The following is a 55,920-nucleotide window of genomic DNA, read 5'->3' on the forward strand; positions in this document are numbered from 1 at the left end:
TTGTACGCGCCTGCGGGTTTCGGCAGGAACGCGCGGTGACCATGCCGAACTGTTCGACACCAAGACTCCCATAATCCGTTACCTACACATCGAAATACATCGCATGCTGGGCTGTCGAACTCAGTGGGCCAGCGAAAGCATGCGTGCCGGATCCAGCACGGTCATCTCGCTCTGCAGTTCAGCGATGCGACGGGACAATGCAGGCTTGTCCGCATCCTTGCGGCTGCTTGCGGCTTTCAGCGCCCGCGTCAACTGGAGTTTGACCTCGAACACCAGCGCTGGATCCCAGCGTACGAGCGGCAGCGATCTGGCGGCCGCATCCAGTTCGAGCAGCAGCGCCGTAGCCGTATCCGCGCGCTCGGCGTTCTGTGCGAGGCGCGCCATCACGAACCGCAGCAGGAAACGGTGCCGCTCCGTTTTCATGCCGGGCAGCCCTTCGAGCCAGGCGAAGGCCGCCTCGATCCCTTCGCGCGCGGAGAGATCCCGCGCCTGCGCTTCAATCTCCGTCCAGTCGCCCGCCCCTCCTTCCTCGCTGTCGGCCGATACCGGCAGCGGCGCCACGGTCTCCCCCGCTTCGAGGTCGCGCACGACGGCGTGGCGTGCGATCCACTCGAGCGTCGTGTCGTCCGCGAAGGGCGTGCCATCGTTGAACGATAGCCGCTCAATGCCAGGCAGCCGCTCGAGGAAAAGCGCGACGTCCGCGCGCAGCAGTTCTCGCCATGTGCTGTACGGCGCGCCTGCGTGATCGAGCGCAATGTGCTGGAAGTACTGCAGATCGAACCACAGGTGGTTGACGCCTTCCATGAACGCACCTTCGACGCGCTCAAGCAGCTCGTTCCACTGCTTCTGCAGGACGAGCCGCTTCATCTGCGCGCGCAGTTCCGGGCGCGGAGCGGCAAGCCGTGTATGGGAAGCCGCATCGGCCGGCGGCACGTCGTGCAGGGTATCCCAGCGCATACAGCGCACGAGCCGTACAGACGGCAGGTAGCCCTGCTCCTGATCGCGTAGCCACGAGGCCATCGTGCGAGCCTGATCGAGCAGATCCCGCGTCGAGGCGGTCGCCCTGGAGGATGTGCCATCCGTCACGGGGGATGCGGGCGCCGGCGACGTGTCGGCGGCAACACCGGACGGTTCACCTTTGCCTTCGAACCGCGAGATGAGCGGCTGCAGGTTCGGGCGCGCGGCTTCGGCCCATGCGGCCGTCTGTGTCGCCAGGACGTCGAGTGCAGCGAGTGAACGCTCAAGCGCGCGTTCGGTATCGTGGGAAGCTGGCTCGCCGCGGCTCGCGAGCAACTCCACCATGCGGGTGGTGGCCAGCATTTCCAGCGCGCCCTTCTTCGCCTCGGCACGCGCGGGCAGCACCGACTCACCGAAGCGCTCGATGAGGGCGGCGGCCAGTTCCAGCCCGTCTGCGAATCCGGCCGGCCCATCCTGCCGCAGGCGCGCGCCGGCATAGTAGCCAGCCACCCGGAGATCCTTGCCTGTTTCCTTGAGCAGTTGCTCGCATGAGCGCACGATCAGCGCGTCGTCGATGCCGGAAAGCCGGGTCGATTCATCCTTGAGCGCAAAGAACGCATCTTCATAGCCGGGATCGCGCCCCACGCCGTGTTCGCCCGGTAGCGGCTGCAGCCAGGCACTCCAGGTATCAAGGCGCGAGCGTGTGAGCTGTTCCGCGTCACGTGACGGAAACAGTGTCCTGAGCAGGCCAGACAGCATCAAGGGATCCCCACCATGCAGAATCAGAAAAAATAACGCCGGGGCGGTACAGTGCCCCGGCGCGGTTCATATCAACAGTAACCGGTCAGCTGCGTGGTCAACCCTTGGCTTTCGGCATCTGCGACACGAGCGACAGGCCGATATCCATCCCCTCAACCTGGAAGTGAGGAATGACGTACAGCTTGATGCGGAAGAAGCCCGGATTGTCCTCGATGTCCTCGACCGTCACCTTCGCCTCGCGCAGCGGATGCGAGGCCTGCAGTTCATCGCCCGGATCCTTCATCTCGGTGACGAGACCCTTGATCCACTGGTTCAGCTCCAGTTCAAGCAGACGACGGTCCTTGGTCGTACCGATGTTTTCGCGCTGGATCAGCTTCAGGTAGTGCGCGATACGCGAGAGCAGGAAGATGTACGGCAGGCGCGCATTGATGCGGCTGTTGGCGGTCGCCTCCTTCGTCTCATACAAGGTCGGCTTCTGCGCCGAGCTGGCCGAGAAGAAGCAGGCGAAATCGTGGTTCTTGTAGAACGAGAGCGGAATGAAGCCCAGGTTCGCGAACTCGAACTCGCGCGTCTCCGGAATCAGCACTTCGGTCGGGATCTTGGCCTGAGTACCGGTGCCGAGGTCGTACAGATGCACCGGCAGGTCTTCGACCTTGCCACCGGCCTGCGGACCGCGGATCTGGACGCACCACCCGTTATTCACGAAGCTGCGGCTCATGTTCGCCGCGAACGCGAACGAGGCGTTGACCCACAGATACCTGTCGTGATCCGGGCCCTTCACCGCTTCTTCATAGTTGAAGGCACGCACGGGCACCGTATCCTTGCCATACGGCAGGCGACCCAGCACACGCGGCATCGTCAGACCCACATAGCGCGCGTCGTCCGTGTCGCGGAAGCTCTTCCACTTGATGTATTCGGCGCGATCGAAGTAGTTGCCGATATCCTGGATCGCGGCCACTTCCTCCATCGACTTCTTGCCGAAGAACGCTGCACCCACCGAGCCAATGAACGGCATATGGGCGGCCGCGGCCACCTTCGAGATGTTGCGCAGCAGGGCGATGTCCATCGGCGAGTTCGCGAACTCGAAATCGCTGATCAGCGCGCTGATCGGCTGGCCGCCCGGCGTGTCGTACTCCTCGATGTACGTGAGACGATAGAGGCCGCTCTGGATGAGTTCCGGCGTGTCCTCGAAGTCGCGCTGCAGCGCGTCCTTCGACACGTCGAGTACCTCGATGCGCGCGTTGCGACGGAAGTCCGTGCGCGACACGAGCATTTTCAGACCGCGCCAGCGGCCTTCGAGCGCCTGGAATTCCGGCGTGTGCATCACCGCGTCGAGCTGACGGCTGATCTGGCGGTCAAGCTGGCCGATATGGAAATCGAGCAGCGACTTGTCCAGACGCTCGACCGGCTGGCTCGACTGCGCAACGAGTTCGAGAAAGGCGCCCATGCCACGCGCAATGCGCTCGTCGGCCGAAGCTTCGGAGAGCGTGTCGCTGTCGCGGAACGCCTCGATCGGGCGTGCCTCGGCGATAGGCTTGAGGTTGATCTTGCTGCACAGCGAGGCATATACGCTGTCGGGTGCGTCAAGCACAACGGTCTGAGCTGCGCCCTGATGGGATTCGTTCTGTTTCATTGGGATTCCTGTCTGCGTGTGAAGTGCCACCTGATTGCGCAAAGCGGTGAAGGCTGACCTGGGCTGCTGTCGCCGGTTGCGCCGTTCAGGCATGTCCTTCCGGTTGCGTGGCCGCCGTCGCGAGCTGCCCCAGTTCGCCGCGCAGCTTGTCAGACAGACGCCTGTCCTTCAGAATCTTCTCGAACTCGCGGCGGAACGTCGCGTTATCAAGCAGGTTCGATTTCAGGTCGCGCAGCAGGTTGCGCATCGCGAGCAGCGCCTGGAGTTCCGGGATCTGGCGTGCCACCTGCTCCGGTTCGAAGTCCTTCATCGAACGGAACGACAGGTTGACCGGGAGTTCCGAACCGTCGGCAGCGAGCGTGTTTTCTGCGCCGAACTTCAGGTCCGGTGCATAGTCGGCCAGCACCGAGTCAAAGTTGTTCTTGTCGATATTGACCTTCTTGCGCTCGGCCAGCGGGGCCTGCTCACGGCCCGCACTGAAGTCGCCCGCCACCAGCAGCTTGAGCGGCAGTTCGACCTTCTTCTGCGCCCCGCCCGTATGCAGGTCTAATGTGATCGAAACGCGCGATTTCGGAATTTCTCTCTGGAAGCTGTCCATCAGTTATCCTCAGAAATGGAGTAAATGATCTCCGCAGGAATCAACCGTAGCGATAGAGAGGCTCCCCGCACGCGCATCGCGAATGCTTATTCCAGCTGCTCCCCATGGCGTGGTTTTCATTCATGCGACCCTACTGGCAGACCGTATTAAACAGGTTTACCGCCATTACGTCAAAGCCTGTTCGCAGCTATATCGATACGTATAAAACTTAAATTTTGTTAATTCACATCTCAGAATGACTGGAGTCACACATGGCATTTCCACTCTCATCATTCACCGCTTCCCGCACACTCTCCGTCCCAGACAAATCTGATTTCAATCGACGTTTTATCACGCGATTTTCTGGCGAACGTCAATGAAACGTGACAATACGATGCGCAATGCGTATCTCAATTTCTTCTTTAGAAAATATGACAATTCTTGAATGTTTTATTCACCAGGATATCTAAAAAAATCGCTATCCTTGCACGAAAGGGGCCATATGGAATCCTTTACGCATCAGGACAATAACGTAGACCACACATTGCAGACCGATAGCCTGCCCGGGCCAGAAGATCTCCCTCTCACGCAGCCGGTGTACAAGCGGATCGTGCCGTGGGGAATTGCGTTGAACGTTGGTAAGCCCGACGCAATCACGATGTCTGTGCATCAGGGTAGCCGGTCCTGCGTTGGACATCAGCGCGCATGAGCACATTGACCTTGGGCCACGAGAAGCGGACCCACCTGAATCCCGTACCTGACGTTGCCCGGCGCGCTGGCGAGGGCATGCGCGATCTGCTGCGCGATACCGCGCTACTCGTGACCTCGCTTTCATCCGGGGGAACCGTCCAGGACGCAGCGCGATTTCGCGAGCGCTGCGCACAGCTCGTTGACCAGTTCGCCGATACGCTTGCGCGGTCTGGCTATCCCGAAGACGTGCAGCGTGAAGCGCTGGTGGCCCAGTGTGGTCTGCTCGACGAAATGGCGCTGCGCCATCTGCCCGGCAACACACGGTCAGCCTGGGAATCCCATCCGATGCAGGTTGAGCGCTTCTCCATTTACGACGCTGGCGGACGCATCATCGATGCTGTTGAGGCGCATCTGCGCGAGTCGTCGCCGGATGTTGAACTGCTTGAGTACTACGCAGCGATTCTCGCCATGGGATTCATCGGCCGATATGCGCGTGAGGGAGAAGCGAAGCGGGCTGCGTTGATTTCAGCGCTCGACGCGCGGCTTCAGATGCTGCGCGAGACCGTCGACGAACCCTTCCTCACCGACCGGGTCGGGCTGCGCCTTTACGGCCGGTTTCGACGGTTCGGACCGTGGATCCTCGTCATTTCCGCATGCCTTCTCGCAATCGCTGTCTGGATTGCGGGAAGCAGGGTTCTTGAGACGCAGCTCGCGCAGATCGTGCCGGCGAAGGTGAAGATCGAGGTGAGCAGGCCGTGAAATCTGATCTGTCGATGCTCACCGCCGGAACAGCTCCGGCGCAGGCCACTGGCCACAACGGGCTGGGGTATCCGCTGCGGCTGATGGTCGTTTCTACGATCGCACTGGCGCTTGCGGTGATGTGGCTCGTGGCCCGGCCCACGCTCGGGCTGGCTTCGCTGCTCACGGGTGCCATTGTGATCGCCGGTGCCCTGCTGGTGTTCTGGCGCACGAGGCTGCTCGCCCGCGCAAGCAACGACAATGCGCACGTGCTGGCTGCACTCGGCGCCGCAACCGCTGATATTCCGCTGCGGCTGCGCACCCGTATGCCGCTCGTGCTGGTCACGGGCGACGATCTGCCGGCGCTGTTTGACCGGCACGATGGGCAGCGCTTCGCGCACGTCGGGGATGGCGCGATCTGGCTGCGCGTGGACCGCCCACAGGACCTGTCGCGCATGGCCATCGCCGTACGGCAATGGCGCGACGGACGGGCACCGGATGCTGTCGTGCTCTCAGTGGCGCCCGCCCGTTATACAGACGAGGACGTACTTTCGCAGGCATTGCGCGTGGTGCGGCAGGCCGCAGCGGACGCGGCACGGGTGCTGGGCTCACGCCCTCTTCCAGGATATGTCGCGGTATATCAGCGACTCGCGACCGATGGGTTTCGCGGTATGGCGCAAGACCTGATACCGGGCCACGGCGCGATGACACCCGCAGACCTTCTCACACCGCAGTGGTATGGCGTTTCGTCGGCGACCCGCATGGTGAATGCGTCGGCCTTCGGGACGGTGATCCGTGCTGCCGGGAATGAGGCCGTAGGTGTGGCAGGGAGCAGCGCGCCAGCCGCACGGGCCGCCGCCCTCGCGTCGATCATTGGCTGGACGCAGCGGGTCGTGATTCATGCACTCGTTGACCAGAGGCAACCCGCCACACCCTGGGCACTGCATGGTGTCGGCTGGATCGATTGCGGACCCGCACACGGGCCGGGCCGCCCGTGGGAGAGCGATGTCCAGAACCAGACCAGGGTAACGCGCGCCCCAGGGCCAGCCTCCCCCATGCCATGGCCGCTTCCCCAGCCGCTGATCCGCGCGATGCCCCAGCGATTCTGGATGTCGCCGCGCATTGTTGCGCTGGCCCACGCATTGGCGTTGCTGGCCTGCGCGGCCGCCGTCGCGTTTTTCTTCTCTGTCCTGCACAACCAGGCGCTGCTCACGCGCATTGGCGCAGATCTCGGTCGCTGGTCGATGATCCCCGCCGTACACGATGCCGCGAAGCGCGATGCACTGCAGGCCCTCGTCGCCGATCGCGATGAGCTGGAGCATTACGCACGCACAGGCGTACCGCTAACCCTGTCATTCGGCCTGTACCGCGGCGCCAGGATGATTGCGCCGCTCAACGATGCGATCGCCTCATATCAGCCGCCGCCACCGCCTCCCGCTGTCGTGACGCTCGACAGCATGTCGCTCTTCGACAGCGGCCGCGCGCAGCTCAAGGACGGCTCGATGCGCGTCATGGTGAACGCGCTCGAAATGATCAAGGCACATCCGGACAAGCGGATTCTGGTGGCCGGCCATACCGATAACGTGGGCGATCCGGACAGCAACCTGAAGCTCTCGACAGCGCGCGCCGAAGCCGTGCGCGACTGGCTCATCGAGGCCTCCGGTATTCCGGCCACGCAGTTCGCCATTCAGGGCTATGGCGACACGCGCCCTCTCGCGGACAACAACACGCAAGCCGGGCGGGCGAAAAATCGCCGCGTGGAAATCACGCTCGTCCCTGACGCCCCGAAGGAAGTCCCCTTGGGGAATGCGCCGCAGGCCCCCGCAGGGACCAGCGCGGCGCCGGACGCGGCCAGTTCAGCCGGATAACGCGGTTTTGGTCCCCGGAGCGAGGGCTTCGGGATTGTGTTGCCCGGTAACTGAATCCGGGCGCTTGTTACTGTAAGAAGAAGGGAGTAAGAAATGGCAATTCCGTCATACATGTGGCTTAAGGACGATGGTGGCGCGGACATCAAGGGTTCGGTGACCGTTCAGGGCCGCGAGGGCAGTGTTGAAATCACCGCGTTCAATCACAGCCTGCATATTCCGACCGACGGTAATACCGGCAAGCTGACGGGTACGCGTGTTCACGCACCGATCACGCTGGTCAAGGAGACCGACGCGTCGACGCCGTATCTGTACAAGGCGGTCACGAGCGGCCAGACGCTCAAGTCGGCGGAGATCAGGTGGTACAAGATCGACGACGCGGGCAAGGAAAAGGAATATTTCAATACGAAGCTCGATAACGTGAAGATCGTCGCGGTGCGTCCGAAGATGCTCGACATCAAGGACCCGGACTACGAAAAGCACAACCATCTCGAAGAAGTCGAGCTGCGCTACGAGACGATCACCTGGTCGTATAAGGACGGCAACATCATCCACAAGGATACCTGGAACGAGCGTTCCTGATTAACCGTGGTCTGAAGGCCGGTTCACCATCTCCGGTGGCCCTCGGAATACCGGCCTTTCTTTGCCGGTCCGCTCAATAACCTTTGCGGACTGGCCTTTTTCATTACGCGGGGCGGCCGCTCCCAGCCGGCACGCCCCCTCTCCAGACGTGCGAACAGCCCGAACATGACCGTGCTCAACGACCGAAACCATTTCTCCCGTGACGCGAACCAGCGCCTGCAGCGGCTCAATCCCCACTGTGCAAATGCGCTCGAGGCTGCCGCAAGCCTGTGCCAGGGACGACTCTCGGACGAGATTACGGTCGAGCACTGGCTGCTCAAGCTGATCGAGGCCGGGGACGGCGATATCCCGGCCATCATGAACCACTACGACCTGAGTATCGACGCCGTGTGGGATACGCTGCTCAAGGCCATCGACCACACGCCGCGCAACCTGCGTGGCCGTCCCAGCCTCTCGCCGCAACTGGCCGTTGTTCTCCAGGACGCCTGGTTCATTGCGTCTTCCGGCGACACGAGCGGCGATCCGGTGATCCGCTCCGGCAATATCCTGCAGGCCATCATCGAGGCGCCGCATGTTCTTCGCGCGAACAATGCCTGGCAGCTGCTCTCCATCAGCAGCGCGCAGATCCCGCGACTGCTGCCGCGCCTCGCGCAGCGCACCTGTGAGAACGAGCCAGATCCATTGCCGGAACAGGCCGCGCCAGCAACGGGTGCTGTTGCCGCGGGCCACGTGCCTGACGGAAAGACGACGCAGAAAGCGGCGCAGGCAGTCAGGCGCAACGTTGAAGGCGATGCACTTGCCCGCTTTGCGATCGACATCACGGCCAAGGCGCGCGAGGGCAAGATCGACCCCGTGTTCGGGCGCGACCGCGAGATCCAGCAGATGGTCGACGTGCTTGCCCGGCGCAGGAAGAACAACCCCATCCTCGTGGGTGAGCCGGGCGTGGGCAAGACCGCGCTCGTCGAAGGCCTCGCGCTGCGCGTGGCCGTTGGCGACGTGCCGAATGTCATTCGCGATGTACGCATCCTCACGCTCGATCTGGGGCTGCTGCAGGCGGGCGCCGGCGTGAAGGGAGAATTCGAGCAGCGCCTGAAGAATGTGATCGATGAGGTGCAGGCTTCCGCTGAGCCGATCCTGCTCTTTATCGACGAAGCGCACACCCTGATCGGCGCTGGCAATGCGGCGGGCGGTGCCGACGCGGCCAACCTGCTCAAGCCCGCGCTTGCGCGCGGCGAACTGCGCACGATCGCCGCGACCACCTGGTCGGAGTACAAGGAATACTTCGAGCGCGATGCCGCGCTTGAGCGCCGCTTCCAGATGATCAAGGTGGAGGAGCCCGACGATGTGGCCGCCTGTCTGATGCTGCGTGGCCTTAAGGAGCGCTATGCGAAGTATCACAACGTGCACATCCGCGACGAGGCGCTGGTCGCCGCGGTCAGGCTCTCGCGCCGCTACATCCCCGCACGCCAGTTGCCGGACAAGGCCGTCGACCTGATCGACACGGCAGCCGCGCGCGTGCGCATGGGGCTCGAATCGCCTCCGGCGGAACTGCAGCAGGCGCGCGCTGCCGTGTCCGCACTGGAACTGGAACAGGCAACGCTCGATGCCGACATGCAGGCCGGCGTGGACGAGAGCGCAACCCGACGCGAAGCGCTTCAGAGCGCGCTGATCGAGGCGCGAAATGACCTGACGAACATGCAGGCACGTTATGTCAGCGAACTCGAACTGGTCCACCGGATTCACCTCTGCCGGGACGCTGGAAAGGATGAAGTATCAGCGCCGGATCCAAAGGAACTCGACGAGGCCAGGCAACTGCTTTCTGGTCTGCAAGGCAAGGCGCCGCTGGTCTTCGTTGACGTCGACGCGCAGGCGATCGCCCGCGTGGTCGCCGAATGGACCGGCGTGCCGGTCGGCAACCTCCTCGAAGATGAGTTGCATGGCCTGCTTACCCTGGAGACGCAGCTCGCGAAGCGCGTGGTTGCCCAGGACGATGCGCTCGCTGCGATGGCGCAAAGCCTCCGCACGGCGAAGGCCGGCCTGAAGAACGAGCAGGCTCCGCTCGGCGTGTTCCTGCTCGCAGGCCCTTCCGGCGTCGGCAAGACCGAAACCGCACTCGCATTAGCTGACCTGGTCTTCGGCGGCGAGGCAGCCCTGACTACGATCAACATGTCGGAATACCAGGAGTCCCACACGGTATCGCAGCTGAAGGGGTCGCCTCCCGGCTACGTCGGCTACGGCCGCGGTGGCGTGCTGACCGAAGCAGTCCGTCAGCGCCCGTACAGTGTCGTGCTGCTCGATGAGGTCGAGAAAGCCCACCGCGACGTGCTGGACATCTTCTATCAGGTGTTCGATCGCGGCACGATGCGCGATGGTGAGGGGCGTGAGATCGACTTCCGCAACTGCGTGATCCTCATGACATCCAATCTCGGCAGCGCCCAGATTGACGAAGCCACCACCGACAGCCCGGATATCGCGCAGGCAGCGCTCCTCGAGGCCATCCATCCCCAGCTCGTCGCACATTTCCAGCCCGCCCCTCCTCGCGCGCTTCCAGACGCTGGTGTACCGGCCGCTCGATGTGGCAGCGCTCGCCGGCATTGTGCGCATGAAGCTCGCGAAGGTCGCCGGGCGCCTGCGCCGGCAGCACGACGTCGAGCTGCAATGCGACGACTCGCTCATTGATGCGATGGCCGGGCTCTGCCTTGCACGCGAATCCGGTGCGCGCAACGTGGACGCATTCCTGAACCAGCGCATCCTGCCATCGGTCTCCCGTGAACTGCTTTCCTGCATGGCGGCCGGTACCGCACCTGCGAAGATCCTCCTCTCCAGTTCGGCCGAAGGCAACCTGACGATCGACTTTGTCGATCATGAACTGTCGTCAGCCGGCATGCCTGAAGCAGTTACTGCCTGAAGACTACATGACGCCGCCGGCGCAGCCGCTCCACGACGGCCTGCTTGCCGGCTACGTCAATAGAAAAAAGAACATCATGAAGCAACGTTACATCATGACCGGGATCATTGCTGGTCTCCTTGCAGTCCTGAACATCAATGCCCACGCCGCGTACCAGGAAGAATGGCTGAGCCCCCAGGCCTTGCAGAAAGAAGAAGCCGCAAGGTTCAGCCGTCACCCATCGACTTACACGTGCAGAGGCACGGGCGCCCGCTGCAACCGCATTTCCTCGACGACAGCATCTGCAAAGTCGCGTGCCGAAATCCACGCTCCTGACGCGGGTCGTGCAGACGATCCCATTGCGGCCTTCGCAAAAAAACGCGACGCTACCCGCTCCGCACATCGTAGCTAGGCGGCCCCACCCGATGCATCGATCGAGTCTTCCGCGCCTGCCCGGACTGCTATCCGCGATAGCCATCGCAGTCGCGTCGACCACGGCTGTCAGCGCCAGCGCCCCGAGCGGCCCGTATTGCGAGTCTTCCCTTCGATCCGCTCTTCTCACGGCAGCGCGATCTTCTCCATCGGCCGTACAGGGTGATGGTTCCCTCTACGGCGCACAACGCTGGAACGCATGGACCAGGCGAGACATGCTGGGTATGTCCTTTCCCGGGCTGCTGTCGTGCGCCTATACAGTCAGCGCGATTTTTGAGGGCGCCTGTCATCCGATCGGAAAACTCGCGTCCGTGTCGGCAGTCGGTAAAGCGCTATCGCAATGGCAGAAGATCGACGCGCAGGCCAACGTACAACCGGGCGATGTGGTCTTCTGGCAACCGCGCAAGTCGCCGCTGTTGCACCGCCTGTGCGGAGCGCACTGGCATGTCGGTATCGCGACAGGCAATAACGAAACCATCGACAACGACTGGTGGACGGGCAAGCCCGAACTCCATCGCATGACCCGGCTGTGCGTGTCGTTTGCCTGGGCGCGCAGGCCACCGGACTGAATGCCGCTCAACCGGTCCCGTGTCCAGATACATTCCTGATTCCGGAGTTGAGCATGACAATCGCGCCCCCCACTGCAAAAGCGGGTGACCCTACGCCCACACCGCTTTACGGGCAGGACGCGGACTGACGCCGGTCACCTCTCCTGGGCACCAACAGTTGTTCCGGCGTAAGCCGAAGAAGTCCGAGAAACCCCGTAAGATTAATGCCTTACGGGTTTTTTGTTCCCTGCGGCTCCCTTGCGTTCCCCTGACATCGACGATTTTTGCGTATACACGGAATCGAGATGTTAGGCCATGCCCAAACGCGTCGAACTTGGCCTTGCGCATCTGGCCGGACGGGAGCAAAACTTGGCTGTTCCGCTATTGAAGACCGAGTACGGGCAAGGAGAACTTCCTCAGCCTCGGCCCCTACCCGCGATATCACACTCGCTAATGCGCGACGGTTGGCCACTGCCGCGCGCAATCTTGTGCGCTAAGGCATCGATCCGGTCGAACATCGCCGGGCCGAGTCCATCGCTCGCAAACGCGCCGCCGAAGGCGCCTTCCATCTCGTAGCCCAGCGCTGGCTCGACTTCAGTCTGGTCGATCGCCACCATCATCACGACGCTCGACAAACCCAGCATCGCCAGCAGCGACTGCCGGAACGACCGCTCGCCTTGTACCGACGCAGTGTTGCAGGCCCGGTCGGCGCCCGGCGTTGCGCTCATCGCGAGCCCTGCAACGCGTTCAGCACCTTGACCTCGCTCCGCGCCAGGTACTTGCGCCATGCGACTCCCGCCAGCACGACATCCTGCAAGCCGATGCCCACGGCCTTGTAGACGATCACGTCGTCGTCCGCGACGCGGCCTTTAGCGCGGCCGGTCAGCACATCGCCGAGCTCCACCGTGTCGTTCCAGTCGAACGTGCCCGGCTGCGTGAGCACCAGGTCGCCCGCTTCTTCGCGCGCCTGCTCGCGCAGTTCGACCACGATGCGCGACGCTCGCGCGATCAGCGTGTCGTCGAGTTCGCGCGTATGCGGCAGGCTCGAACCGATCGCGGCAATCAGCGCGCCCGGTGACACCGCATTGCCGTCGAACAGCGCACCGGTGGCACGCGTCGCGGTCACGATCACGTCCGCGCCCCGCACCGCGTCGACCACGTCGCACACCGTGGCCTCGATGCCTCGCGTCGAACCGGCGGCCGTGACGGCCGCCGCGAGTTCGCGCGTGCCCTCCAGCCCGACGATACGAAACGACCGCAAGCCCGTGTGCGCGGCCAGCGCAAGCGCATGAGCGCGCCCTTGCACGCCGGTGCCGAACACGGCCACCGTGCGCGCCTGTTGCTTCGCCAGCGCGCGCACGGCCACCACCGTCGTCGCGGCGGTGCGAATGCGTGTGATCGCATTCGCATCGAGTATGGCCAGCAGGCTGCCGTCCACCGTCGAGAACAGCACGATCGAGAAGTTGAATTGACCGGCAATCGTCGAATAAACCTTCGCGCCCGCGACACCGAGTTCTGGCAGCACGGCGCCAAGGGTCGAGAGCTTCACGCCGCCCACTTCCGTGCGCACCCGGCGCTGCACGGCCGCCGCGCCGCTGGAGAGTTCGCGAAATCCCTGTTCGAGTGCCGGAATGGCATCGTCGATGGTGATGAGTTCGTCGATCTGCGCATCCGTCAAATGAATCATGCAATCTTCCTTTCGTGAAGCGCGGATTCGGCTTCGTGCTGGAACGTGAAGCTGTCCGCGTAGAGGTGATCGATGCTCGCGCCGTTGCGCAGGAAGTGGCGCCGCGCATCGTCGATCATGGCCGGCGATCCGCACAGGTAGACGGCGTGCTCCGACAGGTCCGGAAAGTCCTCGCATACCGCGTGCTGAACATAGCCCTGCCGTCCGGTCCAGGTACTGTCCGGTCGCGACAGCACCGGCACGTACTGGAACTCGTAGAGGCGTGCGCCCCATTGCTGGATCTCGTCGTGAAGATAAAGATCCGCCTCGGTCCGCGCGCCCCAATACAGCGATACCGGCGGGCAATCGGGATCGTCCATCAGCGACTCGATGATGCCTTTGACCGGCGCGAGTCCGGTGCCCGTCGCGACCATCACGAGCGGGCGGTAATCCTCCGCGTGAAAGCGGAAGCTGCCCAGCGGCAGTTCGACGTCGAGACGATCGCCCGCGCGCAAGCCCGACAGCAGATGATCGGTAAAGCGGCCGCCCGGCACGCGCTTGATGTGAAAGTCGAGCGCATACGTGTCCGCGCCGCCGAGCCTCGCCGACGCCATCGAAAAGCTCCTGCGCGAGCCGTTTTCCAGCACGACGTTCATGTACTGGCCGGGGTTGAACTTGAGCTCGAGGTGCTCGGGAAGCGCGATCGCGAGCCGCCGCACGTCCGGACCCAAGGTGCTCACTTCGACGACTCGCGCCTCGACCACGGCGGGTGCGGACACATCCGCGCCCGCATGCCCCGCGGCGATCACCATGTCGCTGCGCGCGCGCGCCTGACATGCGAGTGCGAAGCCCGCGCTGGATTCTTCCTGTGAGAGTCCGAACGGGAACTCGTCGTACTCGTGCGCACCGCTGACCACCTTTACCCGGCATGCGCCGCAACCGCCCAGCTGGCAATCGTGAGGAAGCGCGACGCCAGCGGCAAGCGCCGCGTCGAGCAGCGATTCGTCGGCCTGCGCAGCGAAGCGCTGGCCGGTTTCCGCGATCTCAATCTGATAGACCATCTTGCCAATCTCTAACGAAACAATGGACTCGCCTGCCACTGAGCGGCGCGCAGCGTGACTTCTTGACGTTACTTCTTGATGTCGGCTTCCACGAGCACGCGATGCTCGCCCGCGGACAGCAGCGTCTGCAGCGCTTCGAGCGCGGCGAGGCCGCACTGCGTGTCCTGCTCGCCGTTGCCGCCGCTCAGCCCCACGCCGCCGATCACTTCGCCGTCGACCACGATCGGAAAGCCGCCGACGAACGCCGCAAAGCGTCCCTCGAAACTCAACTGGATGCCGAACGCTTCGTTGCCCGGCAACGCGGGGCCATTGGGCGCCTTGGTGAACAGATGCGTCGAGCGCTTGTGGCCCGCCGCCGTGAAGGCCTTGTTCCAGGCGATCTGCGGGCCGGTGATGCGCGCTTCGTCCATGCGCTCCAGCACGAGCGGATAGCCGCCCGCGTCGACGATGCAGACCGACTCGGCGACGTCGATCGCCTGCGCGCGTTCCAGCGCGGCGCGCGCCATCGCGCGCGCTTCAACGAGTTCAAGCCTGAAAGAACTTTTCATGATGCGTTTTCCGATTGAATGATGTGTCGTTGCGATGCTTTGGTCGCGCGACGTGCGGCTCAGAGACCGCGATAAACCGTTTTGATCTGCGTGTAAAACTCCAGCCCCGCGCGGCCCGATTCACGGAACGTGGACGTGCTCGAGCGCTTCAAACCGCCGAACGGCGCATTGACGACGTTGCCGGTGGTGGTGCGATTGATCTTGACCGTGCCCGATTCGATCTCGTCGGCGAAGCGGTGCATGTAGCGCGGATTCGACGTCGCGATGGCCGCCGAAAGACCGTATTCGGTGTCGTTGGCTTTCGTCATTGCGTCCTCGAAGCTCGTCACCGAAACGATCGCCAGCACCGGACCGAAGATTTCCTCGCGATAGATGCGGGCGTTCTCGGGCACGTTCGTGAAGACGGCCGGACTGACGTAATAGCCGTGTTCGAAACCGTCGCCGGTCAGTTGATCGCCGCCGGTCAGATGGGTCGCCTGCTCCTTGCCGGATGCGACGTAGCCGAGCACCGTATCGAGCTGCTTGCGGTTGGCGAGCGGACCGAGATCCATGCCGGGCGTGACGCCGCTGCCGATCCTGAGACTCTTCACGCGTTCGAGCAGCCTGGCCGTAAACGCTTCACGCACCGTCTCCATGACGAGGATGCGGCTCGTGCCGGTACACGCCTGGCCGCTCAGCGACAGGCCGCCCTTGACCGCGAGATCCACCGCGCGGTCAAGGTCCGCGTCTTCCATCACGATCAGCGGATTCTTGCCGCCGAGTTCCATTTGCGTGCGCGTCGTGATCGGCACCGAGCGATGGATATGCTCGCCCGCGGCCGTCGAACCCGTGAACGACACCGCGCGCACCACGGGCGGCTCGGTGATCGCCGCGCCGATGTCGGAGGCGCGCCCGGTGATGTAGTTGATGACGCCGGCCGGAATGCCCGCCTGCACGAACGCTTCGGCAAGCCGATAGCCGATCAGCGGCGCATCCGATGAAGGCTTGAAGACGACCGTGTTGCCGGCCATCAGCGCCGGTGCGATCTTGCGCGCCGGAATCGAGATCGGGAAATTCCACGGCGTGATCACGGTGACCACACCGAGCGGCTCACGCTGCGTGTACACCAGCTGGTCGGGATCGTCGCTGGGGAACGTCTCGCCGGTGAAGGTCTGCGCTTCGACCGCGTAGAAACGCAGCACCTGCGCGGAACGCAGGATTTCATCGCGGCTTTGCGCGAGCGGCTTGCCTTCTTCGCGCGTCAATTCGAGCGCGAATGCATCGGCGTTGGCTTCCAGCCAGTCGGCCGCCTTGTTGACGATCTTCGCGCGCGCCGATACCGAAGTGCGGCGCCACTTCGCGAATGCGGCCGATGCCGCACCGAGCGCCGCCTGCGCGTCGTCGCGCGTCGACGCCTGGAAATGACCGATGACATCGCGCGTATCGGCGGGATTGATGTTCCGGAAAGTCTTGCCGCTCACGCTGGCGGTCCACTCTCCCGCAATCAGGTTCTTGAATACAGTTGCGGATTCGCTCATGACACTCCCTCTTGTACGCGATGGCGATGGCGAGCACGCCGCCATCGCATGAACTGAATGACCGGACGTCTCACGCCCGGCCCCGACTACTTCAGGCGGCGAGCCCCAGTTGGGGCAGCGGGATTTCCTTCTCGACGTAGTCGTGGTAGAGGGCGGTGGTGTAGAGCAGGCGCATCTGTGCGCCGATCTCGCAGATCTTCAGGCAGCGCTGCTGCAGCTCGACCGTGTTGGCGTTCTCCAGAACGATCTGGTAGCCGCGCTCGCCGTGAATCTCGTCGGAGACGATGTGCAGGTCGAAGAACTCGACCTCCTCGTCGGTGAAGCGGTACGTCTCGCGCAGCGTGGGGGTCTGCTTGCGGTAGATCGAGGGCACCTGCGATTCGAGGCCGACCACCAGCGCGGCGACCGCGACGACCGGGTCTTCGCGCATGGCCACCGAGTAGCACCAGGCCTGCAGGCCACGGGTGGTCGGCGACATGTTGTCGGGGTTGGTGACGCGCTCACGGGTGGTGCCGCAGGCTTCGGCGAAGCGGATCAGCAGGTCGGTGTGGCGGTCGCCGCCGATTTCCTCTTCGTACATGTTGGCCAGCAGGAAGTCCTTGGCCTCGGTCATGTGATCGGGCGTGCGGGCATAGAGGTAGCCCAGGTAGTCGGCGAACGGGCCGACGTAGTGATAGTGGTTCTCGGCCCAGCGCGCCAGATGCGCGCGGGAGAGCTTGCCGCTCGCCCACGCGACGCTGAACGGCGCCTTGTTGGCGCTCTTGCCCTTGATTGCTTCTTCGAGCGCGGTACGGAATTCATCGCGGTTCATCAGTTCGGCCATCTTTGCTGCTCCTGAGATCTAGAGGGGGACAACGTCTACGGCTACGAGGCGGGGCGCTCGAACAGCAGACAGTGAACGCAGAATATCGCATCAAAAGAATAATGTATACCGTTTACCTTGGTTCGGGCCGAAGTCAAGAATGCGGCCGGATCCGTCCTCCAACGCTTGGCGCACATGTAGATCCTGTCTCGTCATGGTCATCGCACAGCAAATTTTTTTAGACGTCCGTCGCTCGACAAATTGTCGTCAGTATACAATGTTCACAACGCTCGGTAGTATTGAGCAACGCTAAGGCGCTTCCAGCGCGCAGTCCGGATCTTCAGATCGAGAGGAAAGCGACAATGCCGATGGTCACATTTCACAGGAACGGCGAGACCTATCAGGGAGAGGTCAAGCAGAACACCAATCTGGTCGTACGCGCCGGCATCAAGCAGTTTCCGTTTCCGCACCTTCGCTATGAGTGCGGGATGGGGAAATGCTCCAAATGCGCGTGCGTCGTCCGCGCGGGCGGCGAGCATCTGCCCGCACCCAACTGGAAGGAAAAGAAGCAGCTCGGCGAGCGCCTCGAACAGGGATATCGCCTCGCCTGCCAGCTCTGGATCGAGCACGACATCGAACTCGAACAAACCGACGTGGGGGCCGCGGCATGAGCGTGAACGCGACACAGTCGATCAGCTACGTGATTCTCACGAGCAAGCCCGGCCAGTACCGCACGGAGCCCATCGGCAAGCTGGCGCCGGCCGAAACGTGGGACTACTTATATTGCGGACGTCATCTCGCGACCTTCGTGATTGCCGCGCTTTACGGCGACGCGCGGATTCGCGTCACCAACGAAGCGGAGGGTGGCGAAGTCAACGATATGCCGACCCGCTTCCTCGAAAAATTCTCCGACCGGGATGAGGCGTTCGCGGCGCTTCAGATCCTGGTGGGCACGCGCAACCAGGACGCGCTATTGCGACCGGGCGTCACCGCGGTGGCACGCTGAAGCACGCTGCGCTCATATCCATACACGTATCCAGCCAGAACAGGTCTCACGCATGATCCAGATTACGTTTCTCAGCAATGACGGCAAGTGCGTCAGCGCCCCGCCGAACAGCAACCTGCTGCGCGTCTCGTTGCGCGAAAAAGGCGGTATTCCTTTCAAGTGCGGCGGCGGTCTGTGCGGCACCTGCAAGTGCAAAGTCGAAAGCGGCCTCGAACACACCGACGCGGTGAAAGAGAAGGAAAAGCGCCATCTCAGCGACGCCGATCTCGAAGCCGGTTATCGGATGGCCTGCCAGACTTTCATCAACGGCGATGTGAGCGTGTCATGGTGAACCCGCAGCCGACCGACGAGCCGCTCGGCTCCCTGCCCGACGATCAACGTCGCCTTCTGCTCGAGATCGGGCCGCGCTGGAACGAGGACATCATCGCTCACCGGCAGACGGTGATCGACTGCTATACGCCGCTCGTCGCCGCTGCGCCGAAGGACGGCATCGTCGTGGAGCGGGACGTGCAATACGGTACACACGCCCGTCATGTGCTCGACGTCTTTCAGCCGGCAGCGCTCGCGTCGCGTGACGATGGCGATGACCCCGGGCCGTGCGATGCCGTCGTGTTCATCCACGGCGGTGCGTTCGTGCGTGGCAAGAGGAGCGTGAACGGCCAGATTTACGACAACGTCTGTTATTGGTTCGCGTCGCAGGGACTGGTCGCGATCAACGTCGAATACCGGCTCGCCGACGTGGCGCCGTACCCGGGCGGCGCGCACGACGTCGCCGATGCGCTCGCCTACATTCAGCAGCATGCGCGCACGCTGCGGATCGACCCCGCCCGCGTGTTCGTCGTGGGCCATTCGGCGGGCGGCGCGCATGCGGCCGCATGTCTGTTCGATCCGGCCGTCATTGAGCAACGCCCGCCTTCGCCTGTCGCCGGTCTGGTGCTGATCAGCGCGCGGGTGGCGGCCGACGTGCGCCCGGGCAACCCCAATGCGAAGCCCGTGCGCGCGTACTTCGGCGACGACGAGAGCCTGTATCCGGTGCGCTCTCCGCTCAGTCACGTCGCGCGCTCGTCGGTGCCGCTGATGATCGCGGTGGCCGAGTTCGAGAATCGCTATCTGGACGAATACGGCGCGCAGTTCTTCTTCGAAGCGCTGCGTCATCGCGGCACGCCGCCCCGGCTGATCCAGATGCGCGGCCACAACCACACGTCGATCGTCGCTCACTTCAATTCCGGCGAGGAGTATCTTGGGCGCGAGATTCTGCACTTCATCGGGAGCGTGGGTCGATAAAGCGGAACACGTCTCGCGCTCGCCCAGGAGCCACGAGAGCGATGCGCACGCGCTTCAACTATCGGTGCCGTCTGGACCGATAGTTGAACGTGCGCGGCAACCTTCATGAACAGCGCAGTCGATTCGCCTCGATGGCCTCCCAGACCGACGGCACCGGAGCCGAGCGAACCGGCGAAGGCACCGAGCTACGCATCCCGTCATCGTCGAGCTTGAACTCGTCGACCGCCTGCTGCAGCTGCAGGATCTGCTGCGACAGCGAAGACGCCGCGGCGGCGGTCTGTTCGACGAGCGCCGCGTTCTGCTGCGTGGTCGCATCCATCTGCGTGACCGCCTGATTCACGTCTTCGACGCCGGCACTCTGCTCCGCCAGCGCACTCGAAATCTGGCCGAGAAGGCCCGTGACCTCGCCGACCGCCCGCATGATGTCGCCCATCGTGGCGCCGGCCTCGCCTACGAGCCGCGATCCGGTCGCAACGTAAGCGGCCTACTTGACCTCTTCGCCGGCATAGTGCGGTTGCACCAATTCATAAGGAAAGCCGAGTTCTTCGGCGGTCCAGACGGGGCGCGCTGCCCGCGACTTCAAAATTCCGTAAATCTTGATCATGGCGAAGGTCACGGTTGGACAGGGAAAAGCCGATGCGCGCGGAGCCGAGCGGTCCCGTGCGCAAAAACTATTCGTATACTATGTACAACAAAATGTGCTCGCAAGACAAATTTTTAGGCGTTAACCATCGCCGGTCCGCATGCCCGCCTCCGGAAAATCGTCGATTGGTCGTCAATCATGGCAATTCCATACCTTCAAGCATGTTCAAAAAAATTCCGCAATCCTCCTCGACCCGCTGATGATCAAAGTCAAAAAACGCTGGCGTCTTTTTTGTATACCGCATACTTTGTCCTGCTGGATGATCACCCATAACTCCACGACCTCGCGCCAGCACCGAGGACGCCCCGCATCAAAGGAATAACGGATGAAAAAGACGTTCTACATTGCGGCCGCAATTTCAGGCGCAGCCGCCGTCAACGCCCACGCCCAAGGAAGCGTCACGCTTTACGGCCTGATCGACGCCTCGATCCAGTACACGAACAATCAGGGCGGCGGCAGCACGGTGGCGATGTCAAGCGGTACCACGCGCGGCAGCCGCATCGGGTTTCTCGGAACGGAAGATCTGGGCGGTGGAAACCACGCGATCTTCCGGCTCGAAAACGGCTTCGACGTCACCGACGGATCGCTCGGACAAGGCGGTTTGATGTTCGGCCGGCAGGCCTATGTCGGCCTCCAGAACGACCGTTGGGGCACGCTGACCTTCGGTAGGCAATACGAATCGATGGTCGATTACGTGGCTCACCTGACGGCCGCCGACTGGTCCGTCTACATGGAGCACCCCGGCGACATGGACCTGACGAACCGCGGGGTACGTGTCGACAATTCCGTGAAATACACGAAAACCTATGGCGCTTTCACGGGCAGCGCGCTGTACAGCTTCGGCGGTCAGGCCGGCAGCTTCGGCGCGAACAGCATGTGGAGCGTGGGCGGCAGCTACGACGACGGTCCGCTGTATGTGGGCTTCGGCATGACTTACGCACGGCAGCCCGGCGCGCGGAACACCGGCACGTTCTGGAAGGCGTCGAACTCCGCCATTGGCGAATACGTGACGGTGGCGCACTCGTTCCTGACCGTCGGCGGCGGCGCGGCGTACAGGTTCGGCTCGCTGAAGCTGGGCGGCGACATCACCAGCACGACGTACAAGGACGGCTTCGAACAGCAGAACGTCAACTTCATGAACTACGAAATCAACGGCGTGTACTACTTCACGCCGGCGCTTTCGGCGGGGCTGGGCGTCACCTACACCGACGGCAAGGTCGATGCGAACGACGGCGACCCACGCTACATCCAGTACAACGCGACGACGACCTACAGCCTCTCGAAACGCACCGACCTCTATGCATTCGCCACCTTCCAGCGCGCGATGGGCGACGCACAGGTGGCGCAGGTCACGCAGTTCATCAGCCCGTCAAGCACCAACAAACAGGCGTCGGTCGGCCTCGGCCTGCGCCACACCTTTTAACGACGTCGCGCTAACGCGCTGAGGCTTTCGCCTCGTCGACGACTCGAATTTCCATGCCCCGCGAAGGGCATGGACCGATCTCAGGAGCAGCAAAGATGGCCGAACTGATGAACCGCGATGAATTCCGTACCGCGCTCGAAGAAGCAATCAAGGGCAAGAGCGCCAACAAGGCGCCGTTCAGCGTCGCGTGGGCGAGCGGCAAGCTCTCCCGCGCGCATCTGGCGCGCTGGGCCGAAAACCACTATCACTACGTCGGCCCGTTCGCCGACTACCTGGGCTACCTCTATGCCCGCACGCCCGATCACATGACCGAGGCCAAGGACTTCCTGCTGGCCAACATGTACGAAGAGGAAATCGGCGGCGACCGCCACACCGACCTGCTGATCCGCTTCGCCGAAGCCTGCGGCACCACCCGTGAGCGCGTCACCAACCCCGACAACATGTCGCCGACCACCCGTGGCCTGCAGGCCTGGTGCTATTCGGTGGCCATGCGCGAAGACCCGGTCGTCGCGGTCGCCGCGCTGGTGGTCGGCCTCGAATCGCAGGTGCCCTCGATCTACCGCAAGCAGACCCCCACGCTGCGCGAGACGTACCGCTTCACCGACGAGGAGGTCGAGTTCTTCGACCTGCACATCGTCTCCGACGAGATTCACGGCGAGCGCGGCTACCAGATCGTTCTGGAGAACGCCAACACGGTCGAGCTGCAGCAGCGCTGCCTGAAGATCTGCGAGATCGGCGCACAGATGCGCCTGCTCTACACCACCGCCCTCTACTACGACTACGTCGAGAAGGAAATCCCGCTGCCCCAACTGGGGCTCGCCGCCTGAGCGCAGCGAAAACCTGGAACCCCGATTCCTGAGCCAATTATGTCCTGGTATAAATCGTCTGCCTGGCGCCGCGGGCCTGGATTGACCTCCTCACCCGGCAATTCGCAGTCGAATGCGCTGCAGAGAATCAGGACCTCCTTGAAGGGCCGTCTCATCCGCCCATCCCAGGAAACCGTGTTCATCGCACACTTCATTATCTGAGCCGAGGTCCCCATGCATCCGCTTACCGCGCTCACGCCGGCGCATTTCTGTTATCTCGTTGGTGTCATAGCCATTGTCGCCACGATGATCTGGCGCGCGAATGTCGTCGTGCCCGCCATCATCGCGACCTTCGCCGTCGCGTTTGCCTTTTCGGGCAAGGTGCTCACCGGTCTGCAAGCCATCTTCATGGGCAGCCTGACAGCCGCCCACGAGCTGTTCAATATCTTCCTCGTCATCGCGCTGATGACCGCGCTGCTCAACGGACTGCGCGAAATCGGCGCCGACGTGCGAATGGTGCGCCCCTTCAGGAAGATCATGGTCAACGGCCACGTGGCCTTCCTGATCCTCGCAGTGATCACCTATCTGATTTCGCTGTTCTTCTGGCCGACGCCGGCCGTGCCGCTGGTCGGCGCGATCCTGATTCCAGCCGCCATCTACGCGGGCCTTTCGCCGCTCGGCGCGGCTGTCGCCATTGCCGTCGCCGGCCAGGGCATGGCCTTGTCGTCGGACTACGTGATCAAGGTCGCGCCCGGCATCAGCGCGAAGGCCGCGGGCGCCGACATGCAGGCGGTCGCCAATATGGCGCTGCTGCTGTCCGTGGTGGCCGGCGCGGTCGCGCTCGGACTGTGCTGGTACTTCACGGTGCGCAAGAACGTGAAGACACCCGGCGCGCGCAATCTGGTGGAATGGGAATCCTCGGGCGAGATCGTTCCGGTCGATCAGCCGGCAGCCCATCAGGGCAGCTTCGCCAAGGCGGAACTCGCGCGCGGCACGAACGGCACGCATGCCGACGCCGAAGACGGCTTGCCCGCGATGTCCGGCGGCGGCGCGGCGGCGCTGACGCTGCCGGCCATGAGCAGCGCGGTGCCAATGCAACGGCGGGATATGTGGTCGCGGGTGTTCTCCATCGTCACGCCGCTCACCTTCCTCGCGGTGGTGGTCATCATGACGCGGCCGCAGCTCGTCGGCGCGTCCGTCATTCGCGGCGGCGACGCGGCTTCGCTGATCGGCGGCATGGCCGCGGTGCTGATGATGCTCACGACGCTCTCGTACGGCCGCAAAGGCTTTCTCGACCGCACGGCCGGGCACATCATCGACGGCTTCGTGTTCGCGTTCAAGGCGATGGGCGCGGTGCTGCCGATCGCCGGCTTCTTTTTCGTCGGCGACAGCAGTACCGCCGGTCCGATTCTCGGCATCGAGTCCGGCGCGCATGTTCCGTCGCTGCTGTTCGAACTGGTTCAGGCCTGCAGCCAGTTCATTCCGCACAGCCCGATCCTCGTGTCGCTCGGCGTGCTGGTGACGGGCATGATCACCGGCATCGACGGCTCCGGTTTTGCCGGCCTTCCGTTGACCGGCTCGCTGTCCGGCGCGCTCGCGCCGATGGTGCACATGCCGGCTGCCACGCTGGCCGCGATCGGGCAGATGGGCGCGGTGTGGACGGGCGGCGGCACGCTGGTCGCGTGGTCGTCGCTGATCGCGGTCACGGGCTTCGCGCGCGTGCCGGTTCTGGATGCGGTTCGAGCCCTGTTCGTGCCGGTGGTCTGCGGGCTCGTCGCGGCCACGCTCGTCGCGGTGGCGATCAGTTGAACGGACGGCCAAACATGACGTATTCACTGATTCCTGCGCCGCTCGCGCAGGAAGGCTGGGCCGCGTTGCAGATCGTGTTCGTCAACGTCCTGCTGGGCGGCGACAACGCGATCGCCATCGCGATGGCCTGCCGCTCGCTGCCGCCGCGGCAGCAGCGTCTCGGGATCCTGCTGGGCACCACGCTGGGCATTCTGTTGCGCATCGTGCTGATCGGCGTCATCGGCAAGCTGCTGGCGATTCCGTTCATGCACGTGATCGCGGCTGCGCTGTTGATCTGGATCGGCACGCAGCTCGTCCGGCCTGCCGCGGACGAACCTTCGGTCAATCCGTCGGCGGCATTGTGGCGGGCGGTGATGGCGATCGTCTGGGCCGATCTGGCGATGAGCCTCGACAACGCGCTGGCAACCGCCGCCGTGGCCCAGCCGCTTCCCGAAGGATCGCGGCTCCTGATCGTCTTCGTCGGTCTGGCGATAGGCGCTCCGGTCATCGCATTCGGCAGCCGGCTCATTCTGACGTTGCTCGATCGCGTTCCGTCTCTGGTATACATTGGCGCGGCGCTGCTCGGCTGGATTGCGGGCGAACTGCTGATGGCGGACCCGTCGGTCAGCGCCGCACTGTATGAGTGGATGGCTCAGGTGCCCGGCGTCAGTCCTGCGGTCACCGGCGCGCTCACCTGTATCGCGGCCGCCGTGCTCGTCCCGCTGCTGGGCCGGATGGCTGCCGGCGGCGCACGCGCCGGCTAGGCGTCACGTGCCCGGCTGGCGCGCGCTGGCCGGGCATCCATTCCTTGAGCCGGCTCTCGCACGCTTCAAGCGCTGCGGCATGTCAACGTGCGCGCCGGTGCATTGTCTACGAAATACCGCGAATACGTTAGAATCCGTCCAGGCTTGCAGGGTCGGGCCATTGGCCTGAATTGACGAGTGTGGAACCACAATGAACGTACAGTCGGATAGTCCAGCAACAGCGGCGACAGATCAGCGCGAGCCGTCCAACTCCAATCCCATCCTTCACCGCCAGCTGTCCGAACTGGTCACTGCGCGAATCCGGGACTCCATCACGTCGGGCGCCTACGCGCCGGGCGCACGCCTGATCGAAGGCCGGCTTGCGGAGGAACTCAACGTCTCCCGCGTTCCCGTTCGCGAAGCGCTGCGTGCGCTCGCTGCCGAGGGTCTTGTCGATGTACGGCCGCGGCATGGCGCCGTCGTCGCCTCTCTCGACCCGGCTTCGGCTCGCGAGATGGTTCAGATCCGAGCCACGCTCGAAGGTCTGAACGCACGGCTGGCAGCCGAGCATTGCACGCCGGAACTGGCCGGCAAGGTGGCCGAAGTGCTTGCCGAAGGCAACGCGCAGCTGGCCTCCGGAGACACGGCAAAACTGCTCGACCTCAATGCCCGGTTCCACGATCTCCTCTACGCAGCCGGCGCCAATACCATGCTGGCCGACCTGATGCGGACGCTACGGGACCGCTCGCGCAGGCTTTTCATGAACGCGACGGAAGACGAAATCCGGCTGACCTGGGAAGAGCACGCTGCGATTCTGCGCGCGGTGCAGTCTGGAGATGCGGCGCTTGCCGCGCTGCTCGCCGAGCGGCACGTCATGCGTGCGGCCCAACATTATCTGGACGCCGTCGCCAGGTAGTGTGATGGCCATTCAGCTTGCGCTCGCCGCCCGGTTTGCTCGAAGCATCGCGCCTCCAGCGTTCGCTTAAATATTCCCGTAACTGTGCAGTTTTCGCGCTCAGCGCGGAAAGGCAGACGGTAAGTTGCCGGCCAGGGCCCTACTACAAAAGCATTCCGGCAGTTCGACGAGAATGTCCCATGCAGCGGTCACCGCACCACCCCGTCTCATCGGCGGAATGGGTAGCTCTATACAAGTTCTCGCTGCTCGTACGTTCCTCGCACCGACTCACCGACCCCTACAGCAAAGGCACCGGCATACGTATCCGCTCGCGCTAGCGCTGCATTGATTTGTGAGTGCAAAGCACATGGGCCTCGCGACAGTGACGTCGAGTAATACGTCGAATCGGCTTGAGTCACTGGCTATATGGACACTCTTACTTGCTCCGTGTGTGACATGAACCCAGTTCCATCTGTCATCGCCCGACGTTGTCGGACCCGCTCCTCCCGGTAGTTTCCGATCGCGATCGGCCAGCGTTGCGAGGAAATCGTGCAGGCGGTCATTTGCGGAGCTTCGAACAGCAATCGTTTGGCAGTCGGGTTGTGGATCCATCGTCGCTACACGAAGGATCTGGGTTGTGAACGTATTAATCACCCGGCGGGCGACAGCGACTCGACGATCCGGCACTCCGCTATCGTGCTGCAGCTGCACTGATCAATCAGGCTGTCGAGTTCCGCTTTCAGCGCCTGCAGGCCGAGAATCTTCCGTTCAATTTCGGCGCGGTGCGCGGACGCAATTGCGTCGATCGCGCCGCACGGCTGCGTGCGGTCGTCGGCAAGTTCGAGTAGTTCGCGCACCTGGTCGAGCGAAAAACCGAGGTCTCGCGCGCGACGGATGAAGCTCACACGGCCGAGATGCGCGCTTGTGTACGTGCGGTAATTTCCTTCCGTCCTGGCTGGCGCGGGCAGCAGGCCGCTCTTTTCGTAGAAGCGGATCGTTTCGACCTTTGTACCCGTCGCGCGGGCGAGCTGGCCGATCGAAAGCGTGGCGGATTCATCCATCTGGTTGACCTTTGTAGTAGCTACGGGGTCTATCGTAGTCACCGTGATGAAACGTGTCGAGGTTGAAACGGTGAACTCTTCTCTGCCGCTGAAACCGCGCATCGGGGGCATGGACTGCGCGTCTTGTGCATTGAAGATGCCGCTGACGGCTGGTGCAACGTCTATGCGCAACGAGTTTGAGCGCTGGTCGCTCGCTGATTTGATGCGATAGCTGAACGACGTTCGAGCTCTGCTAAGCTACTGTCCGCCGCACCTATTCTTAGGCTCCCGAACAAACCGCGAGATCATTTGAACCGGAGAAGATCGATGTCGATGCCCTGGCTCGGGCGCTGCCTGTGCGGCGCGGTGCAATACGAAGCTCGCGGTGATTCACTCGCGCAACTGATCTGCCATTGCCGTGATTGTCAGCGCGCTTCAGGTTCCGCGGGGTTGCCGGTCGTCGTAGTGAGAGCCGCCGGCTTTTCGTTCAAAGGCGACGTCAGGCCTTATACGAAGATCGGCGGCAGCGGAATGCCCACGACGCGCAACTTCTGCGCTCATTGCGGCAGCCTGCTATTCGCTACGCCGCATCATGCGCCGGACATCGTGACCCTCTATGCCGGCACGCTCGATGATCCTGCGCGGTTCAAGCCCGAGTTCGTTCAATTCGCGTCCGAACGCCATCAACTGGATGCCCACCAGCCTGACATTCCCCACCATCCGCGAAGAGCGCCCTGACCGGTGCGATCAAAGATGCCGTGTTTGCGCGGGCGGATTGCCCCAGTCGTCGTGCAGCCCATCGCGATAGGTCACGGGCGCATTCAACGCCGCATCGAGATCGAGTTCATCGAGGCACATGATGTTCACGTTGATATACGGATACCCTGTGCCGTTTGGCATATCGATGCGATCGAATACGTGGACCCCGCAGCGTTTGCAGAACGGGTGATGCGCGACCGCATTGCGCCCCTGATATTCGCTCAGCGCGGCTTCTTCCGAAAGAAGGCGAAAATCTTCCCGGCGAACCTGCACATGCCAGAATCGCAGCCTGCTGCAGTAGCTGCAATTGCACTTCGACGTGCCCTCGTCGAAATCGATGCGAGCCTCGAACTTCACGAATTGGCAATGGCAACTTCCGAGGTACGTGCGCAACATAGGGTTCTCCGGCGTTGAGGGACGCGGCAATTATGGACGGCACGACTTCGCGCTGCCAATGCACGAGCCGTCGCAACCCTCGCAGTAATGGCGGTCGCGCACCGCGCGATCCGCGCGCCAGACGTTCGCCGCAACCGGCGCCGCCGTCCCCGCCGAGCGTCCGTTTTCCCGCGCATGAAACGTCGGCTCGCCCGCCTTGCCGCGGCGAATCGCTTCGTCGATGCCCGGCTCGCCGAACACCGCTTTCAGTTCGGCCACGAATGCCGCGATCTCCGGCATCGGATGCCCGGCTGGCTTGCGCACTCGCATGTCCATGAACCCGCCCCCAAAAAAGTGCCTGTTCGCTATCTCATAAAACCATGTAGGATACTGTATATCCATACAGGTATTTTCGCAAATGACAGCCGCCCTGCCAGCACCGGAAGCCATTCACCCGTCCTTGTGGCGGGCGTCCCAGCTTGGCGCTGGCCGCGGCCGCAGCGTCGATACCGGTTATCCGGCCCTGTCGGCGGAGTTGCCCGGCGGCGGCTGGCCGCTCGGCGCGCTGGTCGATCTGCTCGTGCAGCAGGCCGGCGTCGGCGAACTGCGGTTGTTGCAGCCGGCGCTCAGCGCCGTCGGCGAGCGTCCGCTCGTCTTCGTGCAACCGCCGCATACGCCGGACGGCCTCGGGCTCAACTACATCGGCCTGTCGCTGCAGCAGGTGCTGCGGATCAATGCGCCGAAAACCGCCGACGCGCTGTGGTCCGCCGAGCAGATCCTGCGCGCCGGCAGTTGCGGCGCGCTGATCTTCTGGGCGCAGTACGCGCAGGCGTCCTCGCTGCGCCGTTTGCATCTGGCCGCGCAGTCGTCGGAGACGCTTTTCATCATGGTGCGGCCGCTCGCCACCGCGCAGGAGGCATCCCCCGCGCTTCTGCGGCTCGCGCTCAGGCCATCGGCCGAAGGTCTCACCATCGACATCGTGAAACGACGAGGGCCCGCTCGCGCAGAGTCCCTGTCGATTCCCCTTCAACCCACTCCCGTTCTGCTTTCCCGACATGCGCGTCTTTCTCGCCGTTCATCTGCCAAAGTTGCCGCTCGAGGTCTTCAGACCGAAGTGGTCGCCTGAGCCCGCGCATGGCTGCGCGGTGCTGGAGAAAGACAAGGTGGTCATGGCCGATCCCGCCGCGCGCTCGGCGGGCGTGCGTCCCGGCATGAAGCGCGGCGGCGTGCTGACGCTATCGCCGCAGACCGAGATGTATGAGCGCGACAGCGGCCGCGAGGCGGCGGCCCATCGCGAGGTGGGTATCGCGCTGATGCGCTTCTCGCCCGAAGTCGCGCTGCTCGATGAGGCGACGGTCGTCGTCGAGATCGGCGCGAGTCTGCGGCTCTTCGGCGGCCTGCTCGCGCTGTGCCGCGATGCGAAAGCCATCCTCGACGCGCTCGGCTTCACCGCGCGCATCAGTGCCGCGCCGACCGGCCAGGGCGCGTGGCTGCTTGCGAAGTTCGGCAACCGGCGCGTGCTGAAGCTCACGTCGCTCGACCAGCGCCTGTCCGCGCTGCCGATGCTCGCCGTGCCCGAAGTGCGCCCGTTCGCCGACTGGTTCACGGGCCTCGGTTGCGAGCGCATTGCCGATCTGCGCCGCCTGCCCCGCGCCGGCTTGCAGCGCCGCTGCGGCGAACATCTGCTCGACTCGCTCGACCGCGCGTTCGGGACCGCGCCCGAACTGTTCGACTGGCTCGAACTGCCGCCCACGTTCTCGGCGCGCATCGAGATGCCGGACCGGCTCGAACACGCGGATGGCGCGGTGTTCGGCGCACAGCGCCTGATCGTGCAACTGTGCGGATGGCTGTGCGCAAAACAGCTCGCGCTCACCGGCATTCGCCTGTCGCTCGAACACGAGCGCGGACGCGCTGCGATCGAGCCGACCACGATCGACGTCGCACTCGGCGAGCCGAGCTGGCGCGAAGAACATCTGATGCGGCTGCTGAAGGAGCGGCTGCATCGTATCGAGCTCGCCGCGCCCGTGATTGCGTTGCGGCTCGACGCGTCGAAGGTCGAGTCGGCCGTGCCCGCGTCCGACACGCTGTTTCCCGAACCGGGCGGCTCGCAGGAGGATCACGCGCGGCTGCTCGAACTGCTGGTCGCGCGGCTCGGTGAAGAGAACGTGCTGAAACCCGCGCCGAGCGCCGATCATCGTCCGGAGATCGCGAACCGCTGGCTGCCGGTGTCGCAGCCGGTCAAGCCCGGCCCGCTGCCGCAGAATCTGCCCCGCCCGACGTGGATGCTCGACACGCCCGTGCGTCTGCTAATGCGCCAGCACCGCCCGTTCTATGGCTCGCCGTTGCGCATGGTGTCGCCGGGCGAGCGCATCGAGAGCGGCTGGTTCGACGGCGAGCTCGTCACGCGCGACTACTTCGTCGCGCAGGCGGACGACCAGAGCTGCTACTGGATCTACCGCGAGCGCGTGAGCAGCCGCGACGCGGAAGAAGAGCAACGCTGGTTCCTGCATGGCCTGTTCGGCTGATAGGCGCGGATGAGCGGCCATGGACACCACCTTCACGATGCTGCCGGCGTATGCCGAGCTGTTCTGCTTTTCCAACTTCACGTTTCTGCGGGGCGCGTCGCACGCTGAGGAACTGGCCGAGCGTGCCGCGCAACTCGGCTACTCCGCGCTCGCGATCACCGATGAATGCTCGCTCGCGGGAGTCGTGCGCGCGCATGTCGCGGCGAAAGAAGCGAAGCTGCCGTTCATCGTCGGCGCGTATTTCCGGCTCGTCAACGCCGATGGTTCGCCGGCGTTCGGGCTGATCCTGCTCGCCCGCAACCGCAACGGCTACGGCAATCTGTCCGAGCTGATCACGCTGGCGCGCATGCGCGCGCCCAAGGGCGAATACCGGCTCACGCCGCAGGATCTGTCGCGGCCGGAGAAGGAATATCGCCACCTGCTAGGCATGCCCGACTGCCTCGCGATTCTCGTGCCGGATTTCCCGGCCAGCGAAGACGCGCTCGATGCGCAGGTCGAATGGCTCGACGAAACGTTCACCGGCCGCGCATGGGTCGGCCTCGTGCTCCATCAACGCGCGATGGACGACCTGCATCGCGGCGCGGTCGAATTCGTCGCGCGCAGCCGCGACGTGCCCGTCGTCGCGCTCGGCGAAGTCGTGATGCACGTGCGCTCGCGCAAGCCGCTGCAAGACACGATGACCGCGATCCGGGTCGGCAAACCGGTCCATCAGTGCGGCTATGATCTGGCGCCGAACGCGGAGCAGCATCTGCGCTCGAGGTTGCGGCTCGCCAACCTGTACCCGCAAGACGCGCTGGCCGCGACGGTCGACATCATGAGCCGCTGCACGTTTTCGCTCGACGAGCTGCGCTACGAGTATCCCGACGAGCTGGTGCCGGCCGGCCATACGCCGGCCTCGTATCTTCGTCAGGAAACCTATATCGGCGCGCAGCGGCGTTTTCCCGCGGGGATTGCGCATCACGTGCAGCGGCAGATCGAGCACGAACTCGAACTGATCGCGGACCTGCAGTACGAGCCGTATTTCCTGACCGTCTACGACATCGTCCGCTTTGCGCGCAGCCAGCACATTCTGTGTCAGGGGCGCGGGTCGGCCGCGAACTCGGCGGTCTGCTACTGCCTCGGCGTGACCGAAGTGGACCCCGCGCGCGGCAACATGCTGTTCGAGCGCTTCATCAGCAAGGAGCGCGGCGAGCCACCCGATATCGACGTCGACTTCGAGCATCAGCGGCGCGAAGAAGTGATCCAGTACATCTATCGCAAGTACGGCCGCGACCGGGCGGCGATCGCGGCGGCGGTGTCGACCTATCGTCCGCGTGGTGCGCTGCGGGAAACGGGCAAGGCGCTCGGCGTCGATCCACAGATCGTCGATGCGGTCGCGAAGTCGCATCACTGGTTCGATACCAGTCGGGATCTGCTCGCGCGTTTCGCGGAATCCGGCCTCGATCCGAACCAGCCCCTGATTCAGGCCTGGGCGAAGCTCGCCTCGCAACTGCTGAATTTTCCGCGCCACCTGTCGCAGCATTCGGGCGGCTTCGTGATCAGCCGCGGCAAGCTCACGCGGCTCGTGCCGGTGGAAAACGCGGCGATGGCCGACCGCTCGGTGATCGAGTGGGACAAGGACGACCTCGAATCATTGGGCTTGCTGAAGGTCGACGTGCTCGCGCTCGGCATGCTGTCGGCGATCCGGCGCACGCTCGACCTCGTTTCGGAACAGCGCGGAGAACGTTTCGAAATGCAGGACATACCCGCCGAGGATGAGGCGACCTACGCGATGATTTCGGCCGCCGATACGGTCGGCGTGTTCCAGATCGAATCGCGCGCGCAGATGAGCATGCTGCCGCGCATGCGGCCAGAGAAGTTCTACGACCTCGTGATCGAAGTCGCGATCGTGCGGCCCGGTCCGATTCAGGGCGGCGCCGTGCATCCCTATCTGCAGCGCCGTCAGGGCTTCGAGCCCGTGACCTATCCGAGCGACGCGTTGAAGACCGCGCTGGGCCGCACGCTCGGCGTGCCGATCTTCCAGGAGCAGGTGATGCAGGTGGCGATTCTCGCGGCCGGCTTCACCGCCGGCGAAGCCGACCAGCTGCGACGCGCGATGGCCGCGTGGAAACGCAAGGGCGGACTCGAAAAATACTATGACCGCATCGTGCTCGGCATGCAGGAGCGCGGCTACGACCAGGCCTTCGCCGAGGCGATCTTCGAGCAGATCAAGGGCTTCGGTGAATATGGCTTCCCCGAAAGTCACGCGGCCAGTTTCGCGCTGCTGGTCTATGCGAGCAGCTGGCTCAAGTGTCACGAACCCGAAGCCTTTCTCGCCGCGATGCTGAACAGCCAGCCGATGGGCTTCTATTCGCCGTCGCAATTGGTTCAGGATGCGCAGCGGCACGGCGTCACGGTGTTGCCGGTCGATGTGACGATCAGCGGTTGGGACTCCTCGCTCGAACACCGTGCGGGGGCAACGCGTCCTGCCGTGCGTCTCGGTCTTTCGCTGCTGCGCGGCATGAAGGACGGCGCCGCCGAACGAATCGAGAACGCGCGCGCGGTTCGCCCGTTCGCGAGCGTCAACGATCTCGCGCGCCGCGCGCAGCTCGACCGCAAAGACCTGCATGCGCTCGCGGATGCGAATGCGTTGGCAGCGCTCGCGGGAAACCGCCGCGAAGCGCTGTGGCAGTCGGTCGTCGCGGTGCCGGACAAGGATATGCTCGCGGCCGCGGCGACTCAGGACGAAACGCCCGAACTGGGCGCACCGAGCGAAGCGAACGACATCGTCGCCGACTACCGTTCGCTCGGCCTGACGCTCAACCGCCATCCGCTGGAACTGCTCCGGCCGCAGTTGCTCGCGAACCGGCTGATGCCGGCCTCGACGCTGCGGACCTATCGCGACGGCCGCCTCGCGCGCGGCTGCGGACTGGTGACGGTGCGTCAGCGTCCTGGCACGGCCAAGGGCGTCGTGTTCGTCACGCTCGAAGACGAGACCGGCAACGTCAATGTGATCATCTGGCCGAGTCTGCTCGAAAAACAGCGCAAAGAAGCGTTGGGCGCCGCGCTGCTCGCCGTGTACGGCACGTGGCAGTGTCAGGGAGAAGTACGGCATCTCGTCGCGCAGCGGCTCGTCGACATGTCTCATCTGCTGGGCGAGTTGCAAACGACGAGCAGAAACTTCTGCTGACGCGAGCGCGCAAATGCGTATCATCGGAACAGCAAACGGAGGCATCCATGTGCTATTCGGCTCAGATTCTGGCGGACTACCGGCGCTACGTCCGCATGTTCGGCGCGCACATGAGCATCGAGGAATTCGCGCGTCTTTTCTTCGAACGCGCAGAGGACGGTCAGGCCAGGATTCCCAAAGCGATGGAAGACGCCTTCTCGGAACCGCAGTCCGACGCGGAACGGGAAGTCTGGGCGCTGATCGAGCGCTTCAGATCGCAGCAGACCGTGAAGCTCGAACAGGAACTGTTCAAACAGCGCACCCGCTTCGCCGATGCCGAGCGCTCTTTGCAGACCAAAGCCACCAAGGTGGCGACCGAGAGCAAACGAATCGCGAAAGACAAGATCGACCGCACGCTCGAGCGACTCGACGACCTCGGCCGAACCGCTCCCAAAGCAGACGACTCGCGCATCTTTCCAGGCTACTACGCGCCGGTGATGGTGATGGAGAATGGCCAGCGCGTCGTCAAACCAATGCGCTATCAGTGCCGCCTGGCCGGCAAGCCCGCATCGTACGACACCCGCTATCCCGGCACGTACAACGCTCGTCGGGACAGTCTTGAAAGTTTCTGGAAAGCGCTATTCGGCTATTCGCATGGACTCGTGCTGGCCAGTTCTTTCTATGAGAACGTCTCGCGCGCGCGAATGGAAGGCCGTGAACCGGCGCCCGGCGAGAAAGATGAAAATGTCCGGCTCGAGTTCCGGCCCAATCCGCCTCACGACATGCTGGTCGCATGCTTATGGTCCCGCTGGAGCGGCAAAGGCGAGCCCGATCTATTGTCCTTCGCGGCCATCACCGATGATCCACCACCCGAGGTGGCCGCTGCCGGCCATGATCGCTGCATCATTCCGATCAAGCCTGAACATATCGACGCGTGGTTGAATCCCGATCCGCGCGATCTGGCAGCGTTGTACGCGATTCTCGATGATCGGGACCGGCCGTTCTACGAACATCGGATCGCGGCCTGAATTACAAGCCGCGGTTTCGGAGGCCGCGCGAGACGGTGTCGGATCATCCTTGCAATCTTCGCGCAGTAACATATTCTGCGTTATGGATGTTCATCGGCTGGCGAAGAATACCCGGTTGTAGAGGTCCGCCAACAGGCGCGATTCGGACCCCATCAATCATCGAAGCGCCTGTGCAGCGGGCCCGACACGATCCACACGCTCGGGTTGCGGCTGCAAGCACAGGAGACGTCGGTATGGGCAAACATCCCGCGGCGGACGCTTCGCAGCAGACCGCGCTCGGCAGCGACGAACTTCAGCTGATCGATGCGTGGTGGCGCGCATGCAATTATCTTTCGGTCGGCATGATCTATCTGCTGGACAACCCGCTGCTGCGGGAGCCGCTGAAAGTCGAACACGTCAAGTATCGCCTGCTCGGACACTGGGGCGCGAGCCCGGCGTTATCGTTCGTCTGGGCGCATCTGAACCGCGTGATCAAACGCGACGATCTCGACGTCGTCTTCATGGCCGGTCCCGGACACGGCGCACCGGGCGTGCTCGGCCCCACCTATCTGGAAGGCACCTACTCGGAGATCTATCCGGACAAGAGCGCGGATGCCGAGGGCATGCAGAAGTTCTTCAAGCAGTTCTCGTTTCCCGGCCATATCGGTTCGCATGTGACGCCGGAGACGCCCGGGTCCATCCATGAGGGCGGCGAGCTCGGCTACAGCCTGTCGCATGCGTATGGCGCCGTGCTCGACAACCCGGACCTCATCGTGGCCTGCGTGGTCGGCGATGGAGAAGCGGAGACCGGGCCGCTCGCCACCGCATGGCATTCGAATAAATTCATCAACCCGGCCCGCGACGGCACCGTGCTGCCGATCCTCAATCTGAACGGCTACAAGATCGCCAATCCGACCATCCTGTCGCGCATCAGCAGCAGAGAACTGGAAGCGCTCTTTGTCGGCTACGGCTACACGCCGCATTTCGTCGAAGGATCGGATCACGCGGAAATGCATCGGAAGATGGCGCACACGCTCGATACCGTGCTCGGCGAAATTCGCGCAATTCATCAGCAGGCACGCGCGAACGGCAATCTCGAGCGGCCGCTCTGGCCGATGATCGTGCTGCGCACGCCCAAGGGCTGGACCGGACCGAAGCAGTTCAACGGGCACAAGGTCGAAGGCTCGTGGCGCTCGCATCAGGTGCCTTTCTCCGATGTGCGCAACAACTCCGCGAATCTCGAAGTGCTCGAAGAATGGATGCGCAGCTACCGGCCCGCCGAACTTTTCGATGCCGAGGGCCGGCTGATCCCCGAACTCAAGGCGCTGTCGCCCCAAGGCCCGCGCCGCATGAGCGCCAATCCGCATGCGAACGGCGGCGTGCTGCGCCGCGAACTGAAGCTGCCCGACATCCGCGCGTACGCGGTGGATGTGCAGCACGCGGGCAAGGTGCTGCAGGAGAACACGCGGCCACTCGGCGAATTTCTGCGCGACACGATGCGCGCGAACATGAACACCTTCCGCGTGTTCGGCCCGGACGAAACGGCCTCGAACCGTCTGCAGTCGATCTACGAGGTCAGCAAGAAGGTGTGGATGGCCGAGATGCTCCCCGAGGACGAGGACGGCGGCGAACTTGCGCGCGACGGCCGCGTGATGGAGATGCTGTCCGAACATACGCTGATGGGATGGCTCGAAGGCTATCTGCTGACGGGCCGTCACGGCTTCTTCCATACCTATGAAGCGTTTGCGCACGTGGTGGATTCGATGTTCAACCAGCACGCGAAGTGGCTCGACATCAGCCGGAATCACGTGCCGTGGCGCGCGTGGGTGTCGGCGGAAAACATTCTGCTGTCGTCGACCGTGTGGCGGCAGGATCACAACGGCTTTTCACATCAGGACCCCGGCTTCATCGATCTCGTCACCAACAAGAGCCCCTCGGTCACGCGCGTCTATCTTCCGCCCGACGCGAACACGCTGCTGGTGGTCGCCGACCACTGTCTGCGCACCACCGACTGCATCAACGTGATCGTCGCCGACAAGCAGAAACACCTGCAATTCACCACCATCGACGAAGCCGTCGTGCACTGCGCCAAAGGCATCGGCGTGTGGCGGCGCGCGAGCAACGACGAGGACGCCGAACCGGACGTGGTGATGGCCTCGTGCGGCGACGTCGCCACCCAGGAAGCGCTGGCGGCGACGGCGATCCTGCGCGAGCGTCTGCCCGAACTGAAGCTGCGTTTCGTCAACGTGGTCGACCTGTTCAGGATGCAGCCGGCGAGCGAGCACCCGCACGGCTCGACCGAACGCGAATTCGACAGCCTGTTTACGACCAACAAGCCGGTGATCTTCAATTTCCACGGTTACCCGTGGCTGATCCACAAGCTCGCCTATCGCTTTCGCAATCACGAGAATCTGCACGTGCGGGGCTACAAGGAGAAAGGCAACATCAACACGCCGCTCGAACTGGCGATTCTCAATCAGGTGGACCGCTTCAATCTGGTGATCGACGTGCTCGACCGCGTGCCGCGCTTGCAGGGCAGAGCCGCGCATCTCAGGGAAGACATGAGGAACGCGATCGTCAGCAACCTGAACTATGCGCACACGCATGGCACGGACCGCACCGAGGTCGCCGACTGGGTCTGGCCCTTCTGAACGTCACGCGCAGCATGCACCGAGGAAAGCATCATGGCCGACGCTCCCACCACGACCTCGCAGCAAAGCGCGGATGCAGCGCGCACCGGCCTGAGCGCCGCCGCGCTCCAACGCGGCGTGCTCGACAATCTGCTGTGCCTGCGGGGCCGCTATCCGGCGATCGCTTCCCCGCATGACTGGTACATGGCGCTCGCGTATAGCGTGCGCGACCGGCTGCTGGCCCGCTGGGCAACCTCCGTACAGACCTACGCCGGAAGCGATGCGCGGGTCGCCTGCTACCTGTCCGCCGAGTTCCTGATCGGCCCGCAACTCGGCAACAACCTCGTCAATCTCGGCATCGAGGCCAACGCACGCGAAGCGCTGCGCGCGCTCGGCGTCGACCTCGATATGCTGCTCGAACTCGAAGAAGAGCCGGGGCTCGGCAATGGCGGGCTTGGCCGCCTCGCGGCCTGCTATCTGGATTCGCTCGCAAGTTTGGAAATACCGGCCATCGGCTATGGCATCCGCTATGAGTTCGGCATCTTCGACCAGCAGATTCGCGACGGCTGGCAGGTCGAAACCACCGACAAGTGGCTGCAAAAGGGCAATCCATGGGAGATCATGCGCCCGGAGGTTGCGTACTACGTGGGGTTCGGCGGCAGCACCCACAACGAAACCGACGCACACGGGCACCTGTGCGTGCGCTGGACACCCACACGGCAGGTCAAGGGCGTGGCTTGCGACACGCCGATGCCCGGCTATCACGTCAACACGTGCAACACCTTGCGGCTGTGGAAGAGCGAGGCGGTCGAGTCGTTCGACCTGCAGGACTTCAACGCCGGCGACTATTACGAGGCCGTCAACGAAAAGGTCATCTCCGAGACGCTGTCGAAGGTGCTGTATCCGAACGACGAGCCCGAGATCGGCAAGCGCCTGCGTCTCGCGCAGCAATACTTCTTCGTGTCGTGCTCGCTGCAGGACATGCTGCGCCTGCTCGAAATCAAGGGCGAACCGGTCGGACACTTCGCGCAGTTGTTCAACGTGCAGTTGAACGACACGCACCCGTCGATCGCCGTCGCCGAGCTGATGCGTCTGCTGGTGGACGACAGGCAGGTGCCGTGGGACGAGGCCTGGGACATCACGCGGCGCGCGCTCGCGTACACCAATCACACCCTGCTGCCCGAAGCGCTTGAAACCTGGGGGCTGCCGCTGATGCGCAACCTGCTGCCGCGCCTGCTCGAAATCATCTACGAGATCAACCGCCGCTTCCTCGACGAGGTGCGGCAGCGCTATCCGGGCGACGACGCGCGCATCGAACGCATGTCGCTGATCGACGAGCGCGGTGACAAGCTCGTGCGCATGGCGCATCTGGCGACGGTCGGCAGCCACGCGGTCAACGGCGTCGCCGAACTGCATTCCGGGCTGCTCAAGCAGACCGTGCTGCGGGACTTCGCCGAATTGTGGCCCGAGCGTTTTCACAACATCACGAACGGCGTCACGCCGCGCCGTTTCATGCTGCTTTGCAATCCGGCGCTCGCGCGGCTGCTCGACGAGACCATCGGCGCTGGCTGGGTCACTGATCTCGCGCGACTGCGCAAGCTCGAAGCCTATGCCGACGACGCCACGTTTCAGCAGCATTGGCGTAGCGTGAAGCAGGCGAACAAGGCCGTGCTCGCCGAGCATATCCGGAGCGTCACGGGCATCGGCGTCGACACCGCCGCGCTGTTCGACGTGCAGGTCAAGCGCATCCACGAATACAAGCGGCAACATCTGAACGCATTGCTGATCGTCACGCTGTACCGGCGCCTGCTGCGTGATCCACAGCTCGCGCTGACACCGCGCTGTTTCGTATTCGGCGGCAAGGCGGCGCCCGGCTACGCGACGGCCAAGCTGATCATCCGTTTGATCAACGGCATCGCCGAAGTCGTGAATAACGACCCGGTGGTGAACGGGCGGCTGAAAGTCGTCTTCTATCCGGACTTCAATGTGAAGAACGCGCACTTCATCTACCCTGCGGCCGACCTGTCCGAGCAGATTTCGACGGCCGGCAAGGAAGCATCGGGCACCGGCAACATGAAGTTCATGATGAACGGCGCGTTGACGATCGGCACGCTCGACGGCGCCAACGTCGAAATCCGCGAAGAGGTCGGCGACGAAAACTTCTTCCTGTTCGGCCTGACCGCCGACGAAGTGGAACGTGTGAAGCGCGCGGGTTATCGCCCCGCGGACTATGTGAAGGACGACGCGGAACTGAGCGAAGTGCTGCAACTGATCGCCGCCGGTCATTTCTCGCGAGGAGACCGCGAGATGTTCCGCCCGCTGATCGACAATCTGACGCACGCGGACCCGTTTCTCGTGCTCGCCGACTATGCCGCCTACGTGGCGCGTCAGGACGACGTGAGCGCCGCCTGGCAGGACACGCGGCGCTGGACCCGGATGTCGATTCTGAACACCGCGCGCTCGGGCAAGTTCTCTTCCGACCGCGCCATCGGCGAATACTGCGACAAGATCTGGAAGATCCGCCCGATGAGGATCACCCTTGATCAATGACCCTGAAACGGGATCGGTGCGTGCTCATGCGGTTCGCTCCGGGTCGCGGTTTCCCGTGGGCGCGTCGGCGGTGCCCGGCGGCATCAATTTCTGCATCTTCTGCCGTCACGCCACGCGCGTCGAGCTGTTGCTGTACGACGCGGCTGACAGCCCTGAGCCGTTCCAGATCGTCACGCTCGCCGCCGGTTGCAACCGAACCTTCTATTACTGGCATGTGATGGTCGAAGCGCTGTCGTTCGGCACCTACTACACGTGGCGGGTGGACGGTCCGCGCGATACGCGCTCTAGCGGTTACGCGTTCGACCCCGACAGGGAACTCCTCGACCCGTATGCCCGCGCGGTCAGCGACGTGCTGTGGACGCGGCCTGCGGTCGGCCAGCCGAATCCCGACGGGCACAAAACCCACCGCGCGATCGTGACGGAACCCCTGCCCTCGTCCTCTGGGCGTATCTCGCGCGGACTCGACGACGCGATCATCTACGAGCTGCATGTCGGCGGCTTTACACGTGATCCGTCGAGCGGCGTGCAGCATCCCGGTACCTTCGCCGGCCTGATCGAAAAGATTCCGTACCTGACGCAGCTTGGCGTGACCCACGTCGAGCTGCTGCCGGTGATGGCCTTCGACGAACAGGACGTTCCGCCCGCCACGGCGGCCCTCGGCCTGAGCAACTACTGGGGTTACAGCACGCATAGCTATTACAGCCCGCATCCTCGCTACTGCCGCGATCCCGCGCGCGCGCCCCAGGAGTTTCGCGCGCTGACCGACGCCATGCACGCCGCGGGCATCGCCGTGCTGCTCGACGTCGTGTTCAACCATACGGCCGAAGCGGGCGAGACGGGCCCCGTCATCAACTTCAAGGGCCTCGTCAACGATATCTTCTACCACCTCGACGCGGCCGACCGGCGCCGCTACCGGGACTACACCGGCTGCGGCAACACGATCAATTGCAACCATCCGCTGGTGACGACGTTCATCGTGCGCTGCCTCGAATACTGGGTGGAAGAACTCGGCGTCGATGGCTTCCGGTTCGATCTGGCGAGTATCTTCGCGCGCGACCAGCGCGGCGAGCTGATGGTCGATCCACCGCTGCCCTGGGCGATCGAGTCTTCGCGTGTGCTGTCGCGCGTGCCATTGATCGCGGAGGCGTGGGACGCCGCCGGCATGTATCAGGTCGGCGCCTTTCCCGGCATGGCATGGGCCGAGTGGAACGGCCGCTATCGGGACGTGATTCGCCGTTTCGTGCGCGGCGACCCGGGGCTCATCGGGGCGGTCGCGACCTGCATCGCGGGCAGCTCGGACCTCTATGCGGACGACGGCAGGCTGCCCAACAACAGCATCAACTTCGTGACGTGCCACGACGGCTTCACGCTGATCGATCTCGTGAGCTACGGGTCGAAGCACAACGAAGCCAACGGCGACGAGAATCGCGACGGCAGCTCCGACAACCTGTCGTGGAACTGTGGCACCGAGGGCGGGACCGGCGACGCCCAGATTCTCGGTCTGCGACATCGCCAGGCGCGCAACGCGATGGCCATCCTGTTCCTGAGTCTGGGTGTGCCGATGACGCTCGCCGGAGACGAGGTGCTGCGCAGCCAGCGCGGCAACAACAACACTTATTGTCAGGACAACACGCTCAGCTGGTTCGACTGGACACCCACTGAAGCCGGCTCGGCCATGTCGCGCTTCGTGCGCGAGCTGATCGCGCTGCGCAAACGCCACGCAAGTTTGCGGCGGCGGTATTTTCTGACCGGCCGGCCCTCGGCGGGGCAGACCCGGCCGGATGCGGCATGGCACGGCGAGCGCCTGAACGAGCCGGGCTGGCACGATCCAGGCGCGCGGCTTCTCGCCGTCACGCTGGGCGGCGAAGAACCTGGCGAGCCGGCACTGCACGCGGTGTTCAACATGGACGATTGCGCCCGCACGGTCCAGTTGCCCGCGCCCGACGGGCGGCACTGGCGGCGTATCGTCGATACCGCGCGCGACAGTCCGCATGACATCGTGCAAGCGGCGCAACAGCCCGCTGTCGAAAGCGATCAATTTCGCGTGGAGGCACGCAGTGTCGTGGTTCTGGAAGAAGCGAGCTGAACCGACGCAAATGACCCGGGTTCTTGTCCTCTAATGTCGATGCTGTGGCGGATATGCCATGGGCAGTTTCGATTTACTGGCGGAACAATCCACCGGCAACGATCGCGGAGGGCATCATGAGAATCAGCGTAGACGGGCCGTCCGTCGTCTTTGCGATGGTTGCGGTCGTGGCCCATGGCAGCGCATTCGCGAGGTCCGAAGCCTGCCATCCCACCTCGGAAAAGCAGATTTCCGCACTGTTCGATCGCTGGAACGACTCGCTGAAAACCGGCGAACCGCAGAAGGTCGTGGCGAACTACGCGCCGAACTCGATTCTGCTGCCGACCGTCTCGAACAAGCCGCGTTTGACCGCCGACGAAAAACTCGACTATTTCAAACACTTCCTCGAAAACAAACCGGTCGGCACGATCGACTTCCGCGACATCATGATCGAATGCAACACCGCGATCGACTCGGGGCTCTACACCTTCAAATTCGCGGACGGCTCGGTCGTCAAGGCGCGCTATACGTTCACCTACGCGTGGAATGGGCACAAGTGGCTGATTACCAGCCATCATTCGTCGAAAATGCCGGAAGGCAATTAGCCGATGTGGTTTAGAAAAAGTCAGGCTGGGACTTGAACCTCATTCACGAATGACCTGAATACGTCCCGCCTTGACTGCGGCCTTCCATACCGTCCAGTCCGCCTCATTCTGTTCCGCGCCTCGCTATCCCGTCCTTTCCGCCCGATGCGCGGCCTCCTGCACGCCTCGTACAGCTGCGGCCACGATCAAGCCGGTGAATACCACGCCGATCAGCCCGAGGCATGCGGCGTCGATCCGGCCGAACGCCGAAGTGGGCACGACATCGCCGTACCCGATGGTGAGCGCCGTGATCGCGCAGAGGTACACGGTTTCACCCAGCGGCGACGGTGTCCGGTTCGCTGTCTCGACGGGCGCGCCACAGTAGTACATGCCAAACGTCAGCAGGACGAACAGTAGAAGCAGACCGATCAGAATCGCTCTCAGATACCACAGGGTTATCGCCATTTCCTTCAGGATCTCACCAGCCCGAGGACGGGCCGCGCCATCGCCTGTCGAATTTCCCATTACACGCTCCTGTTGCGATCACCGGATCGGCTTTGCAGCATGCCGCACCGCCTCACTCCGCACGGCGGTGCTGCTCGAAAAACAGAAGCATCAAATACGCATAGGCCGTTACGGCCAGAAAGAGCCCCATTCGCACGGCAAACGCGGTGTAGACATCCTTGCCCGCCACGCTGTCCTGCACCGATTGCCCGAGCAGAATGATCATCGTCACGAGACTGTTCAGCCAGAAGCCCGGCGAACAACGCGTGGGTTGCAGGCCGTACAGCTTGCGTCCCACCAGCAGGCCGAACAACAGCATCCACAGAAAGAACATCCACAGATGCACGAACAGCCTCAGCGCAAACCAGAACGCGATGGCGAGCAGACCGCCGAGCAGCGTCGAGCCGATCAGATCGCGTGCGGCGCCGCGGGCCGAGGTCGTGCAGGTTTGTCTGCCGAGGCTGACGGACTTCATGATGATCGGCATGTAGTTCGCCGGGTCGGTCATTGCGAGCAGATAGGCCGGCATGACGACGAGCGCGGCACGCAGCGCGAGATAGGCCGCCTCGTCTTCCGCCATCGCTGCCGCGGCGGGCTGTTCTCGCGCGCCCATGCTTTCAGGAAACAATCTGTGCGCCAGCGTCGACGCCAGCACGGCAAGCAGAAGTCCCTTCGCCAGCGCGCCGACGACCGTCAGGGCCAGTTCGAAGTCGGCCGTGCCCGCGGCAGAAATCATCGTCAGTCCCGCGACCAGAAATGTCGCGACGAGATTGTTGCCGCCACGCAGCCCGTAACGAAACGCGAAGAACAGCATGAGGCCGACGATCATGACGCCGGCCAACGCATAGTGTCGAAGCAACGGAACGAGGAGCAGGCCGCTGCCGGTGGTCGACGCCACGACCAGCGAAAGAATCACGCCGGCCTTCAACGATAGCGGGCGATTCTGCGTGGCCAGCAAAAAAACCGCGAATACCGGCGCGACGACGGGTATCGGGAAATCGAGTCCAAAGCTGACGGCAAGAGCGATCGCCGTTCCGATGGCCACGCGTATCGCGCGATAACCGAGGCGCTGGGTCACGGGCTGCATGGGCTTCTCAATAGACGTAGGAGAGCCAGCTCATCAGCCGGATGAACGCGTGTCCCAGCGGATTGAGCGGATTGCCCTGGGTCGGAAACGCCATCACTTCGGCCTGCCCGCCCACCCGCAGATCGCGCAGACGCGCGCGCTCGCTGTCGTCGAATTCGACGATTACCGGGAAACGCTGCGCGGGCCGCAGCCAGTCGCGGCTATTCTGCACGGTGGGCAGGCTGCCCGCCGGCGTGCTCTGCCCCACGCTCACGCCATAGCCGACACTGCGAACCCGCCCGCCGAACACTTCGCCGGGCAGCACGTCCAAGGCGATCTCGACGCGCGTGCCGGGTTTGAGATGGCCCAGATTGTTCTCCGTCATGTCGGCGCTGACCCACACGTCGCGGATCGCGATCAGCGTCATGACCGGATTGCCCGCCGCGGCGAACTGACCGACTTCCGTGCGCAGATCGGTCACGACGCCGCTCGAGCGGGCTCTGATCCGCGCGTTGGCGAGATCGAGTTCGGCCTTCTCCAGCGCGCCAGCGGCGCTGCGCAACTGCGCATTCTCCGCCTCGCTTCCGCCCTGCTGCTCCCGCGCCCGCTCGACTTCGGCACGGGCCCCGTCGACCTGGCTTAGCGCCTGTTCATGCGTCGCCCGCGCGACCTCGAGGCGTCGCAGAGAGACGGTGCCCTCGTCTTCGCGATAGAGCCGCTCGAGACGGTCGCTGTCCTGGCGCGCCTTGACCTCGTTCGCGATGGCGGCCCGCAACGCCGCGAGTGCCGACTCGATACCGGCCGTGCTGGCACCGACCTGCCGGCGCGTGGACTCCAGATCGGCGCGCGCCCGGTCAGCGGCAATGCGGTAGGGCTCGCTATCGACTTCGAACAGCACGTCCCCCGCGTTGACATCCTGGTTGTTATGGACGAACACCCGCGTCACGCGTCCCGACACCTCGGCGGCGACGGGCACGACATAGGCCTGAATCCGCGCCTGCTGCGTATACGGCGTGAAACGGTCGGCGAGCAGATACCAGATCAGGCTGAGCACGATCAGACAGACGACCCATTTGACCGCCCTGCCCGAAGGGTCGGCGGCAGGCGTCGACGACTTCGGCGGGGCGGCGGTTCGAGGCTCGCGGGTATCCTGGGTATCGCTCATCGTGACGCCCCTTCGGCTTGCGCCGGCGTACCGGAAGACGGCGCCGTTCGGTCGAGCAGGTCGCCCCAATCGGTGCGTTGCCGCATCTGCGCGCGCGTCGCCGCATCGACGAGCGGCTGTTCGGTTTCCCAGCCGCCTCCGAGCGCCTTGTAAAGCGCGATCACACTGCCGAGCGCATTGCTGCGATTGACCACGTACGCGTCCTGCTGCGCGAACAGCGCGCGCTGCGCATCGAGGACCCGCTGGAAGTCCGAATACCCTTCCCGATAGATCGTATTGGCGAGCGTCAGCGAGCGCCGCGCCGCGCCCTGCGCGTCATTCAGAATGGTGTCGCGCTGCAAGGCGGCGAGCAGCGCCGTCGCGGCGTCGTCGGCCTCGCGCGCCGCCTCGCGCACCGTGTTCTGATAAGCCACCGTCAACTCTTGCAGCCGTGCGTCCTGGACGCGCACGTTGTTCGTGATCCTGCCGTAGTCGAACACGTTCCACGTCACGCTCGGGCCCGCGGCAAAGAGCAGTGTGCTCGGTGCGCCCGCGAGCGAACTGGCGGTCCACGTCAGCGTGCCGAGCAACGATACCGACGGGTACAGATCCGCTTTTGCCACGCCGATGAGCGCCGACTGCGAAGCCATCTGGTACTCGGCCGCGCGAACGTCAGGGCGGCGCAACAGCAGATCGGCCGGCACGTCCTGCAGCACCGCATGATCCACCAGCGGCACCACGCCATCCTTGCCCGCCTGCACGTCGAGTTCCGGCAGCGGACCCGGCGCTCGCCCGATCAGCACCGACAGCGCATGACGCGCAAGCACGATCTGGCTTTCGAGATCGGGGATGCTGCTCAGCGTCCCAAGGTACTGCGTCTTCGCCTGCTGGAAGTCGAGTTCGTCGGATTCGCCAGCCTTGAAGAGCTTTTGTGCGATGTCGTAGCTGCGTTTTTGCAACTGGGCGTTCTCGCGAGCGATACGTAGCCGCGCCTGCGCGACCCGCAATGTGAAATACGTATCCGCGACCTGCGCGTGCAACAGAACCAGCGCATCGTCGCGGTTGGCTTGCGCGGCGAAGAACGCGGCGTCGGCCGATTCGATCGCGCGGCTGAAACGTCCCCAGAAATCGAGTTCCCAGCCGATGCTGAAGCCCGCGCCGTACTGCACGAAGACGCCCGAGCGCGGATTGGAACCATCCGAGCGCTTGCGCGCCGAAGCCAGTACATCGGCACTCGCCTGCTGCACCTGCGGATAGCGTCCCGCGAGCGCGATGCCGAGCTGTGCGCGCGCCTCGAGCACGCGCAGTCCGGCGATCTTCAGGTCGCCGTTGTTCGCGTCGGCTTCGGCGATCAGACGTTCGAGATTCCTATCGTCGAAGATCAGCCACCACTGGCGCACATCGGGCTGTGCACCCGGTTGCGTGACCCGCGTAATCGATTCGCTACTCCAGTGCTCGCTCCACGCTTCATGCTGCGGCTTGAAGTCCGGGCCCACCCGCATGCATCCGCTCAGGCAAACCGCCGCCCCGAAAAGCACTGCGATCCCGTACGGACGCATCAACGGTGACACGGAGCCATCCTCGAGCTTCAGGTCTGCTTCTGTTCGTGGGTCTGCGTGGGTTGCGTGGGTTGCGTGGGTTGCCTGGGTTGAGGCTGGTCTCGGACCCAGCGCCAGAACAGCTGATAACCGACGGCCAGCATCACGGGCCCAACGAATAGCCCGATGACGCCTCCCGTCACCATGCCGCCGAGCGCTCCGATCAGCACGACGGGCATCGGCACCGCGACGCCACGGCCCAGCATCAATGGCTTGAGCACGTTGTCGGCGAGGCCTGCGACGAACACGTAAACCGAGAAGATGATGTTTGCGGTGTTCACGCCGTCCGTGACGATCACGAAGGCGATCACCGGAATGGTGATCAGCGTGGCCGGCAATTGCATGATGCCGAGCAGCAGCACGGCCAGCGCGAGCAACCCCGCGCCGGGTATCCCCTTCACGACGAAGCCGATGCCGATCAGCAGCATCTGGATAAACGCGATGCCCACTACCCCCTGGGCCACCGCACGAATCGTCGCCGTGCACAAGTCGGCGATCTGAGCGCCGTTCTCGGGGCCCGAGATGCGCGAGGCGATCTGCACCGCGCTGTGATAGCCCTTCTCACCGTGGGCCATCAGGATTCCTGCGACGATCAGCGCGACGAAAAATATCACCAGGCCGGCACCAAGACCCGTCACCGTTGCAAGCACAGCGAGCCCGGCCTCCTTCAGCTGCGGGGCGAATTTATGCGCAAGGCCGGTCAGGTCAGTCGATGCCTGTTGCCAGAAGTCGTACACACGCTGGCCGACCAGCGGCCAACTCGCCACCGACTCCGCGGGAGGCGGAATCCGGAAGCTACCGCTCCTGGCAATGGCTATCGATTTCTCGACCGAATCGGCTACCGCGAGACCCAGCGCATACGTTGGCACCAGAATCACGACAAGCGCGACCAGGACGATCAGCGTGGCGATCAGGCCATCCTTGCCGCCGAGCATGGAGCGAAGCAGGACCTGCAGCGGATAGAGCGTGATCGCAAGAATCACCGACCAGGCCATCAGGTTAAGAAACGGCGCGAAGATCCGAAAACAGAATACGGCCAGGACCGCGACGAGTCCGGCGCGAATCAGGACGTCGAGCATCTCTCGGGACGGAGTCCGTTGGGGAATCGGTGTGAGCAGCATAAGTCGTTCTCCCGCCAGGTCGCGTCGCGGTTCGGCGGCGACACCGTGATAGGCCTGAAAACTCAAACCCACTGGAACGTTCTTGACGCCAATACCAAGGCCTGCCTGCAATTCCGGCATCTTAGGAAGAGGATCGCGCCGGCTTTGTCGTCGACAGAGCGCGGCGTTTCACTACTATTGAACCCGCGCCTGAAATATTCAATTGGACTTTGGTCTCATAGCCTCGAGCCGTCCGGAGCTCAGCCCGCCGCCGACAGTCATGGAGAAAACCGTGAGATTGATGGCCATCGTCGCCCTTCTTCTTGCCATGATGCCTGGCGCGCCTGCCCTCGCCGCCGGGGTCGGCTTTCAGAAGGTCGACATACCGAATGGCGCCGAGCCGCCGCTCACTGCCGGAATCTGGTATCCCACCGATGCGCCGGCCACGCCGCACGCCTTGGGCGACGTCACCCAGACCGTCGCGGCCGACGCGCCGATCGCAGGCCATCACCTGCCGCTGATCGTGCTGTCGCACGGCGGCGGCGGCTGGTACGGCGCCCATTACGACACGGCGCTCGCGCTGGCTCGCGCGGGCTTCGTCGCGGCGGCGGCCAGCCACGCCGGCGACACTTTCGATGACCAGAGCCGCGTGCTGCAACTCTGGCGCCGGCCCGCGCAGCTTCATCGGCTGGTGATCGTCATCAGCCGCATCCCTGGTACGACGAGCCGGTGCGGGACGACCTGCCCCGCGCTCCCGACTATCGCGTGGTGGCAAACGCCGGCCACCACGACTTTCTGCCACCTTGCGATGCGCGTCTTGCGCGGCTGCGCCCGGAGATCTGCGACAGCGCGCCGGGGCTTCGATCGGACGGCGTTCCATCAGCGATTCAACGCCGCTGTGGTGCGATCTTTCGAGTCGATGTTGCGATGGGAAAGAGACTCACCCGAATTCGTCGTGTTGCGGCAATTGGTCAGTGATCGAATACCACGGTGCCTTTGAACCCACGAACATGTGGGCAGTGGGAGACATGGCGGGCGAGTCTGTGAGTGTTCCCAGCGTGACGTGAACGTACTGCCCCTGACGAACCACTGAGAACATCAGGCTTCCACATATTTTGCAGCGCACATCGTGCGACGCTCGCTCATCGCCGAAAAGCAACAGGCTGTCTTCGCCCCGAGTGATGCGCAGCTTGTCGCGCTCGATTCCCGCGAAGGGTTTGAACGCCGAGCCGGTCGCGCGCCGGCAGTTTGAACAGTGGCAGTTCAATGCATAGACGAATTCGTCTCTTACCGAGTAATGGACGGCACCGCAAAGGCATCGGCCGGCAAGCAATGGTTTCATGGCTGCTTTTAAACAGAAGGTACGTCGCAAATTGGAAAGTCACGCAGCCGTGATTATTCGCGAGCCGACGCGCGATGTCGAACCGCCAGACCGCTAGCGCCTGAAAATTACCTGCGCCGTGCCGACCTCGATCGGAGAGGAGGTGTGCTGGTGGACAACTTTCCATCCGTCGGCCTGCTGCCTCAGCGTCATGGTCAGGCGATTGTCCATGGAGCGCAGTTCCAATCCGTCGGCGTCGACGGCTTTATATGTCGCGAAGGCGTGGACGACGGCGAGGTCCGCGGCGACGATCGTTTGCGCCGTGCTGAAATCGACTATCACACGGTCTGTACCAAGCGAACCGAACCAGCCCTCCACCATGGCGCGCCACGATGCGATGCCGTGGTACGCCCATGTCCCCCACATGTCGAAGACCACCGCATCGCGGTCGTATAGCGCAACGAACGCGTCCACGTCTTTCGCCAATACCGCGGCTTTGTAGCCTTCCAGGACTTGCAGGATCGGATTGTCGAGTCTGTTCACAGTGTGCTCCCAGGTCGGATGACGATGGCGGCCGGACTTGGCGCAAAACGGCAGATCCAAGGTTCCTGACCAATTGTCTTACCAGGTCACGACGATCGACGCACCCTCGGATCGACATCCCCTCGGAAAAACCTTCTACGCGATATTGCGTTGCCTTGATCAGATCCCCGCCCGCTGCGCGGATCACTGGGCGATCTGCTGACGTTGATACTCGTCGTGCTTCATTTCCATATAGTCGGCGCGGCTGACCTCGTGCAATTGCCGCGGATACTGCTCGGTCGCATCGAACCAGTCAGCGAGGCGTTTGTCGAGGCGGGCGTTGGGCGGGCTGGAAAGCGCGCCAAGATAGGCATCGATGGCGAGGTAGTAGCGCATCGTATTGCGCTCGACCAAGCCGCGCACGCCGCCGATGTATTGCGGCTCGCTCGTCGACGAATCGGGCGTAGCGGAAAAGCCGACCTTGTTGCTGCCGATCGTCGCCAGGTAGGTTTTCATGGCAAACCGTCCCGCCGTGCCATATCCGTACGCGTAGGTCAGGTGAATAAAGGTGCGATTATCGCCCACCGGTATCGCTTCCAGCACGATACGGTAGTCTTTCGTACTCAGCGGACCCGTGGCGGCAGTGAGCTCGACGCGAAAATAATCAGGGGTGCTCGCTACCGCACGAAAGTTGAATTGCACGCGGTACGACGACGAAAGCGATTCCTCGGTTTTCTTGCCGATGTTCACGGTGAGGATCGTACCGCTGTCGCTGGTCGACGCATGGCAGTATTTGGTGTTCAGATGCAGGATCAGCACGTCGCACCAGTTGGCCGGGCCCTGAGTCGGGTCGTCGAGCGCGCCGCTGACCACCGCGAAAGGATAGTTGAGCACCCCGTAAATATCGCCCTTGAGCGCCGACGGCAACTCCTGCGATTCGAGGTACAGCGGTCGCTGAAACTGGTTGTGCGCGAGTTGCTGCGTCAGACTTTGATATTTCGCGCGCAGGCGAGCCGCGCCGTCGTCCGCTTGTGCGACGACGCTCTGGCATAAGAAACAGAACACCGTCGTGATCAAGACAATCCACCACGGTCGCGTCCGCCGATTACCGGCCAGGTATGTCGCAAGCCTGCTCATGGTCCTCCTCCTTTGGCTCAGGTTGTGGCGCAACAGAGGACGATCCGATCCTGGCGCCCTCGTTGTTCCCGCATATCGCCGACCTCATACGGCCATGCGCAAATACAGGCCGCGCAACTCGAACCCTCATCACTCGCCCGGCGCCCATTCCGGGCTGTAACCTCCGAGTGCCGGGTGATACATCTCATCGCCCGAATGCTGGGTGAACTCAACGTTGAGTCGGTCCTCGCGCAAGCCAAGGATTTCGATGCACAGCGCGCAAAGCGCTTTGGCCACCTCCATGCGCGACTCGGGCGGGCGCCCCCTTCTGATATCGAGCATTATCAACGCAACGGGCACCGGTTCCCCGCTCTCCTCCGCAATGCGCCACACGCTACCGGGACCGAGTTCGCGGATGGCTACGCTGATTCGCCTGACGTCAACCGACATCATCCGAGCATAGGTCTCACTCATTTTCGCCGCGAGCAGTCTCTTGCTCTCGACAGAGTAGTGATCGTTTACATCAAGCTGTAGATAAGGCATTGCATCGATCTCCGACGAAAGTGTTGCGCACTCGCCAACTATATGCCGCGCCATCCAATCGATCAAAACCGTCGCCCCAGCACGCTCTGGCGAGCCGATCGTCGCTCGTCTCCGTAGCAGTGTCGAACGCCAGGCAGGCATGCATGGCTGACGGGCACTCTGTTTTGGCCTATTGCCCTTGCATAATGGTCTTCACTATTTACACGAAGTCCCGGATCAACGAGATACGTTCGCTGCCGGGAACTCGCCTCCGACATTCAACAGCGATGAGTCGTTTATTTCATTGGCTGTCCTATTGTTTGTTCGCGTTCTCGCCCACAGCGTGCCTGCTGTCAAATCGATCGTCAGGAGAATCGTCATGCGTAAGATGCTTACCGTCGCTGTCGCAGCGTTTTGTATTGCGTCCTTTTCGCACGAAAGTCGTGCCTCTGGCGATGATGATGTCCCACAAGCCCGATGCACGCTACCTCAAGGTACGGTCGCATTGGTGGAAAAGCAGTTGCATACGGTCGTGAACCTGCCCGATGCGAACGGCGGGATCTTCAAGCCTAACCGGATGTGGGCGGCCATTGTCGATCGGCAGGGGCATCTGTGTTCGGTGATCGTGACCGGTGACGCCTGGCCCGGTAGCCGGGCCATTGCAATCGCGAAGGCTTATACGGCGAACGGTTTCAGCAACGACGCACTCGCACTATCGACGGCAAATCTCTACGCGGCCACCCAGCCGGGCGGCTCCCTTTACGGCCTGAATAATTCGAATCCTTTTGACGCGCGCTTCCTCGAACAGGGCAGCGGCATCGGACACACGCTTGGCGGCGTCATTACCTTCGGCGGCGGCGTCGCGCTTTATGCAGCAGGGAAAGTCATCGGAGGATTGGGCGTGAGCGGCGATAGCGCCTGCGCCGATCATGCGATCGCCTATCGCATGCGCAAGCTCGCGGGGCTCGGCACTGTACCCGCCGGCCAAGGCCCGAACAACACGGATAACATCGTCTATTCAACGAGCGGATCTCCGATGGGCTTTGAGCATCCTCATTGCTTCCCGAGCGACCTGAGCGCCGATAAGATCGAGCAGATACCTTCGCACTGACCGGCTTCGAACGGTTGGCCGGCGACACCCACTGACGACGGCAATCATCGACCCGTGGCATCGGGCTTCCGGACTACGTATCGGAAGCCCGCGTAGCGTCTCAGACAGTCGGATCTGGATTGCGTTCGTACCCGCAGACTGATGCGGTGAAAATCGTCAACGCATCTGCCCGTCAATTTGCCTGCGCAGACGATTTTCCTCGTCTTGGAGCTCGGGCGTAAAAGCTTCGCCAAAGTCCGCAGGCTCAAAGAACGGGCGAATCTCGATCTCTGAATCACTGACCATCGGATTCGGGCAGCGCTTTACCCATTCAATCGCTTCGTCCATCGATTGAACCTGCCAGAGCCAGTACCCGGCAATCAATTCCTTGGTTTCCGCAAACGGGCCGTCAATGACGGTGCGGTCCTTCCCTGAAAACCTCACGCGAGCGCCGGCCGAACTCGGCTTCAACCCGTCGCCGCCCTGCATGATGCCGGCCTTGACCAATTGCTCGTTGTACTGCCCCATCGCCGTGAGGAGTTCGGTACTCGGCATTTGCCCGGCTTCCGATTCGGGGGTTGCCTTGATGATGACCATGACGCGCATTTGGGTTTTCCCTTTGAAGACGAAAGTGTCTGGAGGCAACGGCGCCTCCAGTGACTACGACGAATGATCATAGGAGAAATCGACACCGCAAGACACGATTGCGCGATTTTTCAGAACGTTTCTCGATGAGCGTAAAGGCGTCTGGCAGCCGTGAGCATTGACAGAACTTCCCGATCCGCCACAAGGTGGTCACGGCACTGCGAACGCTTTTTGCACCGACTTTTCGCCTGTATCGGCGGGCCATTGTGCGCGGATCTTCGTCACGACCAGTTCCGGAAGCGGTACGTAATCCAGCGCGTTGACCGTCGGCCCCCCATGACTCAACGCCCATTCGAAAAACTTCAAGGTGGCTTCGTCGTGGCCCGGCTTGATCGGCGCCGCGGGGAGCAACACATAAGTCGCGCCCATGACCGGCCAGGCATCCTTGCCCGGCTGGTTGGTCAGCGATTGCGAGAGAGAACCCGACCAGTCGGCGCTCGCCGCGGCTGCCTTGAAGGTCGCGGCGCTGGGCTGAACGACATTACCCGCCGCATTGGTCATGGCAACGTACTTCAAGCGGTTCTGTTTCGTGAAATCCCATGCGACATAGCCGATTGCGCCGGGCAGATAGCCGACGTACGTGGCAATACCCTCGTTGCCTTTGCCGCCGATGCCGAGCGGCCATCGCACGCTAGTGCCTTCGCCTGCCCTGCGCTTCCATTCCGGACTGACCTGCGCGAGGTAGTGAGTCCAGATCAGCGTCGTGCCCGAGCCATCCTGGCGACGCACCACGGCAATCGGGTAGTTAGGCATCTTGATCTTTGGGTTCAACCGCACGATTGCCGGGTCGTCCCAGAACTGAATCTTGCCGAGAAAGATTTCGGCGATGACCGGCCCCGTCAACATCACCTCGCCGGCTTTGAGCCCCGGAAGATTCACGACGGGTACCACGCCGCCGATTACGGTTGGAAATTGCCGCAAGCCGTCGCGGGTCAGTTGATCGTCGGTCAGTGGCGCGTCCGAGCCCGCAAAGTCGACTTCCCGGGCGATGACCTGCTTGAGCCCATCGGACGAACCTGTGCCCTGATAGATCACCTTGCTGCCACCCGACTTCTGGTAGTCGGCGGCCCATCGGGTGTAGAGAGGAGCGGCGAACGTGCTGCCGGCTCCCTTAATGTCGGCGGCGTAGGCCGCGGTTGCGCATGAACAGCAGATCAGACCAGCCATGATGGCGTCGGATGTTCTCACGAATGTCTCCCGTCGGTTCTTGTTCCGGGACATCGCTGATCCAGACCTGCAACTGCGTGAACTCGTTGGAGGGCGACCGTGCCGGCGATTCAATGTGCAGCTTTCATCGGGTGTGCCAGGTCTCCTGCGTGACGCGCCATACGGCACATTAAAGAACGGTGACAGGCCGAATTCCAGTTGAATCATGCTATCGAACGCGCCGTGCCCGGCGGCCTCTTCCATAATTGCAGGCATCCGGTTTCCGGATTGCCGACACACATCAGACATCCCTTGACGTCTCGTCCCACGGTGGCACGCCCGAAAACGCGTTGACAAGGAAATCGATTGCCGCTGTCTCGCTGGCCGGGGACGTGCAATCCGAAGAATTCGCGAAAGCGCTGGTCGAACTCGCCGTCAGCCGCTTCGGCCGCCTCGACATCGCCTACAACAACGCGGGGACGCTGGGTGAAATGGGACCGTCCACAGGCGTATCGGAAGCGGGCCGGTCAGCGACGCTGGCCACTAACCTGACGAGTGCGTTTGTCGGCGCCAAGCATCAGATTCCTGAAATGATCAAGCAAGGCGGTGGATCGATCATCTTCACGTCGACGTTCGTCGGCTACTCGTTCGCCTTCCCGGGGACCGCCGCCTATGCCGCGAGCAAAGCCGGCCTGATCGGACTGACGCAGGCGCTCGCGGCTGAATACGGCCCGCAAGGCGTGCGCGTCAACGCGATCCTCCCGGGCGCGGTGGACACGGAGATGTATCGCGGTATGAACGATACGGCCGAATCGCAGACGTTCGTGACCGGGCTGCACGCGCTCAAGCGGGTCGCAAAGCCGGAAGAGATTGCCCGCTCGGCGCTCTACCTTGCTTCCGACGATTCGTCCTTCGTGACGGGTACCGCTTCGTTGGTGGACGGCGGGGTTTCGATTACGCGCACCTGAGCTTTCTTGACGACGGCACCCGCGGGAATGCGGATGTTCGACGACGACCCGCGAGCGGCTGCTTGACCCACGCTTCGATGATGTCGGCTCCTGTCCGAAGGTACGGTATCGGATGCGCGGCCGACATCGGAGCGCTCGGGCGCGAGCGTCGACCAGCGTCGGCTGATGGACGAACCCGCTACCATGAAAAATAAACGACCACTGTACGATTCCTCACCTAATCTTTGATGAGCTGGACCGCGAAAAGCGAAGCGCGAGTCAGCCGGAGTAGCCAACCAGGAGGCGGGCCATCATGAAGACGTTAGTCCACACAGCTTGCGCGGTCGCGGTCATGGCCGTGCCAGTTGCATCGCTGGCGCAGGCGGACGGGGCGCTGACGCACGCGCAAGTGCAGGCAGAAATCGCTCAGCTCGAGCAAGCCGGCTTCAATCCGGCCAATGCGAATACCATCGACTTTCCTACCAACATGCCGACCACCAACGCCGCTGCCGCAGGCCAAAGCAGCGGCTACGGCCCCGCGACCAGCGGCACGCAGCAGATGGGTCACCCGGCCAGCACAAGTGGGATGAAGCCGGTGTTCTTTGGCGGATCGTAAGCCTGCCCGTCTGACAAGATCGACGATGCAGAGCATGCCGTCCGCCCAGC

General features: G+C 63.3%; 54 protein-coding genes. 29 read left to right on the forward strand and 25 right to left on the reverse strand.

Annotated elements, in window-relative coordinates; translation table 11 throughout:
- Positions 1-120: 120 nt before the first annotated feature.
- The 3 genes from tssA to tssB all read right to left on the reverse strand — a co-directional run bounded on the left by tssA (position 121) and on the right by tssB (position 3,947).
- Complete coding sequence (gene tssA, locus OKW44_RS27460) at positions 121-1,716, reverse strand: type VI secretion system protein TssA (RefSeq protein ID WP_018418269.1); 1,596 nt, start codon at positions 1,714-1,716, stop codon at positions 121-123.
- Positions 1,717-1,813: 97 nt separating this feature from the next.
- Positions 1,814-3,349 (reverse strand): type VI secretion system contractile sheath large subunit, encoded by a 1,536-nt coding sequence (tssC, locus tag OKW44_RS27465; RefSeq protein ID WP_018418270.1) that lies wholly within the window; start codon positions 3,347-3,349, stop codon positions 1,814-1,816.
- 85 nt (positions 3,350-3,434) lie between these two features.
- A complete protein-coding gene (gene tssB, locus OKW44_RS27470) occupies positions 3,435-3,947 on the reverse strand; it encodes a type VI secretion system contractile sheath small subunit (RefSeq protein ID WP_018418271.1) in 513 nt (170 codons plus the stop codon).
- Positions 3,948-4,712: 765 nt separating this feature from the next.
- On the opposite strand from tssB, the gene OKW44_RS27475 reads away from it, so the two are divergent.
- The 7 genes from OKW44_RS27475 (at position 4,713) to OKW44_RS27505 (ending at position 11,689) form a co-directional block, all read left to right on the forward strand.
- Entirely contained in the window at positions 4,713-5,375 is a 663-nt protein-coding gene (locus tag OKW44_RS27475; protein ID WP_018418273.1) for a DotU family type IV/VI secretion system protein, read from the forward strand.
- Entirely contained in the window at positions 5,372-7,222 is a 1,851-nt protein-coding gene (locus OKW44_RS27480) for an OmpA family protein (RefSeq protein ID WP_018418274.1), read from the forward strand. The genes OKW44_RS27475 and OKW44_RS27480 overlap by 4 nt, the downstream gene beginning before the upstream one ends.
- Positions 7,223-7,315: 93 nt before the next feature.
- The gene (locus OKW44_RS27485; RefSeq protein ID WP_018418275.1) at positions 7,316-7,801 is read left to right on the forward strand and encodes an Hcp family type VI secretion system effector; all 486 of its coding nucleotides are present in this window, start codon (positions 7,316-7,318) and stop codon (positions 7,799-7,801) included.
- Between the two features lie 165 nt (positions 7,802-7,966).
- Positions 7,967-10,480, forward strand: coding sequence for a type VI secretion system ATPase TssH (tssH, locus tag OKW44_RS27490; protein ID WP_429411950.1), 2,514 nt, complete (start codon positions 7,967-7,969; stop codon positions 10,478-10,480).
- Entirely contained in the window at positions 10,404-10,709 is a 306-nt protein-coding gene (locus tag OKW44_RS27495; protein WP_429411952.1) for a ClpB D2-like domain containing protein, read from the forward strand. The genes tssH and OKW44_RS27495 overlap by 77 nt, the downstream gene beginning before the upstream one ends.
- 7 nt (positions 10,710-10,716) lie before the next feature.
- On the forward strand, positions 10,717-11,100 hold the full coding sequence (locus OKW44_RS27500; protein ID WP_018418277.1) for a hypothetical protein: 384 nt from the start codon (positions 10,717-10,719) through the stop codon (positions 11,098-11,100).
- A gap of 235 nt (positions 11,101-11,335) precedes the next feature.
- Positions 11,336-11,689 (forward strand): NlpC/P60 family protein, encoded by a 354-nt coding sequence (locus tag OKW44_RS27505; protein WP_035470098.1) that lies wholly within the window; start codon positions 11,336-11,338, stop codon positions 11,687-11,689.
- 395 nt (positions 11,690-12,084) lie between these two features.
- On the opposite strand, the gene OKW44_RS27510 is transcribed toward OKW44_RS27505, so the two are convergent.
- The 6 genes from OKW44_RS27510 to OKW44_RS27535 form a co-directional block, all read right to left on the reverse strand.
- Positions 12,085-12,396: a hypothetical protein gene (locus tag OKW44_RS27510; protein ID WP_018418279.1), complete on the reverse strand. Its 312-nt coding sequence runs from the start codon at positions 12,394-12,396 to the stop codon at positions 12,085-12,087.
- A complete protein-coding gene (locus OKW44_RS27515; RefSeq protein WP_018418280.1) occupies positions 12,393-13,355 on the reverse strand; it encodes an ornithine cyclodeaminase family protein in 963 nt (320 codons plus the stop codon). The genes OKW44_RS27510 and OKW44_RS27515 overlap by 4 nt, the downstream gene beginning before the upstream one ends.
- A complete protein-coding gene (locus OKW44_RS27520; RefSeq protein WP_018418281.1) occupies positions 13,352-14,395 on the reverse strand; it encodes a 2Fe-2S iron-sulfur cluster-binding protein in 1,044 nt (347 codons plus the stop codon). Before OKW44_RS27520 ends, OKW44_RS27515 begins: the two co-directional genes overlap by 4 nt.
- Before the next feature lie 68 nt (positions 14,396-14,463).
- Positions 14,464-14,943 carry a GlcG/HbpS family heme-binding protein gene (locus tag OKW44_RS27525; RefSeq protein WP_018418282.1) on the reverse strand — a complete coding sequence of 160 codons (480 nt, stop codon included), beginning with the start codon at positions 14,941-14,943 and terminating at the stop codon, positions 14,464-14,466.
- Between the two features lie 59 nt (positions 14,944-15,002).
- The gene (locus tag OKW44_RS27530; protein WP_018418283.1) at positions 15,003-16,460 is read right to left on the reverse strand and encodes an aldehyde dehydrogenase family protein; all 1,458 of its coding nucleotides are present in this window, start codon (positions 16,458-16,460) and stop codon (positions 15,003-15,005) included.
- Positions 16,461-16,551: 91 nt separating this feature from the next.
- A complete protein-coding gene (locus OKW44_RS27535) occupies positions 16,552-17,283 on the reverse strand; it encodes an iron-containing redox enzyme family protein (RefSeq protein ID WP_018418284.1) in 732 nt (243 codons plus the stop codon).
- A gap of 341 nt (positions 17,284-17,624) precedes the next feature.
- On the opposite strand from OKW44_RS27535, the gene OKW44_RS27540 reads away from it, so the two are divergent.
- From OKW44_RS27540 to OKW44_RS27555, 4 genes are read left to right on the forward strand one after another with little or no spacing between them, the layout of a single operon-like run.
- Positions 17,625-17,933: a 2Fe-2S iron-sulfur cluster-binding protein gene (locus OKW44_RS27540; RefSeq protein ID WP_018418285.1), complete on the forward strand. Its 309-nt coding sequence runs from the start codon at positions 17,625-17,627 to the stop codon at positions 17,931-17,933.
- A complete protein-coding gene (locus OKW44_RS27545) occupies positions 17,930-18,268 on the forward strand; it encodes a hypothetical protein (protein ID WP_018418286.1) in 339 nt (112 codons plus the stop codon). The genes OKW44_RS27540 and OKW44_RS27545 overlap by 4 nt, the downstream gene beginning before the upstream one ends.
- Positions 18,269-18,320: 52 nt before the next feature.
- A complete protein-coding gene (locus tag OKW44_RS27550) occupies positions 18,321-18,599 on the forward strand; it encodes a 2Fe-2S iron-sulfur cluster-binding protein (RefSeq protein ID WP_018418287.1) in 279 nt (92 codons plus the stop codon).
- The gene (locus OKW44_RS27555; RefSeq protein WP_018418288.1) at positions 18,593-19,552 is read left to right on the forward strand and encodes an alpha/beta hydrolase; all 960 of its coding nucleotides are present in this window, start codon (positions 18,593-18,595) and stop codon (positions 19,550-19,552) included. The genes OKW44_RS27550 and OKW44_RS27555 overlap by 7 nt, the downstream gene beginning before the upstream one ends.
- 103 nt (positions 19,553-19,655) lie before the next feature.
- On the opposite strand, the gene OKW44_RS27560 is transcribed toward OKW44_RS27555, so the two are convergent.
- Complete coding sequence (locus tag OKW44_RS27560) at positions 19,656-19,985, reverse strand: hypothetical protein (RefSeq protein ID WP_018418289.1); 330 nt, start codon at positions 19,983-19,985, stop codon at positions 19,656-19,658.
- Positions 19,986-20,036: 51 nt separating this feature from the next.
- Complete coding sequence (locus OKW44_RS37030; protein WP_018418290.1) at positions 20,037-20,156, reverse strand: hypothetical protein; 120 nt, start codon at positions 20,154-20,156, stop codon at positions 20,037-20,039.
- Positions 20,157-20,520: 364 nt separating this feature from the next.
- Between OKW44_RS37030 and OKW44_RS27565 the strand changes: the two genes are divergently transcribed.
- From OKW44_RS27565 to OKW44_RS27585, 5 genes are all read left to right on the forward strand, one after another.
- A complete protein-coding gene (locus OKW44_RS27565; RefSeq protein ID WP_018418291.1) occupies positions 20,521-21,618 on the forward strand; it encodes a porin in 1,098 nt (365 codons plus the stop codon).
- Between the two features lie 95 nt (positions 21,619-21,713).
- Positions 21,714-22,445: an iron-containing redox enzyme family protein gene (locus OKW44_RS27570; protein WP_280783764.1), complete on the forward strand. Its 732-nt coding sequence runs from the start codon at positions 21,714-21,716 to the stop codon at positions 22,443-22,445.
- Positions 22,446-22,658: 213 nt separating this feature from the next.
- Positions 22,659-24,233 carry a hypothetical protein gene (locus tag OKW44_RS27575; RefSeq protein ID WP_018418293.1) on the forward strand — a complete coding sequence of 525 codons (1,575 nt, stop codon included), beginning with the start codon at positions 22,659-22,661 and terminating at the stop codon, positions 24,231-24,233.
- Between the two features lie 65 nt (positions 24,234-24,298).
- Positions 24,299-24,976, forward strand: coding sequence for a YjbE family putative metal transport protein (locus OKW44_RS27580; RefSeq protein ID WP_503129143.1), 678 nt, complete (start codon positions 24,299-24,301; stop codon positions 24,974-24,976).
- Positions 24,977-25,166: 190 nt separating this feature from the next.
- Complete coding sequence (locus OKW44_RS27585; protein ID WP_018418295.1) at positions 25,167-25,871, forward strand: GntR family transcriptional regulator; 705 nt, start codon at positions 25,167-25,169, stop codon at positions 25,869-25,871.
- A 629-nt stretch (positions 25,872-26,500) separates the two neighbouring features.
- Here the strand turns inward: OKW44_RS27585 and OKW44_RS27590 are convergent.
- Positions 26,501-26,911 carry a MerR family transcriptional regulator gene (locus tag OKW44_RS27590; protein WP_018418296.1) on the reverse strand — a complete coding sequence of 137 codons (411 nt, stop codon included), beginning with the start codon at positions 26,909-26,911 and terminating at the stop codon, positions 26,501-26,503.
- Positions 26,912-27,217: 306 nt separating this feature from the next.
- On the opposite strand from OKW44_RS27590, the gene OKW44_RS27595 reads away from it, so the two are divergent.
- On the forward strand, positions 27,218-27,628 hold the full coding sequence (locus OKW44_RS27595; protein WP_018418297.1) for a GFA family protein: 411 nt from the start codon (positions 27,218-27,220) through the stop codon (positions 27,626-27,628).
- 9 nt (positions 27,629-27,637) lie between these two features.
- On the opposite strand, the gene OKW44_RS27600 is transcribed toward OKW44_RS27595, so the two are convergent.
- Both OKW44_RS27600 and OKW44_RS27605 read right to left on the reverse strand, forming a co-directional pair.
- Complete coding sequence (locus OKW44_RS27600) at positions 27,638-28,045, reverse strand: GFA family protein (protein WP_018418298.1); 408 nt, start codon at positions 28,043-28,045, stop codon at positions 27,638-27,640.
- Between the two features lie 30 nt (positions 28,046-28,075).
- Positions 28,076-28,360: a hypothetical protein gene (locus tag OKW44_RS27605; RefSeq protein ID WP_018418299.1), complete on the reverse strand. Its 285-nt coding sequence runs from the start codon at positions 28,358-28,360 to the stop codon at positions 28,076-28,078.
- 82 nt (positions 28,361-28,442) lie between these two features.
- Here OKW44_RS27605 and imuA point away from each other — a divergent pair, with 82 nt between their 5' ends.
- The 8 genes from imuA to OKW44_RS27645 all read left to right on the forward strand — a co-directional run bounded on the left by imuA (position 28,443) and on the right by OKW44_RS27645 (position 42,554).
- Positions 28,443-29,150: a translesion DNA synthesis-associated protein ImuA gene (gene imuA / locus OKW44_RS27610; protein ID WP_026225434.1), complete on the forward strand. Its 708-nt coding sequence runs from the start codon at positions 28,443-28,445 to the stop codon at positions 29,148-29,150.
- Positions 29,080-30,549 (forward strand): Y-family DNA polymerase, encoded by a 1,470-nt coding sequence (locus OKW44_RS27615; protein WP_204357097.1) that lies wholly within the window; start codon positions 29,080-29,082, stop codon positions 30,547-30,549. The genes imuA and OKW44_RS27615 overlap by 71 nt, the downstream gene beginning before the upstream one ends.
- A 19-nt stretch (positions 30,550-30,568) precedes the next feature.
- Positions 30,569-33,718, forward strand: a complete 3,150-nt coding sequence (locus OKW44_RS27620; RefSeq protein ID WP_018418302.1) for an error-prone DNA polymerase — start codon at positions 30,569-30,571, stop codon at positions 33,716-33,718.
- Between the two features lie 47 nt (positions 33,719-33,765).
- A complete protein-coding gene (locus OKW44_RS27625) occupies positions 33,766-34,725 on the forward strand; it encodes an SOS response-associated peptidase family protein (RefSeq protein ID WP_018418303.1) in 960 nt (319 codons plus the stop codon).
- A 233-nt stretch (positions 34,726-34,958) separates the two neighbouring features.
- Entirely contained in the window at positions 34,959-37,355 is a 2,397-nt protein-coding gene (locus OKW44_RS27630) for a phosphoketolase family protein (RefSeq protein ID WP_018418304.1), read from the forward strand.
- 33 nt (positions 37,356-37,388) lie between these two features.
- On the forward strand, positions 37,389-39,884 hold the full coding sequence (locus OKW44_RS27635) for a glycogen/starch/alpha-glucan phosphorylase (RefSeq protein WP_018418305.1): 2,496 nt from the start codon (positions 37,389-37,391) through the stop codon (positions 39,882-39,884).
- Complete coding sequence (gene glgX, locus OKW44_RS27640) at positions 39,874-41,970, forward strand: glycogen debranching protein GlgX (RefSeq protein WP_026225436.1); 2,097 nt, start codon at positions 39,874-39,876, stop codon at positions 41,968-41,970. The genes OKW44_RS27635 and glgX overlap by 11 nt, the downstream gene beginning before the upstream one ends.
- 116 nt (positions 41,971-42,086) lie before the next feature.
- Positions 42,087-42,554 carry a DUF4440 domain-containing protein gene (locus OKW44_RS27645; protein ID WP_026225437.1) on the forward strand — a complete coding sequence of 156 codons (468 nt, stop codon included), beginning with the start codon at positions 42,087-42,089 and terminating at the stop codon, positions 42,552-42,554.
- Between the two features lie 123 nt (positions 42,555-42,677).
- On the opposite strand, the gene OKW44_RS27650 is transcribed toward OKW44_RS27645, so the two are convergent.
- Genes OKW44_RS27650 through OKW44_RS27670 form a run of 5 tightly spaced genes read right to left on the reverse strand, consistent with a single transcriptional unit; the run spans position 42,678 to position 47,966 of the window.
- The gene (locus OKW44_RS27650; RefSeq protein WP_026225438.1) at positions 42,678-43,058 is read right to left on the reverse strand and encodes a potassium channel family protein; all 381 of its coding nucleotides are present in this window, start codon (positions 43,056-43,058) and stop codon (positions 42,678-42,680) included.
- 52 nt (positions 43,059-43,110) lie between these two features.
- A complete protein-coding gene (locus OKW44_RS27655; RefSeq protein ID WP_018418309.1) occupies positions 43,111-44,124 on the reverse strand; it encodes a DUF2955 domain-containing protein in 1,014 nt (337 codons plus the stop codon).
- A gap of 7 nt (positions 44,125-44,131) precedes the next feature.
- A complete protein-coding gene (locus OKW44_RS27660; RefSeq protein WP_018418310.1) occupies positions 44,132-45,268 on the reverse strand; it encodes an HlyD family secretion protein in 1,137 nt (378 codons plus the stop codon).
- Positions 45,265-46,806: a TolC family protein gene (locus tag OKW44_RS27665; RefSeq protein WP_018418311.1), complete on the reverse strand. Its 1,542-nt coding sequence runs from the start codon at positions 46,804-46,806 to the stop codon at positions 45,265-45,267. The genes OKW44_RS27660 and OKW44_RS27665 overlap by 4 nt, the downstream gene beginning before the upstream one ends.
- A 29-nt stretch (positions 46,807-46,835) precedes the next feature.
- The gene (locus OKW44_RS27670) at positions 46,836-47,966 is read right to left on the reverse strand and encodes an AI-2E family transporter (protein WP_026225440.1); all 1,131 of its coding nucleotides are present in this window, start codon (positions 47,964-47,966) and stop codon (positions 46,836-46,838) included.
- A gap of 259 nt (positions 47,967-48,225) precedes the next feature.
- Here OKW44_RS27670 and OKW44_RS27675 point away from each other — a divergent pair, with 259 nt between their 5' ends.
- Positions 48,226-48,945, forward strand: a complete 720-nt coding sequence (locus OKW44_RS27675; protein ID WP_239498994.1) for an alpha/beta hydrolase — start codon at positions 48,226-48,228, stop codon at positions 48,943-48,945.
- On the opposite strand, the gene OKW44_RS27680 is transcribed toward OKW44_RS27675, so the two are convergent.
- The 4 genes from OKW44_RS27680 to OKW44_RS27695 form a co-directional block, all read right to left on the reverse strand.
- Positions 48,886-49,287, reverse strand: coding sequence for a GFA family protein (locus tag OKW44_RS27680; protein ID WP_084753970.1), 402 nt, complete (start codon positions 49,285-49,287; stop codon positions 48,886-48,888). The genes OKW44_RS27675 and OKW44_RS27680 overlap by 60 nt on opposite strands.
- A 93-nt stretch (positions 49,288-49,380) precedes the next feature.
- Positions 49,381-49,869, reverse strand: coding sequence for a YybH family protein (locus tag OKW44_RS27685; protein WP_018418314.1), 489 nt, complete (start codon positions 49,867-49,869; stop codon positions 49,381-49,383).
- A 123-nt stretch (positions 49,870-49,992) separates the two neighbouring features.
- Positions 49,993-50,925 carry a hypothetical protein gene (locus tag OKW44_RS27690; protein ID WP_018418315.1) on the reverse strand — a complete coding sequence of 311 codons (933 nt, stop codon included), beginning with the start codon at positions 50,923-50,925 and terminating at the stop codon, positions 49,993-49,995.
- Positions 50,926-51,054: 129 nt separating this feature from the next.
- Positions 51,055-51,447 carry a tautomerase family protein gene (locus tag OKW44_RS27695; protein WP_026225442.1) on the reverse strand — a complete coding sequence of 131 codons (393 nt, stop codon included), beginning with the start codon at positions 51,445-51,447 and terminating at the stop codon, positions 51,055-51,057.
- A gap of 358 nt (positions 51,448-51,805) precedes the next feature.
- Between OKW44_RS27695 and OKW44_RS27700 the strand changes: the two genes are divergently transcribed.
- Entirely contained in the window at positions 51,806-52,537 is a 732-nt protein-coding gene (locus OKW44_RS27700; protein ID WP_026225443.1) for a GlcG/HbpS family heme-binding protein, read from the forward strand.
- A 156-nt stretch (positions 52,538-52,693) separates the two neighbouring features.
- Here the strand turns inward: OKW44_RS27700 and OKW44_RS27705 are convergent, their stop codons facing one another.
- Positions 52,694-53,122, reverse strand: coding sequence for a YciI family protein (locus OKW44_RS27705; protein WP_018418318.1), 429 nt, complete (start codon positions 53,120-53,122; stop codon positions 52,694-52,696).
- A gap of 189 nt (positions 53,123-53,311) precedes the next feature.
- Positions 53,312-54,328 carry a phosphate ABC transporter substrate-binding protein PstS gene (gene pstS / locus OKW44_RS27710; RefSeq protein ID WP_018418319.1) on the reverse strand — a complete coding sequence of 339 codons (1,017 nt, stop codon included), beginning with the start codon at positions 54,326-54,328 and terminating at the stop codon, positions 53,312-53,314.
- A gap of 329 nt (positions 54,329-54,657) precedes the next feature.
- Between pstS and OKW44_RS27715 the strand changes: the two genes are divergently transcribed.
- Together OKW44_RS27715 and OKW44_RS27720 are read left to right on the forward strand one after the other, a co-directional pair.
- Complete coding sequence (locus OKW44_RS27715; protein WP_275426067.1) at positions 54,658-55,275, forward strand: SDR family oxidoreductase; 618 nt, start codon at positions 54,658-54,660, stop codon at positions 55,273-55,275.
- Positions 55,276-55,567: 292 nt separating this feature from the next.
- Complete coding sequence (locus tag OKW44_RS27720) at positions 55,568-55,870, forward strand: DUF4148 domain-containing protein (RefSeq protein WP_026225444.1); 303 nt, start codon at positions 55,568-55,570, stop codon at positions 55,868-55,870.
- The last annotated feature ends 50 nt before the right edge of the window (positions 55,871-55,920 follow it).

The sequence above is a fragment of the Paraburkholderia lebeckiae genome, from assembly GCF_050436325.1.
Lineage (GTDB): Bacteria > Pseudomonadota > Gammaproteobacteria > Burkholderiales > Burkholderiaceae > Paraburkholderia > Paraburkholderia tuberum.

What these genes read in the sequence shown, in the direction of transcription:
- tssC (WP_018418270.1), bottom strand. Translation starts at nt 3,349, where the DNA reads ATGAAACAGAACGAATCCCATCAGGGCGCAGCTCAGACCGTTGTGCTT.
- OKW44_RS27525 (WP_018418282.1), bottom strand. Translation starts at nt 14,943, where the DNA reads ATGAAAAGTTCTTTCAGGCTTGAACTCGTTGAAGCGCGCGCGATGGCG.
- OKW44_RS27595 (WP_018418297.1), top strand. Translation starts at nt 27,218, where the DNA reads ATGTCGATGCCCTGGCTCGGGCGCTGCCTGTGCGGCGCGGTGCAATAC.
- OKW44_RS27675 (WP_239498994.1), top strand. Translation starts at nt 48,226, where the DNA reads ATGGAGAAAACCGTGAGATTGATGGCCATCGTCGCCCTTCTTCTTGCC.
- OKW44_RS27560 (WP_018418289.1), bottom strand. Translation starts at nt 19,985, where the DNA reads ATGGGCGACATCATGCGGGCGGTCGGCGAGGTCACGGGCCTTCTCGGC.
- OKW44_RS27495 (WP_429411952.1), top strand. Translation starts at nt 10,404, where the DNA reads ATGAAGCTCGCGAAGGTCGCCGGGCGCCTGCGCCGGCAGCACGACGTC.
- OKW44_RS27520 (WP_018418281.1), bottom strand. Translation starts at nt 14,395, where the DNA reads ATGGTCTATCAGATTGAGATCGCGGAAACCGGCCAGCGCTTCGCTGCG.
- OKW44_RS27635 (WP_018418305.1), top strand. Translation starts at nt 37,389, where the DNA reads ATGGCCGACGCTCCCACCACGACCTCGCAGCAAAGCGCGGATGCAGCG.
- OKW44_RS27615 (WP_204357097.1), top strand. Translation starts at nt 29,080, where the DNA reads ATGCGCGTCTTTCTCGCCGTTCATCTGCCAAAGTTGCCGCTCGAGGTC.
- tssB (WP_018418271.1), bottom strand. Translation starts at nt 3,947, where the DNA reads ATGGACAGCTTCCAGAGAGAAATTCCGAAATCGCGCGTTTCGATCACA.
- OKW44_RS27650 (WP_026225438.1), bottom strand. Translation starts at nt 43,058, where the DNA reads ATGGGAAATTCGACAGGCGATGGCGCGGCCCGTCCTCGGGCTGGTGAG.
- OKW44_RS27700 (WP_026225443.1), top strand. Translation starts at nt 51,806, where the DNA reads ATGCGTAAGATGCTTACCGTCGCTGTCGCAGCGTTTTGTATTGCGTCC.
- imuA (WP_026225434.1), top strand. Translation starts at nt 28,443, where the DNA reads ATGACAGCCGCCCTGCCAGCACCGGAAGCCATTCACCCGTCCTTGTGG.
- pstS (WP_018418319.1), bottom strand. Translation starts at nt 54,328, where the DNA reads ATGGCTGGTCTGATCTGCTGTTCATGCGCAACCGCGGCCTACGCCGCC.
- OKW44_RS27690 (WP_018418315.1), bottom strand. Translation starts at nt 50,925, where the DNA reads ATGAGCAGGCTTGCGACATACCTGGCCGGTAATCGGCGGACGCGACCG.
- OKW44_RS27585 (WP_018418295.1), top strand. Translation starts at nt 25,167, where the DNA reads ATGAACGTACAGTCGGATAGTCCAGCAACAGCGGCGACAGATCAGCGC.
- OKW44_RS37030 (WP_018418290.1), bottom strand. Translation starts at nt 20,156, where the DNA reads ATGATCAAGATTTACGGAATTTTGAAGTCGCGGGCAGCGCGCCCCGTC.
- OKW44_RS27630 (WP_018418304.1), top strand. Translation starts at nt 34,959, where the DNA reads ATGGGCAAACATCCCGCGGCGGACGCTTCGCAGCAGACCGCGCTCGGC.
- OKW44_RS27485 (WP_018418275.1), top strand. Translation starts at nt 7,316, where the DNA reads ATGGCAATTCCGTCATACATGTGGCTTAAGGACGATGGTGGCGCGGAC.
- OKW44_RS27530 (WP_018418283.1), bottom strand. Translation starts at nt 16,460, where the DNA reads ATGAGCGAATCCGCAACTGTATTCAAGAACCTGATTGCGGGAGAGTGG.
- OKW44_RS27670 (WP_026225440.1), bottom strand. Translation starts at nt 47,966, where the DNA reads ATGCTGCTCACACCGATTCCCCAACGGACTCCGTCCCGAGAGATGCTC.
- OKW44_RS27695 (WP_026225442.1), bottom strand. Translation starts at nt 51,447, where the DNA reads ATGCCTTATCTACAGCTTGATGTAAACGATCACTACTCTGTCGAGAGC.
- OKW44_RS27705 (WP_018418318.1), bottom strand. Translation starts at nt 53,122, where the DNA reads ATGCGCGTCATGGTCATCATCAAGGCAACCCCCGAATCGGAAGCCGGG.
- OKW44_RS27645 (WP_026225437.1), top strand. Translation starts at nt 42,087, where the DNA reads ATGAGAATCAGCGTAGACGGGCCGTCCGTCGTCTTTGCGATGGTTGCG.
- OKW44_RS27555 (WP_018418288.1), top strand. Translation starts at nt 18,593, where the DNA reads ATGGTGAACCCGCAGCCGACCGACGAGCCGCTCGGCTCCCTGCCCGAC.
- OKW44_RS27550 (WP_018418287.1), top strand. Translation starts at nt 18,321, where the DNA reads ATGATCCAGATTACGTTTCTCAGCAATGACGGCAAGTGCGTCAGCGCC.
- OKW44_RS27680 (WP_084753970.1), bottom strand. Translation starts at nt 49,287, where the DNA reads ATGAAACCATTGCTTGCCGGCCGATGCCTTTGCGGTGCCGTCCATTAC.
- OKW44_RS27510 (WP_018418279.1), bottom strand. Translation starts at nt 12,396, where the DNA reads ATGAGCGCAACGCCGGGCGCCGACCGGGCCTGCAACACTGCGTCGGTA.
- OKW44_RS27505 (WP_035470098.1), top strand. Translation starts at nt 11,336, where the DNA reads ATGCTGGGTATGTCCTTTCCCGGGCTGCTGTCGTGCGCCTATACAGTC.
- OKW44_RS27475 (WP_018418273.1), top strand. Translation starts at nt 4,713, where the DNA reads ATGCGCGATCTGCTGCGCGATACCGCGCTACTCGTGACCTCGCTTTCA.
- OKW44_RS27605 (WP_018418299.1), bottom strand. Translation starts at nt 28,360, where the DNA reads ATGGACATGCGAGTGCGCAAGCCAGCCGGGCATCCGATGCCGGAGATC.
- OKW44_RS27620 (WP_018418302.1), top strand. Translation starts at nt 30,569, where the DNA reads ATGGACACCACCTTCACGATGCTGCCGGCGTATGCCGAGCTGTTCTGC.
- OKW44_RS27590 (WP_018418296.1), bottom strand. Translation starts at nt 26,911, where the DNA reads ATGGATGAATCCGCCACGCTTTCGATCGGCCAGCTCGCCCGCGCGACG.
- OKW44_RS27575 (WP_018418293.1), top strand. Translation starts at nt 22,659, where the DNA reads ATGCATCCGCTTACCGCGCTCACGCCGGCGCATTTCTGTTATCTCGTT.
- OKW44_RS27515 (WP_018418280.1), bottom strand. Translation starts at nt 13,355, where the DNA reads ATGATTCATTTGACGGATGCGCAGATCGACGAACTCATCACCATCGAC.
- OKW44_RS27565 (WP_018418291.1), top strand. Translation starts at nt 20,521, where the DNA reads ATGAAAAAGACGTTCTACATTGCGGCCGCAATTTCAGGCGCAGCCGCC.
- OKW44_RS27625 (WP_018418303.1), top strand. Translation starts at nt 33,766, where the DNA reads ATGTGCTATTCGGCTCAGATTCTGGCGGACTACCGGCGCTACGTCCGC.
- OKW44_RS27570 (WP_280783764.1), top strand. Translation starts at nt 21,714, where the DNA reads ATGGCCGAACTGATGAACCGCGATGAATTCCGTACCGCGCTCGAAGAA.
- OKW44_RS27660 (WP_018418310.1), bottom strand. Translation starts at nt 45,268, where the DNA reads ATGAGCGATACCCAGGATACCCGCGAGCCTCGAACCGCCGCCCCGCCG.
- tssA (WP_018418269.1), bottom strand. Translation starts at nt 1,716, where the DNA reads ATGCTGTCTGGCCTGCTCAGGACACTGTTTCCGTCACGTGACGCGGAA.
- OKW44_RS27545 (WP_018418286.1), top strand. Translation starts at nt 17,930, where the DNA reads ATGAGCGTGAACGCGACACAGTCGATCAGCTACGTGATTCTCACGAGC.
- OKW44_RS27655 (WP_018418309.1), bottom strand. Translation starts at nt 44,124, where the DNA reads ATGCAGCCCGTGACCCAGCGCCTCGGTTATCGCGCGATACGCGTGGCC.
- OKW44_RS27600 (WP_018418298.1), bottom strand. Translation starts at nt 28,045, where the DNA reads ATGTTGCGCACGTACCTCGGAAGTTGCCATTGCCAATTCGTGAAGTTC.
- tssH (WP_429411950.1), top strand. Translation starts at nt 7,967, where the DNA reads ATGACCGTGCTCAACGACCGAAACCATTTCTCCCGTGACGCGAACCAG.
- OKW44_RS27535 (WP_018418284.1), bottom strand. Translation starts at nt 17,283, where the DNA reads ATGGCCGAACTGATGAACCGCGATGAATTCCGTACCGCGCTCGAAGAA.
- OKW44_RS27540 (WP_018418285.1), top strand. Translation starts at nt 17,625, where the DNA reads ATGCCGATGGTCACATTTCACAGGAACGGCGAGACCTATCAGGGAGAG.
- OKW44_RS27720 (WP_026225444.1), top strand. Translation starts at nt 55,568, where the DNA reads ATGAAGACGTTAGTCCACACAGCTTGCGCGGTCGCGGTCATGGCCGTG.
- OKW44_RS27665 (WP_018418311.1), bottom strand. Translation starts at nt 46,806, where the DNA reads ATGCGTCCGTACGGGATCGCAGTGCTTTTCGGGGCGGCGGTTTGCCTG.
- OKW44_RS27500 (WP_018418277.1), top strand. Translation starts at nt 10,717, where the DNA reads ATGACGCCGCCGGCGCAGCCGCTCCACGACGGCCTGCTTGCCGGCTAC.